At 28.7% G+C, this 42,091-nt stretch carries 36 protein-coding genes, 1 pseudogene and 2 riboswitches (1 of these 39 running past the window's edge); of the genes and pseudogenes, 6 read left to right on the top strand and 31 right to left on the bottom strand.

Annotation, left to right across the window (positions count from 1 at the left end; translation table 11 throughout):
- From ACI48P_RS15930 to ACI48P_RS15920, 3 genes and pseudogenes are all read right to left on the bottom strand, one after another.
- Window positions 1-1,590 (bottom strand): annotated as a pseudogene (locus ACI48P_RS15930) (hypothetical protein); the annotation flags it as partial.
- Window positions 1,591-1,691: 101 nt separating this feature from the next.
- Window positions 1,692-1,775, bottom strand: a riboswitch (cyclic di-GMP riboswitch).
- Window positions 1,776-1,910: 135 nt separating this feature from the next.
- Window positions 1,911-2,756, bottom strand: coding sequence for a YitT family protein (locus tag ACI48P_RS15925; RefSeq protein WP_475217514.1), 846 nt, complete (start codon window positions 2,754-2,756; stop codon window positions 1,911-1,913).
- A 222-nt stretch (window positions 2,757-2,978) separates the two neighbouring features.
- Window positions 2,979-3,407: an N-acetyltransferase gene (locus tag ACI48P_RS15920; RefSeq protein WP_475217512.1), complete on the bottom strand. Its 429-nt coding sequence runs from the start codon at window positions 3,405-3,407 to the stop codon at window positions 2,979-2,981.
- A 201-nt stretch (window positions 3,408-3,608) separates the two neighbouring features.
- Between ACI48P_RS15920 and rbr the strand changes: the two genes are divergently transcribed.
- Together rbr and ACI48P_RS15910 are read left to right on the top strand one after the other, a co-directional pair.
- Window positions 3,609-4,145, top strand: coding sequence for a rubrerythrin (rbr, locus tag ACI48P_RS15915; protein WP_475217510.1), 537 nt, complete (start codon window positions 3,609-3,611; stop codon window positions 4,143-4,145).
- A gap of 114 nt (window positions 4,146-4,259) precedes the next feature.
- Window positions 4,260-4,640 carry a Fur family transcriptional regulator gene (locus tag ACI48P_RS15910; protein ID WP_475217508.1) on the top strand — a complete coding sequence of 127 codons (381 nt, stop codon included), beginning with the start codon at window positions 4,260-4,262 and terminating at the stop codon, window positions 4,638-4,640.
- Between the two features lie 321 nt (window positions 4,641-4,961).
- Here the strand turns inward: ACI48P_RS15910 and ACI48P_RS15905 are convergent, their stop codons facing one another.
- The 13 genes from ACI48P_RS15905 to ACI48P_RS15845 all read right to left on the bottom strand — a co-directional run bounded on the left by ACI48P_RS15905 (window position 4,962) and on the right by ACI48P_RS15845 (window position 21,893).
- The gene (locus ACI48P_RS15905) at window positions 4,962-6,281 is read right to left on the bottom strand and encodes an HdeD family acid-resistance protein (RefSeq protein ID WP_475217506.1); all 1,320 of its coding nucleotides are present in this window, start codon (window positions 6,279-6,281) and stop codon (window positions 4,962-4,964) included.
- A gap of 120 nt (window positions 6,282-6,401) precedes the next feature.
- The gene (locus ACI48P_RS15900) at window positions 6,402-8,564 is read right to left on the bottom strand and encodes a M56 family metallopeptidase (RefSeq protein ID WP_475217504.1); all 2,163 of its coding nucleotides are present in this window, start codon (window positions 8,562-8,564) and stop codon (window positions 6,402-6,404) included.
- 20 nt (window positions 8,565-8,584) lie between these two features.
- Window positions 8,585-8,950, bottom strand: coding sequence for a BlaI/MecI/CopY family transcriptional regulator (locus tag ACI48P_RS15895; protein ID WP_475217502.1), 366 nt, complete (start codon window positions 8,948-8,950; stop codon window positions 8,585-8,587).
- Between the two features lie 151 nt (window positions 8,951-9,101).
- The gene (locus tag ACI48P_RS15890; RefSeq protein ID WP_475217499.1) at window positions 9,102-9,575 is read right to left on the bottom strand and encodes a MarR family winged helix-turn-helix transcriptional regulator; all 474 of its coding nucleotides are present in this window, start codon (window positions 9,573-9,575) and stop codon (window positions 9,102-9,104) included.
- A 38-nt stretch (window positions 9,576-9,613) separates the two neighbouring features.
- Window positions 9,614-11,014, bottom strand: a complete 1,401-nt coding sequence (locus ACI48P_RS15885; protein WP_475217498.1) for an MATE family efflux transporter — start codon at window positions 11,012-11,014, stop codon at window positions 9,614-9,616.
- Between the two features lie 242 nt (window positions 11,015-11,256).
- Entirely contained in the window at window positions 11,257-12,384 is a 1,128-nt protein-coding gene (locus ACI48P_RS15880) for a M20 family metallopeptidase (RefSeq protein WP_475217496.1), read from the bottom strand.
- Window positions 12,385-12,407: 23 nt separating this feature from the next.
- Window positions 12,408-13,838: a YfcC family protein gene (locus ACI48P_RS15875; RefSeq protein ID WP_475217495.1), complete on the bottom strand. Its 1,431-nt coding sequence runs from the start codon at window positions 13,836-13,838 to the stop codon at window positions 12,408-12,410.
- Between the two features lie 139 nt (window positions 13,839-13,977).
- A riboswitch (Lysine riboswitch) is annotated at window positions 13,978-14,155 on the bottom strand.
- 86 nt (window positions 14,156-14,241) lie between these two features.
- A complete protein-coding gene (locus tag ACI48P_RS15870) occupies window positions 14,242-15,537 on the bottom strand; it encodes a sensor histidine kinase (protein ID WP_475217493.1) in 1,296 nt (431 codons plus the stop codon).
- Window positions 15,538-16,064: 527 nt separating this feature from the next.
- Window positions 16,065-17,018, bottom strand: coding sequence for a C39 family peptidase (locus ACI48P_RS15865; protein WP_475217489.1), 954 nt, complete (start codon window positions 17,016-17,018; stop codon window positions 16,065-16,067).
- Between the two features lie 210 nt (window positions 17,019-17,228).
- Window positions 17,229-19,244 (bottom strand): FtsX-like permease family protein, encoded by a 2,016-nt coding sequence (locus ACI48P_RS15860; protein ID WP_475217485.1) that lies wholly within the window; start codon window positions 19,242-19,244, stop codon window positions 17,229-17,231.
- On the bottom strand, window positions 19,234-20,001 hold the full coding sequence (locus ACI48P_RS15855) for an ABC transporter ATP-binding protein (protein ID WP_475217484.1): 768 nt from the start codon (window positions 19,999-20,001) through the stop codon (window positions 19,234-19,236). Before ACI48P_RS15855 ends, ACI48P_RS15860 begins: the two co-directional genes overlap by 11 nt.
- Before the next feature lie 182 nt (window positions 20,002-20,183).
- The gene (locus ACI48P_RS15850) at window positions 20,184-21,221 is read right to left on the bottom strand and encodes a sensor histidine kinase (protein WP_475217482.1); all 1,038 of its coding nucleotides are present in this window, start codon (window positions 21,219-21,221) and stop codon (window positions 20,184-20,186) included.
- Between the two features lie 3 nt (window positions 21,222-21,224).
- Window positions 21,225-21,893, bottom strand: coding sequence for a response regulator transcription factor (locus ACI48P_RS15845; RefSeq protein ID WP_475217480.1), 669 nt, complete (start codon window positions 21,891-21,893; stop codon window positions 21,225-21,227).
- Between the two features lie 317 nt (window positions 21,894-22,210).
- On the opposite strand from ACI48P_RS15845, the gene ACI48P_RS15840 reads away from it, so the two are divergent.
- Window positions 22,211-23,563: a dicarboxylate/amino acid:cation symporter gene (locus tag ACI48P_RS15840; protein ID WP_475217478.1), complete on the top strand. Its 1,353-nt coding sequence runs from the start codon at window positions 22,211-22,213 to the stop codon at window positions 23,561-23,563.
- 180 nt (window positions 23,564-23,743) lie between these two features.
- On the opposite strand, the gene ACI48P_RS15835 is transcribed toward ACI48P_RS15840, so the two are convergent.
- From ACI48P_RS15835 to ACI48P_RS15785, 11 genes are all read right to left on the bottom strand, one after another.
- On the bottom strand, window positions 23,744-24,571 hold the full coding sequence (locus ACI48P_RS15835; RefSeq protein ID WP_475217476.1) for an undecaprenyl-diphosphate phosphatase: 828 nt from the start codon (window positions 24,569-24,571) through the stop codon (window positions 23,744-23,746).
- A gap of 155 nt (window positions 24,572-24,726) precedes the next feature.
- On the bottom strand, window positions 24,727-25,401 hold the full coding sequence (locus ACI48P_RS15830) for a response regulator (protein ID WP_475217474.1): 675 nt from the start codon (window positions 25,399-25,401) through the stop codon (window positions 24,727-24,729).
- Window positions 25,402-25,405: 4 nt separating this feature from the next.
- Window positions 25,406-27,007: an ATP-binding protein gene (locus tag ACI48P_RS15825; protein WP_475217472.1), complete on the bottom strand. Its 1,602-nt coding sequence runs from the start codon at window positions 27,005-27,007 to the stop codon at window positions 25,406-25,408.
- Window positions 27,008-27,235: 228 nt separating this feature from the next.
- Window positions 27,236-28,207: a 2-keto-3-deoxygluconate permease gene (locus tag ACI48P_RS15820; protein WP_475217470.1), complete on the bottom strand. Its 972-nt coding sequence runs from the start codon at window positions 28,205-28,207 to the stop codon at window positions 27,236-27,238.
- A gap of 66 nt (window positions 28,208-28,273) precedes the next feature.
- Window positions 28,274-29,446 (bottom strand): NAD(P)-dependent malic enzyme, encoded by a 1,173-nt coding sequence (locus ACI48P_RS15815; protein WP_475217516.1) that lies wholly within the window; start codon window positions 29,444-29,446, stop codon window positions 28,274-28,276.
- Between the two features lie 280 nt (window positions 29,447-29,726).
- Entirely contained in the window at window positions 29,727-30,911 is a 1,185-nt protein-coding gene (locus ACI48P_RS15810) for an MFS transporter (protein ID WP_475217468.1), read from the bottom strand.
- A gap of 29 nt (window positions 30,912-30,940) precedes the next feature.
- Window positions 30,941-31,954 carry an ROK family protein gene (locus ACI48P_RS15805; protein WP_475217465.1) on the bottom strand — a complete coding sequence of 338 codons (1,014 nt, stop codon included), beginning with the start codon at window positions 31,952-31,954 and terminating at the stop codon, window positions 30,941-30,943.
- 177 nt (window positions 31,955-32,131) lie between these two features.
- On the bottom strand, window positions 32,132-33,547 hold the full coding sequence (locus ACI48P_RS15800; protein WP_475217462.1) for a vWA domain-containing protein: 1,416 nt from the start codon (window positions 33,545-33,547) through the stop codon (window positions 32,132-32,134).
- 4 nt (window positions 33,548-33,551) lie between these two features.
- Window positions 33,552-34,682 carry an ATP-binding protein gene (locus ACI48P_RS15795; protein WP_475217459.1) on the bottom strand — a complete coding sequence of 377 codons (1,131 nt, stop codon included), beginning with the start codon at window positions 34,680-34,682 and terminating at the stop codon, window positions 33,552-33,554.
- Window positions 34,683-34,759: 77 nt separating this feature from the next.
- Complete coding sequence (locus ACI48P_RS15790; protein ID WP_475217456.1) at window positions 34,760-35,563, bottom strand: hypothetical protein; 804 nt, start codon at window positions 35,561-35,563, stop codon at window positions 34,760-34,762.
- A gap of 174 nt (window positions 35,564-35,737) precedes the next feature.
- A complete protein-coding gene (locus ACI48P_RS15785) occupies window positions 35,738-36,061 on the bottom strand; it encodes a hypothetical protein (RefSeq protein ID WP_475217454.1) in 324 nt (107 codons plus the stop codon).
- Window positions 36,062-36,390: 329 nt separating this feature from the next.
- Between ACI48P_RS15785 and ACI48P_RS15780 the strand changes: the two genes are divergently transcribed.
- The gene (locus ACI48P_RS15780) at window positions 36,391-36,912 is read left to right on the top strand and encodes a hypothetical protein (protein ID WP_475217453.1); all 522 of its coding nucleotides are present in this window, start codon (window positions 36,391-36,393) and stop codon (window positions 36,910-36,912) included.
- Between the two features lie 138 nt (window positions 36,913-37,050).
- The gene (locus ACI48P_RS15775; protein WP_475217451.1) at window positions 37,051-37,626 is read left to right on the top strand and encodes a peptidoglycan-binding domain-containing protein; all 576 of its coding nucleotides are present in this window, start codon (window positions 37,051-37,053) and stop codon (window positions 37,624-37,626) included.
- 13 nt (window positions 37,627-37,639) lie between these two features.
- On the opposite strand, the gene ACI48P_RS15770 is transcribed toward ACI48P_RS15775, so the two are convergent.
- The 3 genes from ACI48P_RS15770 to ACI48P_RS15760 are packed head-to-tail and all read right to left on the bottom strand — an operon-like array spanning window position 37,640 to window position 40,522.
- On the bottom strand, window positions 37,640-38,752 hold the full coding sequence (locus ACI48P_RS15770) for a lysylphosphatidylglycerol synthase transmembrane domain-containing protein (protein ID WP_475217449.1): 1,113 nt from the start codon (window positions 38,750-38,752) through the stop codon (window positions 37,640-37,642).
- The gene (locus tag ACI48P_RS15765) at window positions 38,739-39,449 is read right to left on the bottom strand and encodes a polysaccharide deacetylase family protein (RefSeq protein WP_475217446.1); all 711 of its coding nucleotides are present in this window, start codon (window positions 39,447-39,449) and stop codon (window positions 38,739-38,741) included. Before ACI48P_RS15765 ends, ACI48P_RS15770 begins: the two co-directional genes overlap by 14 nt.
- Entirely contained in the window at window positions 39,443-40,522 is a 1,080-nt protein-coding gene (locus ACI48P_RS15760) for an MGDG synthase family glycosyltransferase (RefSeq protein WP_475217442.1), read from the bottom strand. The genes ACI48P_RS15765 and ACI48P_RS15760 overlap by 7 nt, the downstream gene beginning before the upstream one ends.
- A 347-nt stretch (window positions 40,523-40,869) precedes the next feature.
- On the opposite strand from ACI48P_RS15760, the gene ACI48P_RS15755 reads away from it, so the two are divergent.
- Window positions 40,870-41,712 (top strand): C39 family peptidase, encoded by an 843-nt coding sequence (locus tag ACI48P_RS15755; protein WP_475217440.1) that lies wholly within the window; start codon window positions 40,870-40,872, stop codon window positions 41,710-41,712.
- 103 nt (window positions 41,713-41,815) lie between these two features.
- Here the strand turns inward: ACI48P_RS15755 and ACI48P_RS15750 are convergent, their stop codons facing one another.
- Window positions 41,816-42,091, bottom strand: partial view of a 6-phospho-beta-glucosidase gene (locus ACI48P_RS15750; protein WP_475217438.1) — the final stretch only. 1,152 nt of this gene lie beyond the right edge of the window; the window shows 276 of its 1,428 coding nt (coding positions 1,153-1,428); its start codon lies off the right edge, out of view; the stop codon is at window positions 41,816-41,818.

Genomic DNA, 42,091 nt, shown 5'->3' with positions numbered 1-42,091 from the left:
TTCCGGTTTTGTTGGATCAACTGGCACTTCCGGTTTCGTTGGATCAACTGGTACTTCCGGCTTCGTTGGATCAACTGGCACTTCCGGTTTCGTTGGATCAACTGGCACTTCCGGTTTCGTTGGATCAACTGGCACTTCCGGTTTCGTTGGATCAACTGGTACTTCCGGCTTCGTTGGATCAACTGGTACTTCCGGTTTCGTCGGTTCCTCTGGCACTAAAGGTGTTTCCTCTTTTTCTGTTTTAACTGTGTTACTTACTCTATTACCGTCTTGATTGTAAAGAGTATTTGAAACAGTCGTCCCAGGTTTTACATTTGAAAAATCTGTTACTATTTTTATTTCTTGTCTAACATTTTCTTCTAATGCTTTTTTATTAGTTATATTAACAATGTGTGTTTTCTCATCATAATTTACATCAAAGTAATCTGTCTCTTCACTTGAAACATATTTAACATCTCCATGTAATTTATCAAATATATTTATTCCACCTTTATCAAATCTATTGCTATTTTCAAATACTATAGTATATGTAACGATTTGATTAGGATCATTATGCTCTATAAAGTTTCTATCTACTTTTTTATATCCAATAGTAGATCCAGAATAATCAAATGGAATTACTTCAAATTCTTCTTTTCCAGTTAATCTGACTCCATTTTCTGTATAATCTATTTTTGCTGTATTCAAAAGTTCCATTGTATCATCTAAAATTTTTACTGTATATTCTATTCTATACATATTAGTGTCAGATTTAGTTATTAAGTTATCATAATTTAAATTTCCTAAATCAACGAGAAAATTATCTTTTGACTTTTTTATATCCTTTACTTTATCTCTAGCATCTTTTATTTGCATGCCATAAGGACCGTTATAATACCTTTTAATTTTAAGTGAATCTTCTACTAATTCCATACCATAAGGTAATTGGTCACTTACAATTACCTTATCTAAACAACCATTTTTAGTATTTACTTCTATTACGAAATCAACCGTCTTGCAACCTGGTTTAATTTCTCCGCGTTGTGCAGCTACTTGTGTGTAGTAATTATTCTTAGGATTTGTCGGTGCATATTTAATTAAAACTCTATTTTCTGTACCTACTTCCCCATGTCTTTCAGGGCTTATTGTTATGGTGCTACTAGATTTTATATCTCCTTGGGATACAGTTACCGTAGCATCGATATCGTAGTTTGTATTATTCCTCGCCATGGCCCCTAATCCAAAGTATCCTTGAAAGCCTAACCTAACATTCTGTCCAAATACAAGTCTATACACCCTATCAGATACTTTCTGTATTTCTTTGAAATGCTTATTTCCTTCCCATCCAATTTGTACATTTTCAAGTCCTTTAGGAATTTGGACTTCCATATAGTCCCCTTCTTTTAATGCTCCATTGTTATTGATGTTGTAATCAACTTTAAATTTCACATATGAACCTGATTCTACCTTTTGAGAATCAGTAGTAATATTTACTGACATATGACTACTGGTCTCTGTAGCAAAAACTAGGCCAGGATTAAAGTTGTATACTAGGTATATAAATGCAAATATAAAACATAATAACCTTTTTACACCATTCCTTTTACTCATTTCTGTTCCCTCCATTGATTTTAATTTTTATAGTCTTTTTTTGCCTAGTGTTTATTTCATAGTTAAATGAATTATATTTAAAACAAAAAAAGACTATGATTAAAAATCATAGCCGGTTGCATCACTAACTCAACATACTCAAGGTGCCCATATTAAGAGTATGCTTCAACGTTTCTATGTGTAAAATTGTACTTAATGATGTAATTGATTATATCAGTCCTAAGGCACTTTGTAAATAATTGGTATGATTTCTTACTTATTTTTTTTCAAATTTTCTTATAAATTCTTCTTTCTCCAATTAACTAGTGTCTTTTATTCATCTATAGCGCTTTTACTTTAAACCCTCCACCTCTTACTTCATCTACATTATTAATAGATACAAATGCATTTTCATCAGTTTCATATATTAATTCTTTTACCTTAATAACTTGATTCGATGATACTATACAATAAATTAACTTCTTTTTATTATTCGTATACGCACCTTCAGCTTCTAAGAAAGTAACTCCTCTATGTATCTTAGTCATTATGGCTTCAGCTATTTCTTCATATTTATCTGATATAAGCAAAATAGATTTCTGTTTATTAAAGCAATTTTTTGCAGCTTCTAATGTTACAGACGTTATGTACATAGATACTATAGTGTACATAGCCAGCCTAACACCAAATATCATCCCACCAGCACACACTATTAATGTGTTTATTAATAAAAATGTTAATCCTATAGGTATATCATACTTTATTTTTAAAATAGCTGTAACAATATCCATTCCACCTAAAGATGCATTAGCTTTAAAAATTAATCCTAATCCTATACCTACAAAAACTCCTCCAAATATTGATTGCATCATAATATCATCGATATTTATAAATGCAAATAAATCTTGTGTAAATCCTAGTGCTATAGAATATATAATCATATTTATTAAGCTACTGTAGAAAAACTCCTTATCTACATATTTTCTAGAATATAAAAATATAGGTATATTTATTACGAATATAAAAATACCCATATTAATATTGTACATATAGTCTACAAGAACTGCTATTCCGGCAAAACCATTACTAAGTAAATTTGCCGGAGCCAAGAATCCATTGATTCCTATAATTGATAATATAATTCCTACAGTAATTAATAAGATTCTAATAAACTTATCTTTCCCCATTTAATTTCTCTCCTTTTTATATAATTAGCCCCCTAAGATAATTATATATCAATTACTCATACTAATAGTTGTATACATATATATCACCTAAAATTTATTTGTATGGTATTCTGTATCTGTAGGTAATCTATAATAACTAGTATCGAAATTTATTTTCCAATTTATTTCCATCATTCTATATCCTTGTTACTTATTATATCAAAAGTATAAAAACACACTTTATTAGAGTGTGCTTTCCATAATATATTCTATATATCCCGAGTCTTCATTATTTTGTTCTTTAATTATCTTAAATCCTCTATTAATATAAAACTTAACTGATTTATAATTATCCTTATATACTGCTAAATTTAATTTTTTATATCTTGCTAATGTGTAATTTATTAAACATTTACCTATGCCCTTCCCTTGTGATTCTATATCAACGAATAAAGCACCAATAAACTCATTATTTATAACACTTATAAATCCTTTTATAATATCATCCTCTTCATATACAAAAGTATTCGATATTGGTATGTACACATTTTTTACAGTATCATAGTTAATCTCCCAATATTGTTTTTTCATGAATTTATGAGCTTCTATAGTACTTTCTAGCCATATTTCCATTATTTTATCTATATCTTTATTTTCTAATTCTCTAATCATAATATTCACCCTTTCTATATATCTATATTTAAATATTAACATTATTAATTCTATGTTACTAGGTTCATAAATAAATCTATATTGATCTTGCACAATATTTAAAAGTTTCTAACCTATCATAAAAAATTGTTGACAATAAATCTAAAGATGGTTAATATAATAATAGTAATCATTACTACTATTACTCAGGAGGTATTAACTATGAATTTAAAAGGAACTAAAACAGAACAAAACTTAATGGCCGCTTTTGCAGGTGAATCTCAAGCTAGAAACAAGTATACTTACTATGCTTCTCAAGCTAAAAAAGAAGGTTACAACAAAATAGCTGCAGTATTCGAAGAAACTGCTCATAATGAAATGGCTCATGCAAAAATGTGGTTTAAGCTATTACATGAAGGTATTCCTACTACTGAAGAAAATTTAAAAGATGCTGCTAGTGGTGAAAACTACGAGTGGGTTGATATGTATGAGCAATTTGCTAAAGATGCAGAAGAAGAAGGATTCACTCAAATAGCATTCTTATTAAGAGCTGTTGGTAAAATCGAAAAGCAACACGAAGAAAGATACTTAGAACTATTAAAGAATGTTCAGGAAGAAAAAGTATTTGCTAAAGAAGAATCAGTTGAATGGAGATGTATGAACTGTGGCCATGTTCACGTAGGACCTAAAGCATTAGCAAAATGTCCAGTATGCGACCATCCTCAATCATACTTTGAAGTAAAATCTGAAAAATTCTAATTGTATTAATATGTATTCCTAAACTTACCATACAATAATAATTGACAATCAGGGTATATTTTTTTAGAATAATATTAATAATAATTACTATTATTATTCTAAAGGAGGAATGTTATGAAGTTCTCAAAACAACGAAAACTAATTCTGGATACAATACTTGAGAGTGATATACATCCTACAGCTGATTTTATTTATAATCATCTAAAAAAAGATAACCCTGAATTAAGTTTAGGAACTGTGTATAGAAATTTAGCTCAATTAGTTGACAATGGCTTTATAAGTAAGGTTAGCATGCCTAATCAACCTGATAGGTTTGATAAAAATGTAAGTTCACACGCTCATCTAATTTGTAATAGTTGCGGTGAGATTTATGACCTTGAGTCAGATACAATAGATAAGTTTATTAATTCTGTTTCAGAAGAAGAAAACATATCTATTACTTCCTACGACATCATTTTTAATGGTATCTGTAGAAAATGTAAAAAAAATTCTTAAAATATATAATTTAATTTATCGCAAAAAAACTTCTCTTACCTATATTATGGAAAGAGAAGTTTTTATTTTAAGATAGATTAGATTGCTGAAAGTATTATTTTTTCAGTTATTTTAATATAATGGTATGCTAAACTTACTTGTTAATAACTTTGTATAATCCACAGCTATTAAATCAAATTTTAATCATTAAGATGCATTTTCATATTAAAAATGGTGGATATCTTAACTTAATTATTGATAACGTTATCCTAATCAATAATGAACTATAATTCTGATAAAAAAAGACACTGTTACTCTTTTAAAGTAAAGCGTCTTTATAATTTATAAACATTTCTCTTCTTTTAAACTTACAGACTTATCCGTGTAAATATTTCTTGTTACAACCATGCTATTTCTTTTGGCAAATTCATTTTTCAAGTATTCATAGTAAGCTCCTGGTGTAATTATTCCACTAACCCCTAAAATATCCGTTCCACAACGTCCTATAACACTATCTGCTAACAGTACACAATTTGTATTTAATCCAAAATAAGTTTTAAATTTACCCGACTTAAATTTGAAAAACTGTGCACCTGTAGATTTATATAGCATACTTGCATAATCTGTATACTTACTCATATCTTCGTCCTTGTTTGCTAATACTACTGGAGGCTTCCATTCCACTAAATCTGATTTTATATCTTTAATTCGATTATCTATACTAAGCTTTTGAGCTTCATTTAATTTTAGCCCATAGCTAAATAGTGTCTTTTTGCCATAATTAATACAAAAATCAATATATTTTTCTTTATCACAACTAAATAGTACTCCTCTACCTACCATACCATATAGCTTATAAGATGATTCATCATAATTACCATAAGACATCATCTCTCCATTATAAAACAAATCTACATGGCCTACTACACCAACTCCACTAGGAGTTACATGTATAAATACTTCTAAATCAGGTTCTTCATTGTTTTCACTACTTATTCCTATATCGTTACTAACATCAAAATATTCATTTATTTTTTTTAATACTCTATGTGGCATTAGTGCTACAAAAAACACAGGTAATGTTATTCTAACTTTACGCTTTATCTTGTTTTTAGTTTTTTGTGGTATTATTTCACTAATAAAATCTTTCATAAAATCTAGTCCAAATAAAAATAAATATATTGATATAATAAATAAAATTCCATTTAAATGTATCAAAGGATCTAGTAATGATGTAACCCCAAATACAAAGTAAATTATACACTTCATTACTAAACCTAACTTTACATTTATATCGTTTTTTAAATATATAGCTATAGTAATTAGTTTAGCTATGCCATTTAGTATTAAATATAGTGCAAATATTATTGGTAATATTGATAGTGATACATTAGGTAATAACAATAAGCTAGTTCCTAATATTAAATTTAACATAGATTGACTTAAAGTCGCATTATTGGCTACATCATCTTTTTTATTTACAAATACACTTATAATTTGAGATACTCCATTTAATATAAATGCAAATGATATAGCTTTCATTACCATATTTAAAAAATCTGCTCTTCCATATAAGGTAACAATTCCTACTACAATTAATGATATTCCAGTAAAAAATAGATTTCCTCTATTTATATATGATTTATTTACTGCTATTCTCATGGGGACCCCCTTATGCAATATATATATTCTTCTAATTAGATTCTTTAAGATATTTCAATAAAATTATATCATCTTTTTCTTTCTATATATACATATTATTACATAATTAGAGTTATAAATTTATTGTACTAACTCAGGATTTACTCCGTTAATTCTATATTTATATTGCTCAATAAGATTGTCATTATCATCTTTCTTTGTATAAGATATCACATCATATCCAGCGTCTCTACTGTGAGATTGTTCATAAATATATCTAACACCATCGATTATTTCTTCTCTATTTCCAATCCAATATGGATAAGCAAACAAATCCTCATTTTCAATTAAAGTATTTGAAGCGTTAATATTAATATCTGCTAATTCTTTTTCTACTGGCTCAGCTTGAACCTTAGCATTTCTCCCTATACTATCTAAGTATATTTGAGCTTGCGCTTCTTGTTGCCTTTCTATTGCATCTTTGTATTTAGAAGCGTCATTTAAGACAGCTTTATGTAAATGTTTAGGGAACATCTTCTTTATTGAGCTTTCATTGTCAGCTCCATCCATAGGCAATTCAGTGTTAACATGAGTTAGATTTCCATTTTTATCTTTTGAAAAATCCATCACCATTGGAATCGATCCATACCCTGAAATTATCGTAAAAATACCATTTTCAAACCCAAAGCTACCTCCACTACTAATTAAGTATACTTTAAGAGAATTTTCACTTTCTTCTTTTTCTAATATTACATGTCCCTCTGTTGCTACTTCCCCATCTTTACTTATTTCCCTTGAATTAATTAATGCATTTGAAATTAAGTAATCTAAATCCCCTATATTATTTAAGCTCTTTTCTATAACAAATTTTCTAAAGGATTCTATATCATTTCCTACAGAATTTATATCTATATTAAGCCTTTGGCTAATCTCTTCTCTTGAATGTTTTAATACAATCTTATCATTTCCTATTTCAACCTCATATTGGACATATCCTAAATTGCTTATTAGTGAAAATAATACTGCACTATTTGAATATATATCATTTTCTAATTTTACAAGTTCATCACCATTCTTGCCTTTTATAGTATAAGACATATTCAAACCATAAGGTTCTGTTTCTGTCTGCAACTCAATTCCTTCATCCTTATACTTTGATAGTGGTAACTTATTTACTAAATTACTTATGTTGCTTGCATCTCCAATATATTGTGATTTATAACTATATAACTCATCTATATAATCTTTTTCTTCACTTTCTTTTTGACTTGTAAGTAATATTACACCTAATAAGATTATTGCTATCATACCAAATATAGTGAATACTAGCTTTTTATTCTTATTTAGTTTCATATTTTTAATCATCTCTATCCTATTTTTAACAGTCTTTTTATCTTCGATAATACCCAACACTCCAGGTGTGAATTTTGAAGATTTTATTTTTTCTAATACTGTTAATATTGCCTTTCCGTACTCCTTATGTTCTTTATCATCAAGATTTTTAAGTACTATTTCATCTGTGCCTAATTCCATGTCTTCTCTAATTCTTTTAAAGAGATACCATATTGCTGGATTAAACCAATGAATAGCTTGAAGAATTAATAAAATATAGTTAAATAATATATCTTTCCTTTTGTAATGAGCTAACTCATGTAAAAATATATACTCTAATTCTTTGTCTGATAGATTTATCATAGAACTAGGTATTAGGATTTTTGGTTTTATTACTCCAAATAGTGAAGGTGTATTTACAAAATCATTTACAACAACTTTAATATCTCTATTTATAGCCATTTTATTTTTACACCTATCTAAATTTTCTTCTATACTATTTTCATTGTCTCTATTGTTTAATCTAATCTTCTTACATAAGAAAATCTGTGAAAATAACATTACAGCTATTATATTTATTGTTCCTATTATCCATATAAAAGGTAAATAATCTTTGATGCTACTTTCAATATTTCCACTTATATCTATATTATTATTGTAACTTCCAGTTACAATATTATTTTCTGATTCTTGTATACCTGTGTTTTCTTTATTTCCTGCTTGTTCATAATATTCATTAGTATTTTCAGCATTATATTTATAAACATTATAAGCTGGTATTTTATTGAATATACTTATATTACTTTCTGGACCTACTGGTACTATAAGTTTTATTATAAGCAACATCCATATTAAATAATGAAATCTTCCATTAAGCTTCTTTCTTAAAACTTTTTTAGTTACAAGTATAAATACTCCAACTATAGTTCCGTAAAAAGAAGCCTGTAATACAATATCCCATAATTTTTCCACTTTACCCCTCCTTTAACCCCTTAGTTCTCTTCTTCAAGGAGCTTTTTTAAATCATCAATGTCTTCTTTTGATAGTTTTTTATCTTTTATAAAACTAGATAACATTAGATTTATTGAGCCATTATAAAGCTTTTTTAGAAAAGATTCATTTGCATAGTTTTTATATTGTTCTTCACTAATTTTTGGATAATATATGTATGATTTTTTATTACTTTTATCTACCTCTATAGCTTCTTTTGTTACTAGCCTTGTTATTAAGGTTTGTATAGTTTTTGGTTTCCAGTCACTATTATTTTCTAGGCTTTCGATGATCTGTGCACTTGTCGCACTATTTAACTTCCAAAGTACTTTCATTACTTCTAATTCTGATTCTGTTATTTGATTCAAAGTTATCCCTCCTCAGCTTACAGTTGTAATCTTAATTACATATTACATTTGTAATCCATCTATGTCAACTATTTAATTGTAAAAAACTCTTATAAGGCAATTCCAAACATAAAAAGACGATATAAAATCCTTATATCGTCTTCATTAGCAATTATTCTATATTACTATTTTTATTTTTATGGTCTTTTTCATGCCTATACTTTTCTTGATTTATTGACATCTTTTTAAAAATATACTCTAAGCATTTAATTTCTTCCGTATCTAGACATCCAATCAGCCTTTGTTCCCAATCTCTACCAATTCCCAGGATCTCTTTTTTCTTTTCTATAGCTTTATCTGTTAAGAAAATCTTATACTTTCTTTTGTCATTTTCGTCAAGTACACGCTTAACATAACCTTCTTCTTCTAACTTCATAATAGCTCTTGTTGTCGTGGCTTTATCTACAGACATTTTCTCTGTTAGCTTATCATGGCTTACTCCATCTTCTAGATAAAGTGAAAACAAAAACTGATATTGTCCTGATCCAATGCCGTAATCTTTATATTCTTTTGATAAAAAACTTGCGCCTAATCTATAGAAGCTACTAATATAACTTGCCATAGATTGATCTTTACTTATATTCAAGTCATCACCTCATATTTTATAGGTTATAATGACATATATTATACTACAGCTTCATCGCCATTAACAAGAGCTTCTCCATCTTCATTTTTTCCAAGACTTTTCATTTCTCTAAATATAACTATCCCTGATATACAAACTGCAATACAATCTGCAACTGGTCCTGCAAGCCATACACCTCGAAGCCCCAGAAATCTTGGTATTATTAAAAATGCTGGTATAAGAATTAAAACCTGTCTTGATAAACCTATAGCCATAGCTTTTTTAGGTTTGCCTATAGCTTGATAGTAGTTTGATGCTGTCATTTGTATACCTATAACTGGTAGAGCTATAAGATAGATTTTTATTCCTTCTACACCTATAGCTATTAGCTCTGGATCTTTCGTAAACATACCTATAGCCTTTTCTGGTAAGAATAATATTATAAAAGTGCTTAAAAGCAATATTACCGTACAAGAAATTAATCCATAAACGTAAGTTTTCTTAACACGGTCATATTTTTTAGCTCCATAGTTGTATCCTATTATAGGTTGTGCTCCTTGATTTAAACCAAATACAGGCATTATAAATATACTACACACTGATGTTATAACTGCCATAGCACCTATAGCTAAATCCCCTCCATATGTCATAAGAGCTCTATTTGCAACAACTTGAACAGCACTTCCTGCAACCTGCATTATAAATGGTGCCATACCTATCATAAATATTCTCTTAACTATTGTTGACTCTAATCTTAAGTCAGAATACTTAAGCTTCAAAGTCGATTTTTTAGATTTTGTAAAATATAATATTACCCAGCATCCTGCTATAAATTGAGATATAACTGTTGCATATGCTGCACCTTGTATTCCAAGGCCTAATCCAAATATAAATATTGGATCTAGTATTATATTTATAGTAGCACCTATTATCATGGTAAACATTGCTATTTTGGGATTGCCATCTGAGTTTATAGAGTGGTTAAGTCCAAATGCACATAAATTGCAAATTGTACCTATCATTAAAGGTCTTAAGTATGCAAGTGCAAATGGCATGGTACTTTCACTACCGCCAAAGAATGATACTATTTGTGTAGCAAATATATTACCTAATATAGCTACTGTTAGACTAGCAATTATTATACATACAAAACCATTGTTTAAATATTTTTGAGCTCTTTTAAAATCACCTTCACCAAATGATAGTGATATACTTGCTGATGTACCTATACCAACAAGCATTCCTATACCTGTTATTATTGACGTTATAGGCATAGTTACTCCTACCCCTGTTATAGCAAGCCCTCCTATATCAGGTATATTTCCTATATACATTCTATCTACTACGTTATATAACATGTTTACAACCATACCTATAATTGCTGGAATAGCAAATTTCATAAGCAATCCAAATATAGGTTCAGTTCCCAGTTCTACTTGACTACTGCTCGATTGACTCATCCTTTACCTCCTTAATACACTATTTAAACTTTATTTTTTTAACATAATATACTATAACACCATTTCATTGCGTACGCAACATCTTTTCATTGCGCACGCAACATTATTTAAGAATATTTATCACTGCGTCTAAGCTTCATAATTTATTCAAATCATTGATGCTAAAATGTAATCTCTCTAAACACAAAAAAATCTGTATTAAAACAAATTTTAATATTGTTTCAATACAGATTTTTTATTTATTATTTTAAATTAACTTTATTAGTTAGAACATCATATCCTGTATAAGCTAATGCTAGTGCAGCCGTTAATAATCTTTCATGTCCAAATTCAGTCACTGTAGCATCTGCCAATTCTCTACTATGGCCAGTTATATGACACTCTGATATTCCTATATATGGATGAATTGTTGGAGTTATATGACTTACATTACCTATATCACTTGATCCTGCAGACTCTTTTTCTCCTATTTCAGTAATTCCAAGACTTCTTAAGTTTTCATTAAATGCCTCTGATAAGTTTTCATTAGTTTTTAGATTGTCATATGGTAATTCATATCTTTCCATATGAAGTGTTGCTCCTGTCATAAGAGCTGCACCTTCTGCAATCTGCTTCACTTTTACTAATACATCTTCTAAGGTTTCCTTCTTTGCTGCTCTAAAATAAAACTGTGCAGTTGCTTCATCTGGAACAATATTTGCAGCTACACCACCACTAGTTATTATTCCATGCATTCTAACATCTGGTGTCACATGTTGACGTAGAGCATCTATTCCGTTGAATAATTGAATAACACTATTTAGAGCATTTATTCCTTCATGAGGACTTGCTGCTGCATGAGCCGTTTTCCCTTTATATGTAAATTGTAGAGGATAAAGTGCTATAGTATCCCCACTTTTTGTTGTATTACTTGAAGGATGTACCATCATAGCACAATCTAGTTCATCAAATACTCCATTTTCTGCAAATATTACTTTAGCTCCATTAGTTTCTTCAGCTGGAGTTCCATATACTATAATACGTCCTCCTACCTCATCTAATATTTTACTTAAAATAACACCTGCTCCTGCTGACATTGGTCCTATCATATTATGTCCACAACCATGTCCTATTTCTGGAAGCGCATCATATTCACATAAATATCCAATTGTTGGACCTTCCTTATTACTATCATAAGTTGCTCTAAATGCTGTATCTATGTTTAAAAATTTTCTTTCTACAATAAAACTGTGCTCTTCTAAGAAAGATATTAATGTTTCAGATGCTTTGTACTCTTCGTTACCAAGCTCTGGATTATTATATAAAAATTCACTTATTTCTGCTAATCTATCTTTTATTTTTTGACCTTCATTTAATAATATTTTCTTCATTAAAAATTCCCCCTTTTATTTTATTAGTTCCATCCAATTGCTTGAGCTATTGTTATAAATGCTATTGCAAAAACAAATAATATACCTTGTAATGGTAATATCCACTTTAACCACTTTCCATAAGGAATTCCAGCAAGCCCTAAGCAAGCTATTAGTATACCTGATGTTGGGAACATTGCATTTGAAAATCCATCCCCCAGTTGGAATATTAAAACTGTTAACTGACGAGATATTCCTATTAAGTCTCCAAGTGGTGCAAGTATAGGCATTGTTAATGCTGCTTGACCTGAACCAGAGCTTACAAAGAAATTAATAAACATTTGTATTGGAAGCATTAAGTATGATGCTATTAAACCAGGAAGAGTTCCTAATACTTGAGCCAAGTGGAATAATATAGTGTCTATTATGCTAGCATTTTCAGCTACTATTACTATACCTCTTGCAAATCCTAACATTACCGCTGCACCTATCATATCCTTTGCACCTAATATAAATGCATCTGCCATTTCATCTGGGCTTAATTTTCCTATTAATCCACTTATAAATCCTGTAGCTAAAAATACTGCTGCTATTTGAGGAATCCAGAATCCTTTAGCTAATACACCCCAAACTATAATTCCTATACATGCTGCAAGTAAAAATAATATTATCTTATGTGCTGTATCAAAAGTATCATCTTGATTTTCAAAGTTAGCTAAGTTTTGGCGCTTCTTTTGATCACTTTCATAGACTGGACTTAACTCAGGATTTTTCTTTATTTTCTTAGCATATAGCATTATAAATGTAATTACTGTTATTGTTGATATAATCCATATTATCGTACGATATTCAATCCCCGAAAACATTGGTATTTCAGCTATTGACTGAGCTATACCAACTGTAAATGGATTAAGCATTGCTGATGCGAATCCTGTGTTACAAGCTAAATATGTAATGGCAACTGCCACAATACTGTCATACCCTAATACTAATGTTAATGGGACCATCATTGCAATAAATGGAACGGCTTCTTCTGTCATCCCAAATACAGCTCCACCTAATGAAAACATAGAGAATATTATTGGTATTATTAAAATCTCTTTACCTCTAAATAAACTAACTATACGAACTATTCCAAAATCTATTGCTTTAGTTCTTGATATTAGGTTAAATGCTCCACCCACTATAAATAAAAATGCTATTATTTCTGCACCTTCAATGATTCCTTGAATAGGTGCTTGTAACACATCAAACACTCCTTGTGGTTGATTTTCAACGTATGTAAATGATCCATCTACAACTACAGTTTTACCAGCTTCATTTACTATCTTTTCATATGCGCCACCTGGTACAAAGTATGTAGCTATAGCAACAAAGATTATTATTGCGCTAATAATTACTAATGTGTGCGGTACTTTAATTCCCTCCCCAAATTTTTTCTTAGATACCCCTCTGTTTGATTGTGCTAAATTCATTACTATCACTCCCTCTTTAGTCATTATTCCAATAAAAAAAGTCTTGAGTGAAGCAAATCACTCAAGACTATATTCTTTTCTTTAGAATTTATAAATAGGAGTATAGTAATTATACTTATTTACAAAAATAAAATATATCTGTCATGATAGCTCACCATAAATAAATTTATGACAGTGTTATGTATATTCTACATAACCCCAACTATATAGCTTTTTAGCTTTAGCTATATGCTTCGGCGGTATTTCCTTTCAGTTTGCTTCACTGCTTGCTTCACTCCACAAACTTACTTTTAAAGACCGCGGCCTCTATCTTTTTTTATTCCGTTTTTATTTAAAAACTACTATACAGTAAAATTTTGGTTTTGTAAACAAAATTTTTAAAATAAATTTTAAATTCAGATAATTACGACGCTATAAATTCACTTTTTTGAACTGGAATTTCAATAATAAACTCAGTTTCCTCTTCATCACTTAGTACATAAATATTACATTTATTTTTTAAAAGTAATTGCTTAATTGAAAATAAACCATAGCCTCTATTACTTCCTTTAGATGACACTCCCATTCCAAATATTTTTTCAGTGTCTTCGATTTTAGGACCATTATTCTTAATTGATATAACATGTTTATTTTTTTCTATAAATGTATCAACGTGAATATATTTATATTCTACTTCACACTTTCTAAGCTCATCTATTGCATTATCTATAATATTTAAAAATATTGAGCTTAATTGAGTATCTTCAAGACAAGTATTTTCAAGTAAACTATCAATACATGCTGTTAGCTCTATTTGTGAATCAATACATTTTCTATTTTTAAAATTTAGTATTGCATCAATATAATTATTTCCAGTATTAAAAACTATACCTATATTTTTTACATCTTCTGCCAATCCTAAAATATATTTTCTTGCATCTTCATTTTTACCATTATTAATTTGCATCAAAATTATTTGCAAATGATTCATTACATCATGTCTTTGTATTCTTAATAAATCAACAGTTTCTTCCATCTGTTTTAAATTACTTGCTACTAAGTTCTTTTCTATTAAAGCTATATCTTTTCTTTTCTCTAAATTAATTACAATAATTATAAGACTTATGACACTCGCTATTATCATCATAACAAAAATTAATTCATAATTTTTATATGTTCTATAATTATTTACACTTGAAGTTGCTACAATTATGGACACTATAATTATATTTAATGATCCTAATATAATTAGACTATGAGTAATTAATCCACCTTTATCTACTTTAACTTTTCTTTTTCTATGCAAGTTCAATAAATTTACATCTTTCTTTAAGTTTAAATATACTATTATAAGAGGTATTATTAGTGTCATATATAAAAATATAGTCTTTAAAATCGGATTGCTTAAAACATATGCAAGTTCAAACCCCTGGTTATCTGCAAATGTTATCACAATAAATTCAGATACAAATTTTATCCCATAAGTCAATGCAAACAACACAATACTTATAAGTGGACTTATTTTAGCAGAAAGAGAATATAGAACTACTACTAAAATAAATGTTGATACCGTTACTATTCCACTATATAGCAAATTTTTAATAATATAACATAGTATTCCGTATATAATTGATATTTTCAATATCTTTTTCAATTCTAATTTATTACCTATAAATGAGTTCGCTAATAAATAAACAACTATTATTTCTGGTATCCCCATAATTACAACTTCAGATGCGCTAATAACGACCCCTCCCCCCTATTTATAGATTAACACATTTTTATACTTTTTTCCTTATTTAAAAGTAATAATTTGCTATCGAAATTAACTACAAACAGTAGAAAATAGTAAAAAAACTCATATCTGACAAGATATGAGTTTTTACTATTTTTTATCTAAATAAGTTTATTATAGCAATTCTTTATATTTTTTAGTATAAGCACTTTTGACTATGATAACTAATACCATATAACTTAAAATAATAAATATTAACCATAGAAAAATTACCTGTGGTAATGGATACATTCCTACAACTTGCCTCAAAATGAGTTCAAGGTATTATTGTTCCTATAACTATACCTAGTGTAGTAAATTATATTAACTGAATAGATGCTATACTTTGAATAAATGGTAGTTTTGGAGTTCTAATCATATAAATAACTAAACTCTTAGTCTATATTTTATAATAATATTATTATAGTGAATTTTTATTTTCTACACTATAATAATATTATTAAGCGGTTTAATTATATAGCTTTAAATGACCATAAATTTTTAGTCTCTTTCATGAATATATCAACATCCCAAGTTTGATTACTTCTTATTTTGCTATCAGAATCATTTATGATTATTTTATTGTCACTATCAACTCCAGTTAAAACTACATAATGACCAACGCTAGTAAATGTACCAGGTCCCATAATAGCTATTATCGGAGTTCCGCTTTTTAAAGTGTTTATTATAACATTCTCACTTAAAGGTAGTTCCTTACATTGTAATCCAAAGTTTTCAGCTGCAGCATCCATAAAGTTCCAGCTAGTTCCTACACCATTTACTATGTATCCATTTTCCTCACTAAACTCAGCTATAACTTTAGGATTTATATCTGTATTTCCAGTAAGACCTACTGCTACCATAGCTAAAGAAGTGGGTCCACACCCATTAACAGCCATAAAATCTGGACCATATTTTTCATATCCCCATCTTTCATCCCATTGTATAAAAAGTGGAATCTCACCTTTTTTATAGTCTGTTTCTATGGATATATCATTTGATACTATCCTATTATTATTAGGGAAATCTGCTACAAAATCAATAACCTCATCTTTCTTAGATGCTAATTCCAAAAGTTCTTCTGGATATGCTCCTTTGTCACTTAATATCATAGCAATTTTTTCATTTTTATCTGCCTTTTCTAATAAGCTTTGTATTACTTTATCTTCTGATTTTTTTGTTTTTTCAGGTATTGATGCAAAATAGTCTACCTCTTTTACCTCTTCTTTTACTTCTTCCACTATTTCTTCTTTCTTTTGTATTTCTTTAGAAGTTAGAAAATTACTAAATAATAATTCACTATTTTTATAACCTACGTATACTACTAATGCTATTGCTATACTAAAAGCTGTATATGTTAATATTTTTTTAGCTTTTCTTTTATTTTTTTTGGGTTTAAATATATTATTAATTCCTTTTGATGGCATAATAACCTCCTTACAAATATATATTGTTGTCATATTTATCCATAATAATTCAAATTTATAATTAATCATTAGTAAAAATTTTATTTTTTGGTAGTGATATACTTAAATTATCTAATTATATTAGCTTTTTATAAGCAAAAAATCACTCTTAATATTTAAGAGTGATTTTTTATACTTCAAATTAAAATGTAGATATATATCTTTATAAAATTATTGATTATTATAAATTATTCTTTTATAGCCATTATATGTTGCTACAAAATAAACTCCATATACCACTAATATAGCACCTATAGAAACTATGTTGTTACTTACCATATCATAGTCTCCAAAGACCTTAATAAAGTTATTTGCTACCCTTATTCCGTATATACTATGAACTAATGCAAGTCCAATAGGCAGTACAAAATACAATAAAACTTGTATAAATATTGATTTATTTATCATATCCGTACTTACTCCAAGTTTTCTAAGTACTTTATATCTTTCTATACTTTCAGTTGCTCCAGATAATTGGCTAAGGGCAAGTACCGCAGCACTAGATATTAAGAATACTATTCCTATATAAATACCTACAAATAGGAATATATTTGATGTTGCCATATTATTTTCAAAACATAACATCTTAGTAATGGCAGATATTTTAACCATATTTTTATCTTGCACGCTAGATGCTATCTCTTCAAAATCCTTTAGAACTCTTTCTTCTGTATCTATTTTGTTTCCTTTATAATTTAAGCTTAAGAATTTTTTATAAATATCCATATTCTCAACTTGATTATCATCTACTATTAGAGTTAAAAAATTCATACTCATTGGAAGTGTTTCTATAGCTTCATATTCATACTTTTTACTTATCTTTAGCTTATTATTATTAATTTCCATAAAATCATGTTTTTCTATAAAGTCCGCTACTGGATCTTTCATCGATGACATATCTGTAAGTAATATAACTTCATCTTTCTTTAAGTCAATTTCTTTTTTATTTTGCATTTTCATAAGCTTGTTATATTCAGATATTTTAATTATAGGCACATTGAAGTCTCTCATTGTCTCTATTTGTTTACTTAAGAATTGATCATTAGTATTTTCAAATGTTTCTTTAAAAGAAATGTTGTTATTATATAAGTCATACTTTACAGTTTCACTTGCATAGTCATCCAAATATATTCCCTGAGCCTTTAAATATTCATCTATTTCGATATTATCTTTTTCTTCTTCAACAGCTACATACATTGACATATCAAAAGATGTTTGAAACTCAACAGTGTTTTTAAGTGAGTTTTTCATGCCAATTCCTGTTGAAGACATACCTATTGCTATGAATAACATTAAGCATATTATGCTAATAGATATATAGTGAGTATTTATTTTGCTATTTAACTGTCTAAGTGTAAAAGTATTAAGATTTTTCAAATAGTAATTTTTACTATTTTGAGTAATTTTTATTAAAAATCCTGCCAATGCTCTAAAGAATAATACAGTTCCTATGACTCCTAAAATCATAGCTCTTTCAAATTCTTTTCCATTTAAATCTACGAGCTGATTTTCTAGTATAAATTTATATGCAAACCCTAAACAAACTATAGATAATATAAACAGTATTACTGATATAGCTAAGTTTGTTCCCTTAAGCTTTTGATTAGCTTTTGAGCTGTTTATTAAATCAATTAAATTATATCTTGATACAACTATAAAGTTTAAAAACATTACTACTATAAACATTATTCCAAAGTAGAAAGATGTTTTTAAAGTAGCTTCTTTAGAAAACACAAATTGATATTTAGTCATATTTGTTTCAAAAAGTTTAGCCGTTATACCTGCTAGTCCCTGTGATAAAAATACTCCTACAAAAATACCAACAACCAAAGATAATATCCCTATTATAATAGTTTCAACAAATAGAATTAATGATATTTTGTTTTTGCTAATTCCTAAGGTCATATATATACCAAACTCTTTATTTCTTTTCTTTATTATAAAGTTATTTGCATATATTACTAGAAAACCTAAAATACAAGATACTAGTCCTGAAACTATTGAAATAACCTGTGTTATCAACTCTACATATTGTTTTTTACTTTCTGATAAATCCATCATTATTGCTTGAGATTCTAGTGAATTAAATACATAAAATATACATACACCTAAAGCCAAAGTCAAAAAGTATATACTATAATCTCTTATACTTCTTTTTACGTTTCTTGAAGATAACTTAAATAACATTGTCGCAGTCACCTCCAAGAAGTGTAACTACTTCTATTATTCTTTTGAAAAATTCTTTTCTGCTATCATTTCCTCTTATAAGTTCATTAAAGATTTTACCGTCTTTTATGAATAATATTCTCTTACAATAACTTGCTGTAAAGGCATCATGAGTAACCATCATTATTGTAGAATTTAAGCTTTCATTTAAATCTTCCATGCTTTCGAGTAATATTCTTGCTGATTTAGAGTCAAGTGCTCCAGTTGGCTCATCCGCTAGTATTAATGATGGATTGGTTATTATTGCTCTTGCTGATGCCACTCTTTGTTTTTGTCCTCCAGATATTTCATATGGGAACTTATTTAATATATCTAATATATTCAGTTTTTTTGCTACTTCTCTAACTTTTATATCTATCTCATTCCCCTTTACTCCAATAACTGATAATGCTAAAGATATATTTTCATAAACAGTTAATGTATCTAGTAAATTAAAATCTTGGAAAATAAATCCTAAATGTTCTCTTCTGAATTTTTCTATATTTTTCCTAGATAAAGTTGTTATGTCTTTACCTTCTATCATTATAGATCCTGTTGTTACCTTATCTATTGTAGATATACAGTTTAATATAGTAGTTTTACCACTTCCACTTGGCCCCATTACCCCTACAAACTCACCTTTATCTACCTCAAAGGAAATATTATTTATAGCCTTGGTTAGATTCTTTTTATTTCCATAATACTTTTCTATATTTTTTACTTGTAATACTGTACTCATATTCTACCTCCCTTAAATATCTCACCTATTATCTAATACAGATACTAAATTTTATATTTTGAATATATTATCTAGCTACTTTTAATAGATTTTTATTTGCTTTATATTTATAGTTTATAGATATTAGAGGTTTTCTTTAATAACTTAAACTTACACAAAACTTACAGAAATGTAAGGTTCGGTTATATTTTCGTCATAGTATTTTCTGGGAATGTAATTTTAATTACTGTACATTCATTAATTTTTGAATCTATAGATATTCCTAAGTTCATTTTATCTGCTAACTTTTTAGAAATATAAAGTCCCATGCCTGTTGATTTTTTAAGTACCCTACCATTTAATCCTGTATACCCCTTTTCAAATACCTTTCTTAAATCTTTTATATCTATTCCTATTCCATTATCCTCAATAAATAACTCTGTATTATTGTTATTCTCTTTTATATAAATCTTTATTTTTCCACTCTCTTTTCCTAGTTTTTTATTAATATTATTATTTCCTATATACTTTATAGCATTGATAATAACTTGATTTAGAATAAATTCTAACCACTTATTATCACAATAAACCTTCTTATCAAAGTCATGTATATCTATTACAATGTTCTTTTCTCTAATAGGTTTTTTATTTTTTTTTATGACACTATTTACACATTGCCTTAAGTTTATCTCTTTTACTATATAGTCTTTCTCTAATTCGTTACTTTTTGAATAATATAATACTTGCTCTATGTAATTTTCCACTTTTTCTATTTCTTCTAATATACTTAGAGTGTGTTGATTTTTATTATTTTCTATTACTAGTTTACTAGAAGCTATAGGTGTTTTAATTTCATGCACCCACATATCAATATATTCTTTATATTCTTCTTGTAAATATATAAATTGATTTACTTCTTCATTCATAGACTTATCTGTAATACTAAGAACATCATATAATATTTGCCCTTCTATAAATTCAGGTCTTTGTATTAATACTGGAAGCAAATATTTTTTATCCAAATCACTTAATATACTTTGTAATCCATTGTAATAACTGGCTTTTTTATTATAATCATAAATAATTTCAATAGAGTTTAGTACTATCCATAAAATAATTATAAAATTAATGGTTATACGCTCTACTTGAAGTAAATTCAGTATATATACTACAAATATTAAAAATACTAATCTTAAGATTAAATATAGTTGTTTGTCTTTTATATATTCCCTTATACTCATAAATTACGGCATTATATAGCCTACACCCCTTCTTGTTTGTATATAGTCATTACAGCCTACTAACTCTAACTTTTTTCTAAGTCTATTTATATTTACTGTTAGAGTATTATCATCAATAAATAAATCTAAATCCCATAAATAGTCCATCAAATCTCCCCTTGATACTATTTTTCCTTGATTCTTAATTAAGCAATTAAGAATTCTAAACTCATTTTTAGTTAATTCCAGTTCTTTATTATCAAAATAAATGCTGTTTTTTGATAAATCTAGCTCTAATTTTTTATAGTTTAGAACTTCTACTGATGTTTTTTTGTATGCCCTTTTTAATATTGAATTTATATGTGCTAGAAGTATTTGTGTGTTATATGGCTTTGTGATAAAGTCGTCTGCTCCTAAATTCATACTCATAAGTTCGTCCATTTCTGTATCTCTACTTGTTACCACTATTATTGGTACATCTGATTTTTTCCTAATCTCTCTGCATATATAATATCCATCACAAATTGGTAAATTTATATCTAATAATATTAAATGTGGTTTCTCATTTAATGTATTTTCTATTATATTTTCAAATTCTTCAATTATCACTACATCATAATTGTAGTTCACTAAGAAGTTTTTTAGTTCCGTTCTTATTTTTTCATCATCTTCTATTAAAAGTATTTTCTCCACCTTGTTCCTCCCCTTATTCTATTTTTCTTCTTTATTATACCAATTTATGGTGGTATTACATACTTCAAAAGCAATGTAATTAGACTTATTCCTTTTTTATATATTTTCTATAAATTTATCTTTTATAATTTTGTAGTATTGTGTAAAAATTTGTTGACACCTATTTTTTGATACTGTATATTTAAAAATATAGGATACCTTTAAGATAGTCCCGTGAGACTAATAAGGAAATGTACGGAACAAGTGTATTTTGCCTTAATATCTTTGGTATTAAGGCTTTTTTGGTGTCCTAAAATAGACAACTTGTGGAGGATACTATGAACAAAACTCAAACTTCAAAAAATAATGCCAACAGTCTGGCAATCAAAATGGCAATCGCATTGGTACTAGGGTTAGCCCTTGGTATATCTTTTATTTTCTTAAGAGAAAACTTAATATCAAGTGGAAATACCGATACTTGGAACATGATTAATAACTTATTATTCCAAGATATAAGTAAACCTGAAGGTCAAGGGGCAATAGGATTATTTTACATAGTAGGTCAATTATTTATAAACTCATTACAATTAGTAATAGTGCCTATGGTATTTACTTCTATAACTCTTGCTATGTGTAACATAAGTGATACTAAAAAATTAGGTCGTATATCTTATAAAACAATATTAGGATTTTTAGGGGCATCTTTATTTGCGTTAGTTTTAGCTGGAATATTTGGAATGACAGCTTATAAAATGGGATTATTCAATGTAAGCATAAATGATATAGCTTCTAGTGAAGGTACTGTTGGAAGTAACCCACTATTAGTATTTGTACAAGCTATACCAAATAACATCACTTCAGTATTTAGTGAAAATGGACGTGTTTTATCAATAGTTTTCTTAGCTAGCGTTACAGGAATCTGTATAAACACTTTAGGGAATCAAATTTTAGTTTTAAAGAACTTATTGCAAGATATAAACAAGATAATAACTACATTCTTATCTTTTGTAATAACTAAGTTTGGACCAATAGCAATATTTGTTTTAATAACTAGAACATTTGCAATATATGGAGTTGAGCATCTAAGACCTGCCCTTGCATATGTTGGAGTCGCTACACTAGCATTATTAGTATTTTTAACTTTAGGATATGCACTATTTGTATACTTTACTACTGGTTTAAACCCATTAGTATTCGTTAAGAAAATTACTAAGGTTGCATTATTTGGATTCTCTACATCTTCATCAGCTGCAACTCTACCTTTAAACACTAAAACTGTAGTTGAAGAATTAGGTGTAAACGAAGAAATAGCATCTTTCACTCTCCCGCTTGGAATGACTATAAATATGAATGGAACTGCAATAATGCAAGTTATAGCAGCAATATTTATAGCAGCTAGTGCAGGATATGAAGTAAAAGTAGGTAATATTATAATAATAGCTTTACTTGCTTTAATAGCATCAATAGGTACACCAGCTGCGCCAGGTGCTGGAGCAATAATACTATTTACTGTTTTAACAGGTATGGGTTATAACAATGATGCAGCAGTTCTTGCTTACTCATTAATACTTGCAATAAACAGACCAATAGAAATGTTAGTTACTGCTCTTAATGTTGTTGGTGATGCTGCAACTGCAGTTTATGTTTCTAAGTCAGAAAATAACTTAGATGAAGAAATATATAACGGATAGTAATATATAAAATTTAATCAATATTCAAATATATAGCATTATTATATATTTATGATTATAACTAAAAAAACTATAGAAATTATAATATAAGCTCCCTTTGTGATATACAGTCTAATAAAACTGTTATCACAAAAGGAGCTTATTAATTACTATAGCTTATACTATAATTAATTATTAAATTTACATTGCAAAGAAGTAGTACATTAATAATATACATCCAAGTACTATTCTGTACCATCCAAATATTTTAAAGTCATGCTTCTTTATGTATCCAACAAGGAATTTGATTGCTAATATAGAAACTATAAATGCAACTACCATACCTACTCCTAATACCACTAGTTCAAAGCTTGTAAACACAAATCCGAATTTAAGTAGCTTTAGTAAACTTGCTCCAAACATTACTGGAATAGCTAAGAAGAATGTAAACTCAGCTGCAACTTCTCTAGATACACCTATTAGTAATGCTCCTAATATTGTAGCTCCAGAACGTGATGTTCCTGGGAATATAGCTGCTATTAACTGGAATAATCCTATTATTATTGCCGCTTTGTAAGTCAATTGATTTAAGTTTCTTATTACAGGAATTTTACCTTTATTGTAGTTTTCTACTACTATAAATAAAATACCAAATACTATAAGTGCTATAGCTACTGTTTGGAAATTATAAAATAATGCATTTATTTCATCGTCCCACATTAAACCAACTATTGCAGCTGGTATACATGCTATAACTATCTTAAACCACATTATAAATATATCTTTTTGAATGAACTGCTTGTTCTTAAATGAAAAAGGAAAAATCTTCTTCCAATATAAAACAACAACAGCCATTATTGCACCAAGTTGAATAACTACAAAGAACATTTCTTTAAATGCGTCTGACATACCTAGTTGTAAAAATTCATCTACTAGTATCATATGTCCTGTACTACTTATAGGAAGCCATTCTGTAATTCCTTCAACTACACCTAAAAAAATGGCCTTTAAAATTTCTATAAATTCCATTACTTATACCTCATTTCTCTTATTTCTTTTATCTATTTATTAATATTACTATAAATCTTAAAATATAACTATACTCAAATCTTACATTAAGGTTACATACATGTAAGATTTTCAATATAAAATAATTTTTTATGATTAAAATCTTATTATTTTAGTTAAACTTTATAATATTTATATTGAGGCCTACCTACCTTGCCATATTCAACTAACTTGTTTAATTTTTTCTCTTTCTCCATATGTTCAAGATATCTTCTAACTGTCACTCTTGCTATCCCAAGTTTTTCTGCTAAGTGCTCTGCTGTATAATATTCATAATTTCCTTTTTCTATTTCATCCCATATAGATTTATAAGTATATCTATTAAGCCCCTTAACAAATTCATCTTCACTTTGGTATACATTAGAACTTGAAATTATTTTGTCTAAGTCACTTTGCTCAATTACATCACCTTTTTTAAGTTTGTAGTATCTACCCTTAAATTGAATAAGTGATTCTTTAAATCTTTCAAAACTAAATGGCTTTATAAGATAATCTACAGCTCCTCCTCTAAAGGCTTCTTGAACTCTTTCTATAGATTTATCTGCTGTAATTAAAATAATATCAATATCTATTTCTTCCGCTCTTATCCATTTTAAGAAATCAATTCCATTTTCATTAGGAAGATATACATCCAATAATATTACATCAGGCTTTTTTTCAGAAATAAATTGTTTCGCATCATCAAGGTTCGAAACTGCTTTATACAAATTAAATCCTTCCACTCTTTTTAAGAACTTAGAATTTATCTCCCTAACCATAGGGTCATCTTCAATAATCATTACTTCAATCAATTTTTTACCCCCTTGTCATAGGTATAATAATATCCCAAAATACACCACTTTCTACATTAAGATTTATTGTACCATTCAAATCATCAATAATTTTTTTTACAATATACATACCATGCCCACGCTGGTCTTCCTTTGTTGAAAATCCTTGCTCATATATCTTTTCCCTATACTCTATGGGGATTCCACAACCATTATCTTTAACTTCTATTCTTAATACCTCTTCATCTTCCACTATTTTTATATATACAATTCCAGTACCATCATTTTTCACTTCATCTAGAGAGTTTTCTATTAAGTTCCCTACAATAGATACAATCTCTTCAGAGGTAATATGATTAGGTAATTTTTTAAGGTATGATTTTTCATCTATCTTTAATTTAATTCTACATTCCTCAGCCTTGTTATACTTTGCAAGTAGCAAAGCTGATATTGATGGATCTTTTATATTTTCAGTTAAAGTCTTACTCACTTTACTTCTTACTTTAGCTAACTCTGATATAAACTGTAATGCCTCATCATATTCTTCTAACTGTATAAGACCTGATATAGTATGAAGCTTATTCATAAATTCATGATTTTGAGCTCTTAAAGACCATGTCATCTTTTTAATACCCGTTAACTCTTCTGCCATTCTTCTTACCTCTGTTTTATCCCTAAAACTAGCAATTACACCTATAATATTTTCTCCGCTAGTTATTGGAACTATATTAGTCATTATTATAGTGTCATTAATTCTCTGTTCTTGCTCAAATTCAGATATACCAGATTTCAACACTTCTGTCATAGGGCTATTCGGAATAATATCTTCTATCATTTTCCCTATAATATTTTCCCTATCAATAGTATCTTCAAAGTGCAAAATATTTAAAGCTGAATCATTTATCAACGTAATCCTACCTTTAAAATCAATAGCCACTAAACCTTCATGAATGGCATCTAGTATCCCAATTTTTTCATTATAAAGTCTTGCTATTTCATCCGGTTCAAGGCCCATTAAAGTATTTTTTATATTACTAGCCAATAAAAATGCCCCTATTATTCCTGCTGCTAACCCACCTAATCCTATTAAAATTATATTTGTAATCGATGTATGTTTAGCTGTTTCAACACTTCTAATAAGTGTTCCAACACACACAAAACCTATCTCATTCTTATTTTCCAAATCATATATCGGAGCAAAAGCTCTTAATGATTTTCCTAAAGTTCCTGTAGCTTCAGAAATGTACGTTTCTTCATTTCTAATAACTCTACCTTCATCTCCTCCAACAAACTTTTGCCCTATCATTTCTGGCTTTGGATGAGAATATCTTATACCCTCTTTATCAGCTACGATTATATACTCAATCTGATCTAAGTGCTTAAGCTGATTATTAATATAAGGACCTATTATATGTGTAGAATCCTTATTTTTCAGTGCCTCTACTACCTCTTTAGAATTAGCAACCATCTCAGCTACATTCATAATATTAGTTTTAGCATTATTTTCAATATTTTTATTCATCCATGATACAACTAAAGAAATAATTATCGATATAGAAATAACGACTACTGCAATAATCAATAATGTAATCTTTGTCTGCAACTTCATTGTCTTTTTCTTTTTCATATTAATAACCTCAAATATACAACTAAAAATATATACCTATATTCTATTATTAAAAACTACAAAAAACATGGAGAAATAGAATGACATACTTTTAGAAGTTTTAATTTAGGAGTCTTTTCTTAAATCCTATTATATAGTACTTCTTTTGTTATTGTCTTCTATTTTTCCATGTTTAGTATATATCTAGTAACCCTTTTTTATATATTAAAATTTTATAATAACTTATTATCAAGTAGTCGCTTGATTATTTAATTTACTAAGTTTCTTTTTCTCAAGCATTTTAAATGCATAAGAAACAATAAACGGACAAAGTATTGCAGATACTACGCATGCTGCTGCAACTTGTGCTGTTGCTGTTGTTGCTATAACAGCTAATGTTGGATCTGCCGCTGCTACAGCTGCTGGTGTAGCTACAGCATTACCTGCAGTTGAACCAGTTGCCAAACCTATTATAGGTTCTTCTTTAAATAATTTAAGAAGTATATATGATCCTACCCCAGTAACTGATGCAATTATTCCTAGTAATATACCAGGACCACCAGCTTGTATTATAGTTGTAAGATCCATACCTGCACCTAATGGGAATGAGAAAAATGGTATTAATAATAACTTACTACTTCCAAGGAATGCTCTCATATCAGAGTCAATATTACCTAAAATCATACCTATTATTATTGGAATTAATACTGCTATAAGTGCATTAAAAGGAACTTGAGCAAGACCTGATGCTCCTAATGCAACTAATGTAAAGAATGGTCCATCTTTTAAAGATAATATAGCATATGCTCCTACATCTGTTTCATCTCCATATTGAGAAGCAAGAGATGCATATAGTCCACCATTACAGTTTGTTAATGCTGCAAGTATTGCTAAAGGTGATAATCCTAATACACCTGCAGGTCCAAATACTTTTCCTACAAATACCCCAATACCAGCACCTACTATAAACTTACCTACTATTAATAACGCACCTTTTTTTAATGCTTTTGGAGCTAACTTAAAGTTAATTTGTGAGCCAATTAAAAACATAAAACAAGCTAATATTGTTGATGATGCCTGTTTACTAAACAGTGCAGTTGTAAATCCACCAATCTCCAAAAATTGTGGAAAAAATGTATTGGTTAATACTCCTAAGAAAAGTGGAACAACCATCATACCACCTGGTATTTTATCAATTGTTTTCTTAATTGGAATTTGCATTTTTTTATCCTCCATCTATTAAATTTTCAGTCGTTTTAATGTTTTTAGTAACGACTAGGAAATATATTATACTTTTGCTACTCCACTTTCTATTGCTGCTTTCTTTATTGCCTCTGCAACATTAGAAGCTACTGCTCTGTCTAATGCATATGGAATTACATTATCTTCATTTAAATCTTCTTCTTTTATCATTTCTGCTATAGCATATGCAGCTGCAATTTTCATTTTTTCGTTAATATCACTTGCTCTAACATCTAATACACCTCTAAATATTCCTGGGAATGCTAGTACATTATTAACTTGATTAGGGAAATCTGATCTACCTGTTCCAACTACTCTAGCTCCAGCTTCTTTTGCTTCATTAGGCATTATTTCAGGTGTTGGATTAGCCATTGCAAATAATATAGAATCCTTATTCATAGAGCTTACCATTTCTTTGCTTACTATTCCTGGTGCCGATACCCCTATAAACACATCTGCTCCTACTAAGGCATCTGCTAAGCTTCCTTTAACATTTTCTGGATTAGTTATTTTTGCTAGTTCCTTCTTAGCATCATCTACATTTTCTATTCCTCTATAAAGTGTTCCAACTAAATCACAAGCAATTAGATTTTTCACACCTGAAGAAAGTAAAAGTTTTGCTATAGCCGTTCCAGCTGCACCTGCACCATTTATAACAACTTTTATATCTTCAATGTTTTTGCCAACAACCTTTAATCCATTTATTAATCCAGCTAAAACAACTATAGCCGTCCCATGTTGATCATCATGGAATACTGGTATATCTAGTTCTTTCTTTAATCTTTCTTCTATCTCAAAACACTTTGGTGCTTTTATATCTTCTAGGTTAATTCCTCCAAATACTGGAGATATAAGCTTAATAGTTTTAACTATCTCATCAATATCCTTTGTATCTAAACATATTGGAAATGCATCAACATTTGCGAATTCTTTGAATAAAATTGATTTACCTTCCATAACAGGCAGTCCAGCCTTAGGTCCAATATCGCCTAATCCTAATACTGCTGTACCATCTGTAACTACAGCAACTAAATTTCCTTTAGATGTATATTTGTAAACACTTTCCTCATTTTCATAAATCTTTCTACATGGTTCTGCTACACCTGGAGTGTAAGCTAAACTTAAATCATCTCTTGTTGCTACTTCTACTTTAGACTTTATTTCCATCTTTCCTATATTCATTTCATGTAATTTTAAGCTCTCTTCAAAATAGTTCATTTCCAATACCTTCCCCCTCATATTAATTCCAAACTATGAAATCGTTTGTCTTGAGTACATAATAACATCCGATTTTTATTAATGAAATATTTTAAACTTTAAAAACATATTATAGTCATTAAAAATATTTTGTGATTTTTTTAACCCTTTTGAATCTACAACTAGTTTTTTATTATCTATTTTTATTCTATTATTTTTATAACTAAGTATTTAATTTTACGTAAAAAGAAGCCGCATCACTAAAAAGTAACGCGGCTTTTATCAACATATGCTTATATTTTTATGCAGTTTTATTATCTACACTAGAATTACATATCTTACTAACTCCCTCTGATGAAATTAACATAAGAATTAAGAATGCTAATAAAAAATAAGGTAATATCCCAAATCCACTATACTTAGAAATCAATCCAAACAACGGTGGTACAAAAGTATTTCCTACATAAGCTGTAGCCATTTGAATTCCCATTATTCCTTGAGATAGCTCTTTTCCAAATCTATTAGGTGTTTCATGAAGCATTGCTGGATAAATTGGTGCACATCCTAATCCTATTAATACTAACCCTACTAATTGTAAGTTATTTTGTAGAGGCATTATTAATAGCACTGCTCCTACTATAGAAATAATCTGCCCCATTCTAATCATTTGATTATTATTTAATTTCATAGCAATAAATCCAGCTAAAAACCTACCTACAGTGATGCCTAAGTAGTACATAGACACCCATTTAGCTGCCAGTTCAGCTGATAGACCATTGTTTATAACTAAAAACGAGCTAGCCCATAGTCCAGCAGTTAGCTCTACTGAACAATAACAGAAAAATGATAATAAAGCTGGCTTTGCACCTGGTAGTTTCAATAAAGTTGATACTTTTACTGAAGTATTATTATTTTCTTCCTCATCATTATTTTTAACTTCAAACTTCTTCCAAAGGGGTAAAGAAGCAAATAGACATACGACTAAAATAGCTTGAAAAATTCCTATAGTAGCGTATCCCATTCTCCATCCATTTTCTTTAAGTAGATACATAGACATAATAAATGGTCCTGATGTAGCACCAATTCCCCAAAAACAGTGAAGCCAGTTCATATGCTTTGCTTCATAGTGTATTGCAACAAAGTTATTAAGCGCTGAGTCTACAGCTCCTGCACCTAATCCTAGTGGTATTCCAAGTAAACATATCCATATGAAACTTGGTGCAAAGAATATCCCCAATAGACCTGTTGCTGTTAGAAATACACTGAATGTAGTTACCTTACCTGTTCCAAATTTCCTTATTAGTTTTTCACTAAAGAAACTGGATACTATAGTACCTCCAGCTACAATCATAGTTGCAACTCCAGCGTATGATATAGGTACATTTAAGTCTTGATGTATCATTGGCCATGCAGAGCCCATTATTGCATCTGGAAGCCCTAGACTAATAAATGCAATATAAATAATTATTAATAGTATTTTTAGCATTTTTTCTCCCCCATATATTAAAATTGTGATTACTTAAATACTTCTTCTTTTTTATTTAAAACTTCCAAAGCTGATTTAATCATTCCCAATTCATAATCTTCTTCAAAATCATTACAAACAACTATATTTGTTTCAAAATAGTAGTGTAATATGCTCTCTGCTTTATCCTTTATTTGCTTAGCACTATCTTTGCTTAAAAAGTCTCCATATATTACAAATTGATCTGGTGCAATGACACATCCCATCATAGCAATGAGCTTTGCTATAGCTTCATTTATCTCTTCAGGATTATAATAATTTATATTTATCCAATCTACACCTATTGGCATATAAGCTACCTCTCCAGCAAAGTTTGATTTCCCCTTATGTATTTCTCCATCTATTACTATGCCTGAACCAGGCAGATAAACCCTATTAAAGACTAATCCCACCACAGTATTAATATCTTTATTGTCTAGTTTATTATGATAATATCCATTAACAGCTGCGTTAACATCATTTACAAATATAACTTCAACGCTATATCTTTCTCTATAGTGCTTCATAAATGTATCACCAATAATATCAGTGTAATCATTTAACCTTATAATCTCATTTTCCTCAGCACCTGGTAAACCAAAAGCTATTACCTCTATAGTAGAATATTTTTCAAATAGTTCATCTAAAATATCATCAAAGCTATCGTCATTTACGTGTTCAAAAATATATTCTTGTTCATATATAGATTTTCCAAGTAAATTTGTAACCAATACTTTTATATAGTTTTTATGATTTCTTGTATATCCAAATATTATAGCCGCACATCTAAACATCTCATTGTATTTATATTCTATTGATGGTCTACCACCATTTGATGGTATGCTTTTACCTACGAATACCTCTTTACTTTCTACCATTTCTTTTAATAATACATTTATAGTTACTACACTTAATCCTGTTTTTTTCGATAACATCGCTGCTGTTAAATCTATCTCTTCATTAAAACAATGTCTCAAAAGATTCTTGTTCATCTCTTTTATCATCCTAGTATTTGCTTTTTTCACATTACACACCCACTTTTTTAATATACTTAATTAACATCCTTAAATAAGTATATTCTAGTCTTAAATTTTTTGCAACTTATAAAAATATAAATATTTACTATATATTATAAGCATATTAAAAGACGCTTTTCCCCATCTAATGTAAAGCGCCTTTTAGCTAATAGTTCTTCTATTTATTTATAAAATAGGAGCTTGGTTATTCATAGAATATCCATCATCCCTAACATCATTCATATCTATAAATCTATCTTTTGATTCTACCTTACTAAGCTTCTTGACCGCACCATAGCTTTCTCTCAAGGATAGCTTATCTCCTCTTCCAGAAATAACCCATAAAGTTTTATATCCTCTAGGAATTACTCCTAGCTTGTCTTCACCTTTACCATCTGTAAAGTAAACTAATAAATTAATCTTCTTACTATTGGCATATTCAAAAACTGGCGTAAATTTAGTTCCACCTCTTATACCTATTCTCTCTTTTATATCCTTAACAGATTTAACCTTGTAAGTACGTCTAATTTGATCATCACACTCTATTATAGTAATTTCGTGATTATAATTTTTTACAATATTAAGAACTTCCTTTATAGCTTGCTTAAACTCTTCATCACTAATACTTCCGCTTGTATCAATGGCTACAGCTATTTCTGCTTTATGACCTCTAAGCTCTCCTCTTAAATCTAATCTATAAGGTTGTCTTCTATTTCTTCTTGTTATGGTCTTCTTCTTGTTGCTTTCAACAGTACCCATCAACTTTTTAAGGTATAGATTCCAAGGTAGTTCTCCCTTGCTATTTTTTAAAGCTGATAACATACCATCTAGGTAATCTGGAATTTGACCTTTTTGAGACATATCTATAAACTTTTCTGTAAACTCTTTTAAAGCCTTTTCTTCTATTTCACTAGAATCTTCCCATATGTCATGGGTATTTTCTGGTCTGTATTCAGTTTCAACATCTTCATTTTCATTTATAACACTATCATTCTCTTCCCCTTCTTCATCATAATCTTGTAAATCCAATTCTGTTTGAATTTTTTCTACATAATATTCAAAGGGTTCATATGGCTCAAGATTCATGTTATAAGTGTTATTTACCGATTCTAAAGTAGTAGCATAAGGAGGTAGATTGTTTAAATATTTATTTACTACTATGTCCATTCCCATATTTATTGCTAATGTACTATACTTACCTTTTATTTCTTTTGCTCTAGTTAAATGCATAGATACTATATGAAGAATTTCATGTTTTATTGTACTTTCCATTTGCTTTATGTTAAGGTTTAAGAAAATTATAGGATTAAAATATATAACATACTTCGCACCTTTAAAATTCACTGATGTAGGGCTACTTATATCAAATCTAATTTCTCTTCCCATTTGAAATAAGAAATATCCATAGAAATTATCTTTTTCTTCCATAAGACTTAAATTTACCTTATCAACAAGCTTAAAAAATTCATCTTTATAAGCTTTAGGTATATCTATCTCAAATTTTTCACCTTTATGATTTGCTTTTGTTACTGCGTAAGTATTTATAATTTCCTCTGCTTTTTCATAAAGCTCTTTTGTTTTTCTATCAAAATAACTTTCCATAGCATTATCCCCTTATTAAGCTATAAGATTCAAAATATAACTCTACAAATTCTTCATTTTCTATAGCTACTTTATATACGTCTTCATAGCTATTTCTCATATCTTTCATAATACCTACCATTAAATCTATTGGATATAGCTTTAAAAATTCTACAAATCTATTAACATAATTTTTAGATTCATTATTTCCATTTTTGATGTTTGATTCTAGGTTTTTAAGAATATTCACAGCTGATAAATACAGTCTTGTATGACTTTCCTCTTTTAATCTATTTATTACATCTTCACTTAAAGTTTCATTTAATACAACATCTTCATAAGATATTAGTGGATCACAGTCTGCTTCTACAAAACTTATGAATTCTTCAGCAATTACCTTTCCTACATTTCCTTTTATAACATTTAAAAATACTGATCTAGGTATACTACCTTCTGATTTTTTATAAACTTCAAAACTCTTAGATACTCTCTCATAACTTCTAGGTGTTGCTCTTACATCGTCATCATTTACTTTGTTTAAGTACTCTGGGAATGTAGATATAAACTCTATAACCTTTTGCTCAATACCTGCACCTATCGCCCAACTTAACCATTGATTATAATCAGACTCCATATTTAACCATACAAATCTATTTTCTTGTGCAGCATCCATATCTACAACTTGATAATCAAAGTCTGAACCATACTTGCTTGATGGGTTCATTGCTGCTAGTATTTTTACATCATCATGTAACTTGTATCCATTTATTTCTCTATTTAATATTAAGTTCATAAGCTCTTGTTGAACGGTATGTTCACAACGGTTTATTTCATCTATAAATAAAAGTACTTCTCTACCTTTATCTATTTCTTCATCTATTTCTCTTAATTTATTATGAACTGCATATACTGTAGTTTTCTTTTCTATCTCAAATCCATTTGAGTTAGATACTACATAAGATTCTATAGTTGGAAGACCACCTATTTCTCCTTCTTTAAGTAGGTTTCCATCTACAACTATTAAACTCCAGTTATTATCCTTAGCAAGTTTTTTTGCTAATGCTGTTTTTCCGATTCCACTTTCTCCTACTACTAAAGGTACTTCCTTTGTAGCTAATACTAAGTCAACGCTCTTTAATGTATCTATAAAATTCATCTTGTCTCTCTCCTAAATCATTGTGTCTTTTGATCTATCTAGCTTAAATTCTCCCACGAATAATTTTAATTTCTAATTTAAACCATCTTTAACTTTTCATCTACCGCAACCTTTTTTGCTTTTGCACTTCCGTACTTATAAATGAACATTATCTTATCCATTGATATTGTGTCATGATTTTTATCTATTGTACTACAATTTATAAAATCTCTTACATATTTATCTTTAACATCTTCCTTCGATAGCGCTTCTTTTAATACTTCCTCTAGCTCATCTTTAGAAATATCTTTACCTTTATACTTTATAACTAATATATTAGTCTTTAAAAACTCTAACAATTTAGTCTTATCTAAATCTTTAACAAAAGTTATAGCAGCTTCATTATTTTTTATAGCTGTTAATTCTGCCTTATAACTAGGTTTTGCTATATACCTTAATGCATCATAGCTAATATTTACAGCTTCTATTTGCACACTTTCATAAGGTTGTTTTATATATTTTAGTGAGTCATAATTTTTTCTTACTGCTAACAATTGTAATTCTTCACTTGGATTTTGAACATATTGAATAGCCCATCCTGCTTTGTCTATTGCAAGCTTTATTACTTTTTCAGTTGGATTTTTAATATAATCTAGCACAATCCATCCATAATCTAATGCTTTAAGCATCATTTCTTCCGTTGGATCTTTTATATATTTAATAGCTCTAGCATTGTTACTTATGGCTAACTCTTTCATTTCTATTGTTGGATTTTCTATATATTCTATTAAAAGTCCATTTTTTTCTAATGCCAACAGCTTCATCTCATCTGTAGGATTGTTTATAGTTTTTATAACACTTGGGTTATTTTTTATCATTTGAATAAATTTTGCTTCTTCCATAACATGCCTCTCTATTTGTAACTAATTTTAATTATTATTTGGTTATAATTATTACTTATTATAATTAATATACTTTTTTTTCATTTTTAAACAGAATAATTCTACCAATTATAATTTAATAATAAAAAAATCCCTAAAACTATTATAGCTTTAAGGAAAGTTGAGCTTTCTTTATTAATATGGATAATAATATGGATAATATGGTGGTGCATAATAAGGATATGCTATTAGCGATAATGCGGCTAAAGCAGCAAGTGGAAATGCACGTCTTCTAAATCTTCTATATCTTATTGGGCCTCCATATTGTCTATTATCTTGTAAATTAAACTCAGCTTCTTCTGGCATAACATCTTCACCAACTAAAACCATTACTGTATCTCCATCCACATCTTCAATAATACCATCAAATTGACTTCCATCATTCATAGTTAATATAACGTGATAATTCATTAATTTTGTGCATTGATTATATAGATCTCTGCTATTTCTCTTTCCCATGTTGTTTATCACCCCTCTATAACATAGTATTAATTCCATATAATAGTGTTACATTTTAGTGATATTTTAAAATAATTCGTTATTAAAAGCACATTGATTAAGCTCTCAATATATTTTTCTTGAGTTTAAAAGCATGTTAACCTTCCATTATTGCCTCTGCAACTTCATCAATAACAGCTTCATCTATCATATCTATATTCTAGCACATTTTTACATCAAATTTTGTAATCTTGCTTATCTTCTTTATTCAAATATTTTTAGTACAACTCACGGTTAAAAGTTTTTTTAGTATCATAATATTAAATGATAATTGTATAGAGGTGATTTTTTTGTATAGAGGGTGTTTAACAATTAAAGTTATTGATGAGGATACTAATTTTCCCATTGAATTTGCAAAAATTAAAGTATATACCTTTCCAACTGATGAATGTAAAAAAAGCAAAGTATTACATGATGATTTAATAACCAATTCATCTGGTCAAGTAAAAAAAATACCACTAGATGCTCCTAATTTCCTATATTCACAGTTTCCAAACTCTCCTAGACCATATAGTAAGTACTTACTTGAAATTGAAAAAGAAGGTTATCAGACAGTTATAATAGAAGGTGTACAAATACTACCTTGTGTAGAGGCAATTCAAAATGTATCCTTATCTAAAGCTTCAAAAAATACAAAATCAAATATTAAGCTTTATGAAATAGGAGAAAATGTTTTATATGGAAATTATAAGCCAAAAATATTTGAACCATCATTAAAGAAAGTTCCTTATGTTTTATCTAACGTTGTTGTTCCCGAGTTCATAATAGTTCATGACGGTTTACCAAGTGACAGAAATGCTCCAAATTATTAGATACCGTTTAGAGATTATATTAAAAATGTTGCCAGTTCAGAAATCTATGCTACCTGGCCTACTCAAACTATTTATGCAAATGTTGTCGCTATAGTTTCATTTACACTAAACAGAGTTTACACTGAATGGTATAGAAATATGGGCTATAATTTTACTATCACTTCATCTACACAATATGATCATAAGTTCATTTATAATAGAAATATTTTTGATACTATAAGTGTAGTTGTTGATAATATTTTTAATGTATATATTCAAAGACCTAAAGGAGCTAAGCAACCACTTTTAGCCCAATATTGTGATGGTATTCAAACACAATGTCCTGGAAAAATGACTCAATGGGGCAGTAAAACTTTAGGCGATCAAGGTTACAAATTTGAAGATATTTTAAAATATTTTTATGGTTATGATATTGGACTTCAAGGAACAGATATGGTAGAAGGTGTACCATCTTCCTTCCCTGGCTATACCCTTTCTATTGGCTCAAGTGGAGAAAGTGTACGAATAATTCAAGAACAATTAAATGCCATATCAAATGCATATCCAGCTTTACCTAAAGTAGTTGTTGATGGTATTTATGGCCCAGCAACTAGAAATAGCGTACTTAAATTCCAAGAAATCTTTAGAATGAATCAAAGTGGTGTAGTAGATTTTGCTACTTGGTATGCTATCTCTAAGATTTATGTGGCAGTTACTAAAATAGCTGCATTCTAAAAAAAAGATGACCTTAACAGGTCATCTTTACTGGCATCTTATGGGTGTCAGTTTTTTTATTTGTTAACTTTTCCACAGGTACATGTTCTTTTTTATTATTATCTTTAGAGTTAATCATCCACATTACCAACAAGAATACTCCACTTAATAACAGGAATAAGTAAAAGCTAATTCCACGACTAAGTAACATGGCTTCATTTATTATAGGCATTGGGAATAACAATTTATATAGCATTAAGAATCCACTTTCACTTGCTCCAACTGCTCCTGGAAGAGGAAGTGAGGATACCGCTATAAATAATACAGCTTGTATTCCTATAAACACAAACATAGAGTTTCCACTAAGTCCAAATGAGCGATACACCCAGTATGGAACACTATGAAGTGCAAATATTTGAATACCTGTTGTAATAAATGTTTTAAACATTATTATTTTGTTCTTCATTATATAAGAAGCACATTCTCTATATTCATCAATAACTGTATATGCTTTTTCGCTTATACTCTCTGTCTTTTTACATCCAAATAACTTTAGAGTAGCCATAGTAATATCAATTATTTTACTTGTTGCTGAATAAGAAAATATAGCTAACAATAAAACTACTAATATTGCCACGTTAATCATTAGGCCTGTAACAAGTATATATTTTATAGAGCCTAGACTTTCCTCTAATAGTGAGTATTGAGTAAAAAATCCTATAAAAGAATACACTATGGTTACTATTTGGAAAAATACTAACTCAATAAAAAGCACCAATGTAGAATGGGATATTTTAATATTGTCCTTGCACATGCGATAAACTTGCATAGGCTGTCCACCTGATGCTGAAGGTGTTATTGAACTAAAGAAAAATCCAGTAGCTGAATAGGTAATACATTTTAAAAGTGTTGTTTCATAACCTAAAGCCTTGAGATTTCTTTTAGTATTTAAGGATTCACATAAAATAAAAACAAACATAGATCCTATTGCTGGGAGCAAGTATAAGGCATTTATATGAGATATAGTACTTATTACGCTATTAAAATCTAATTTCCTAAAAATAAGGAAAAATGTTATTCCTATTAATATTAAAAACAGTCCACCATTTTTTAAAATTTTATAAAATAAGTTCTTATTGTGCTTCATATTTATCCACCGTATCGAAGCTATAACCTTTTGATAACCATAAAGGAATCATAACATCTAATGCATTTATGGTTCTTAAAGGTGCTTCATTCTTTCCTCTACCATCATGTAAACATATAATGTCACCTGGTAATGTTCTCTTAGCTAACTTGCACATTATTTCCTCGCTAGTTATGTTACCTCTCCAGTCTTCTGCCATAACATCCCAAAGCATAGCATTTAAATTATATTTTTTTAACTCTAATGCACTTGTCAAATTAAAATGTCCCCATGGCGGTCTAAAGTAATTAGCTTCCACACCTAACTCATCAAGTATTTTAATACTTTTTTCAAAGTCATTTTTCATATCAGTTGGAGTTTGGAAAAGACCATTTTTATGTCTTAATGAGTGCATACATATTAGATGACCATCATCTTTCATACGAGTTATAATTTCAGGATTAGATTTTGCATACTCTCCAACTACAAAAAAACTAGCTTTAACATTATATTTATCTAATAAATCTAACAACATAGTCGTATATGTAGGGTGAGGGCCATCATCAAAAGTAAGGTATAGCTTATCTTTGTGTAATGAACTTTTTATCTTATAAGAAAATTTATGCATTAAAGTCGGTATAATACTATAGCTTAAAAAAGACACTACAACAATACCTGCTAGCATAAATATAACTTCTACTTTACTTTTAGTTAGCATGTTATCCCTCCTTCCATATTATAAATCTCTAATGGACAACTTTGTGACCATTGCTCTGCCATCTTTCTCATATTTTGTTTAATACTTTCCATAATTTTGCTATTCTCTGCTAAAGCTAAAATATCTTTTGCTATATCAGAATCATCATACCATATAACACGACCTAGATTTTCAGATTCTATAAACTGCGCATTGCCTACTTCTTGCTTTAAGAACGGCTTAATAACAAATAACGGTATTTGGCTATTGATTGCCTCAAATGTAGTTATTCCACCTGACTTTGTAATAAGTAAATCAGCTTTTTTCATAAAATCATGAACATTTTTTGTGTAACCAACTACCTCTATATTTGAAAACTTTTCTTCAATCTCACTCTTCAGCTTTTCATTTTTACCTGTGATTACCGTTAAATGCACATTTTCATTTTCACTTAGTTTTTGAAGTAATATATCTCCTGATGGAAGAAGCCCTAATCCACCACCCATGATAAGTATTTCTAACTTATCATTTAGTTTCTTTTTTAAACTTTCTTCATTTTTAAAGCATCTTTTTACAGGTATTCCACTTACAACAACCTTATATGGATTAACACCTTTAAGTACTAAGTCCTTTTTTGTATCTTTCGCTCCTACAAAATAAAAATCTGTATATGGTGATATCCATTCCTCGTGTATAGTAACGTCTGTAATATATGTGTATAAAGGAATATTGCTTCCTGTTTTTTTCTTATAAACTGATACAAACTGAGATGCTAAGGGTACTGTTGATAGCACTAAGTCTGCTGAAGTTTCTTCTATAAGTTTTTCTATCTTTTTTGAAACCATATGTTTCATAGGTACGCTTGATTTTTTATTTGAAAAACCACAGTATATATTATATATTGAAGAGCATTTGCTCGCGATAAAATCAAATGATTCATAAATTGTCTTATTCATAGTTGGAAACATGTAATTAACAATATCAACTATCTCTACATTTACATTTTTATATGTTGCCTCTATATCTTCATATAAAGCTTCTGCAACAGACAGGTGACCCATACCAAATTTTCCGGTTAAAATTAGAACATTCATATTTCTACCTCCTATTTCTTCATCTATTATTATAATTGAATATCCTTAAAATTTGCTTTATAAAAAATTAAGATTTGATAAAAAAATTCTTAAGATTTTCTAAAGATTCTTTATACGCCTCCTAATATCTTTATATTTATTCAATTTACTACGGAAAATCTAAGTTTTATTACCTAAAACTTAAGAAATCTTAAGAATTAGTTAAATGATTTTTAATATTTTTTAGATATGATTAATGTATTAGTCGGATAAAAATAATAAATAGTATTTAGTTTAAGATAAAGTAAAAATAATTTCTAAATCCTACTCTATCTTAATATACAGTTTAAACAAAATGGAGGTTTTCTATGAATTACACTGCTAATAGTGACAAGAAAAAGCTTAACAAAAGTAATCTATTAATGTTAATTATTATAATAGTAGGATTACTATATATAGCACTTATAAAAATAAATAATACTAAACATGATAGTACAAATTTGTCAGGCGTAAACAATGAGGTTATTAAAAAGCTAGAAGAACAGTCTTCTTCAAACTATAAGGTTAAACATATATTAAATAATACGGACAAGTACCCTGAGTCTCTTTTAACGATGCTTAGTAAAAATATAGAAACTGTAGATTTTGTTTATAACTATCCTAAAAATATATTAAAAGAAAACAATAAAAATATATCAATAAAGAAATACTATACACCTGGTGAAATACCGCTATTTATACAATGGGATGAAAAATGGGGATATAATAAATATGGAGATGAATATCTTTCTGTTAGTGGATGTGCTCCTACATCTTTAGCTATGGTTTCTGTAGGTCTTACTGGTGATACTAGCGTTAATCCTCTAGCTGTAAGTGAATATGCTTTTAATAATGGTTTTTATGTAAATGGTATAGGCTCTAGTTGGAATTTAATTTCTGAAGGAGCTAAGCACTTTGGATTAAATGCTAAAGAGCTACCTCTAAGCAAATCTTCCATATTATCGACTTTAAAAGCTGGTAACCCTATAATAATAACAGTTGGACCTGGAACTTTTACCTCAACTGGTCACTTTCTTGTACTAACTGGTTTGGCTGATGATGGTAAAATAAAAATTAATGATCCAAATAGTAAGATAAACTCTTCAAAAACTTGGGATGTAGATGTATTTCTTAAGGAAACTAAGAACTTATGGAAAATTAGTAAATTGTAATTTCATTATACGTAAAAATAAAGCCTTTAGGATGGATTACTTATCCAACCTAAAGGCTTACTTTTTATAAATACATCTTAAATCCATTTGTATGCTTTAAATATTAATTTAAATCTTCTCCATTTGAAGATATTACTTTTTTATACCAGTCAAAACTTTTCTTCTTACTTCTTCTTAAAGTTCCATTACCTTTATTATCTCTGTCTACATAAATAAATCCGTAGCGCTTTTCCATTTCACCTGTTCCAGCGCTTACTAAATCTATAGGTCCCCATGTAGTATATCCTAATAAATCTACACCATCGATACTAACTGCATCACGCATAGCCTTTATATGTTCTCTTAAATAATCTATTCTATAATTATCTTCTACATATCC

The sequence above is a fragment of the Romboutsia sp. LXY-2 genome (assembly GCF_056171995.1).
This window is presented reverse-complemented; position numbering and strand designations above follow the sequence as displayed.

Coding starts and splice junctions, on each gene's coding strand:
- ACI48P_RS15880 (WP_475217496.1), bottom strand. CDS start 12,384: ATGAAGAAAATATTATTAAATGAAGGTCAAAAAATAAAAGATAGATTA.
- ACI48P_RS15775 (WP_475217451.1), top strand. CDS start 37,051: ATGGGCTATAATTTTACTATCACTTCATCTACACAATATGATCATAAG.
- ACI48P_RS15760 (WP_475217442.1), bottom strand. CDS start 40,522: ATGAATGTTCTAATTTTAACCGGAAAATTTGGTATGGGTCACCTGTCT.
- ACI48P_RS15820 (WP_475217470.1), bottom strand. CDS start 28,207: ATGCAAATTCCAATTAAGAAAACAATTGATAAAATACCAGGTGGTATG.
- ACI48P_RS15920 (WP_475217512.1), bottom strand. CDS start 3,407: ATGATTAGAGAATTAGAAAATAAAGATATAGATAAAATAATGGAAATA.
- ACI48P_RS15840 (WP_475217478.1), top strand. CDS start 22,211: ATGAACAAAACTCAAACTTCAAAAAATAATGCCAACAGTCTGGCAATC.
- ACI48P_RS15925 (WP_475217514.1), bottom strand. CDS start 2,756: ATGGGGAAAGATAAGTTTATTAGAATCTTATTAATTACTGTAGGAATT.
- rbr (WP_475217510.1), top strand. CDS start 3,609: ATGAATTTAAAAGGAACTAAAACAGAACAAAACTTAATGGCCGCTTTT.
- ACI48P_RS15860 (WP_475217485.1), bottom strand. CDS start 19,244: ATGTTATTTAAGTTATCTTCAAGAAACGTAAAAAGAAGTATAAGAGAT.
- ACI48P_RS15825 (WP_475217472.1), bottom strand. CDS start 27,007: ATGAAAAAGAAAAAGACAATGAAGTTGCAGACAAAGATTACATTATTG.
- ACI48P_RS15795 (WP_475217459.1), bottom strand. CDS start 34,682: ATGAATTTTATAGATACATTAAAGAGCGTTGACTTAGTATTAGCTACA.
- ACI48P_RS15910 (WP_475217508.1), top strand. CDS start 4,260: ATGAAGTTCTCAAAACAACGAAAACTAATTCTGGATACAATACTTGAG.
- ACI48P_RS15855 (WP_475217484.1), bottom strand. CDS start 20,001: ATGAGTACAGTATTACAAGTAAAAAATATAGAAAAGTATTATGGAAAT.
- ACI48P_RS15870 (WP_475217493.1), bottom strand. CDS start 15,537: ATGGGGATACCAGAAATAATAGTTGTTTATTTATTAGCGAACTCATTT.
- ACI48P_RS15785 (WP_475217454.1), bottom strand. CDS start 36,061: ATGGGAAAGAGAAATAGCAGAGATCTATATAATCAATGCACAAAATTA.
- ACI48P_RS15875 (WP_475217495.1), bottom strand. CDS start 13,838: ATGAATTTAGCACAATCAAACAGAGGGGTATCTAAGAAAAAATTTGGG.
- ACI48P_RS15815 (WP_475217516.1), bottom strand. CDS start 29,446: ATGAACTATTTTGAAGAGAGCTTAAAATTACATGAAATGAATATAGGA.
- ACI48P_RS15790 (WP_475217456.1), bottom strand. CDS start 35,563: ATGGAAGAAGCAAAATTTATTCAAATGATAAAAAATAACCCAAGTGTT.
- ACI48P_RS15810 (WP_475217468.1), bottom strand. CDS start 30,911: ATGCTAAAAATACTATTAATAATTATTTATATTGCATTTATTAGTCTA.
- ACI48P_RS15850 (WP_475217482.1), bottom strand. CDS start 21,221: ATGAGTATAAGGGAATATATAAAAGACAAACAACTATATTTAATCTTA.
- ACI48P_RS15800 (WP_475217462.1), bottom strand. CDS start 33,547: ATGGAAAGTTATTTTGATAGAAAAACAAAAGAGCTTTATGAAAAAGCA.
- ACI48P_RS15765 (WP_475217446.1), bottom strand. CDS start 39,449: ATGCTAACTAAAAGTAAAGTAGAAGTTATATTTATGCTAGCAGGTATT.
- ACI48P_RS15770 (WP_475217449.1), bottom strand. CDS start 38,752: ATGAAGCACAATAAGAACTTATTTTATAAAATTTTAAAAAATGGTGGA.
- ACI48P_RS15835 (WP_475217476.1), bottom strand. CDS start 24,571: ATGGAATTTATAGAAATTTTAAAGGCCATTTTTTTAGGTGTAGTTGAA.
- ACI48P_RS15755 (WP_475217440.1), top strand. CDS start 40,870: ATGAATTACACTGCTAATAGTGACAAGAAAAAGCTTAACAAAAGTAAT.
- ACI48P_RS15885 (WP_475217498.1), bottom strand. CDS start 11,014: ATGAGTCAATCGAGCAGTAGTCAAGTAGAACTGGGAACTGAACCTATA.
- ACI48P_RS15905 (WP_475217506.1), bottom strand. CDS start 6,281: ATGAGAATAGCAGTAAATAAATCATATATAAATAGAGGAAATCTATTT.
- ACI48P_RS15865 (WP_475217489.1), bottom strand. CDS start 17,018: ATGCCATCAAAAGGAATTAATAATATATTTAAACCCAAAAAAAATAAA.